Below are 56,314 nucleotides of genomic sequence, written 5' to 3'. Positions count from 1 at the left end.
TGGCCTCGGCCCTTAACTTCCCGTTCTCGGCGACGAACACCACGATCCTGGTGCTCTCCTCTCTCACGTGTCAGCTCGGCGTGTTCGCCGCTGAACGCGGAGACGTGAAGAAGCTCAGGATGTGGTTCATCGTCACCTTCATCATGGGTGCGATCTTCATCGGCGGTCAGGTGTACGAATACACCGAGCTGGTCAAGCACGAGGGCCTCTCGCTCTCGTCCGACCCCTACGGCTCGGTCTTCTACCTGACCACCGGCTTCCACGGACTGCATGTGACGGGCGGCCTGATCGCCTTCCTGCTGGTCCTCGGACGCACCTATGCGGCCAGGAGGTTTACCCACGAGCAGGCGACCGCAGCCATCGTCGTGTCCTACTACTGGCACTTCGTCGATGTGGTCTGGATCGGCCTCTTCGCCACGATCTACATGATCAAGTAATCGGCAGGTCGCTCAAGCGACGCATCCGAACATTCCAGAAGCATCGACGCAGAAGATCCTGACACCGGGGTAATCCGTGAAAAAGCTCTCCGCACGACGACGCCATCCGCTGGCGGCGGTCGTCGTCCTACTCCTCGCGCTGGCGGCCACCGGGGGGCTGTACGCCGCGTTCGCGCCGGCGGACAAGGCGCAGGCCGACGACACCGCCCAGTCCCTCGCCATCGACGAGGGCAAGAAGCTCTACGCCGTGGGCTGCTCCAGCTGCCACGGAACCGGCGGTCAGGGGTCCTCCGACGGTCCGCCGCTGACGGGCGTCGGCGCCGCGGCGGTCGACTTCCAGGTCGGCACCGGGCGTATGCCGCTCCAGCAGCAGGGTGCCCAGGCGCCCAAGAAGAAGGTCATCTACAACCAGGCCCAGATCGACCAGCTGGCGGCGTACATCTCGTCGCTGGGTGCCGGTCCTTCGGTTCCGACCGAGAAGCAGTACAGCCCGAACGGGGCGGACATCGCCAAGGGTGGCGAGCTGTTCCGCACCAACTGTGCCCAGTGCCACAACTTCACCGGTGAAGGTGGTGCGTTGACGCACGGCAAGTTCGCGCCTTCGCTGGAGGGTGTCTCCCCGAAGCACATCTACGAGGCCATGCAGACCGGCCCGCAGAACATGCCGTCCTTCCCCGACACCACGATGCCGGAGAAGAACAAGAAGGACATCATCGCGTACCTCGACGCGGTCAACGGTGAGAAGACCGAGAGCCCTGGCGGTCTCAAGCTGGGCGGTCTGGGTCCGGTCAGTGAAGGCCTCTTCGGCTGGATCTTCGGTCTCGGTTCGCTGATCGCGGTCGCCGTGTGGGTCGCCGCTCGGACCGCAAAGGCCAAGAAGTCATGAGTAGCCAAGAGATTCCAGAGAAGAACCTGCCCAGCAAGCAGGAGACCGAGCACGGCTCGGTGGCGGAGACGGAAGAGAACCCGTTCGCCGACCCGGGGCTGCCGCCCCACGAGCACCGTGTCCAGGACATCGACGAGCGAGCCGCCAAGCGCTCCGAGCGTGCCGTGGCGTTCCTGTTCACGCTGTCCATGATCGCGACGGTCGGCTTCATCGCCTCGTACGTGGCGATCCCGGCCGACAAGACCATCTACGTCTTCCCGATCGGTCACATCAGCGGCCTCAACTTCGCCCTGGGCCTGACCCTCGGCGTGGCGCTGTTCTGCATCGGCGCGGGCGCGGTCCACTGGGCCCGCACCCTGATGTCCGACGTCGAGATGACCGACGAGCGGCACGAGATCGCGGCCGAGCCCGAGGTCCGCGCCAAGGTCATGGCGGACTTCAAGCAGGGCGCCGCTGAGTCGGGTTTCGGACGGCGCAAGCTGATCCGCAACACGATGTTCGGCGCGCTGGCCCTGGTCCCGCTCTCCGGTGTCGTCCTGCTGCGTGACCTCGGTCCGCTGCCCGAGGACAAGCTCCGCCACACCAAGTGGGGCAAGGGCAAGAAGCTCGTGAACATGAACACTCACGAGCCGCTGCGTCCCTCGGACGTGCAGGTCGGTTCGCTGACCTTCGCCATGCCCGAGGGCATGTCGGAGCACGACCACGACTTCCAGACCCAGATCGCCAAGGCCGCCCTGATGATCGTCCGGATCCAGCCGGACAACATCAAGGACAAGCGCGAGCTGGAGTGGTCGCACGAAGGCATCGTGGCGTACTCCAAGATCTGCACCCACGTGGGCTGCCCGATCTCCCTGTACGAGCAGCAGACGCACCACGTCCTCTGCCCGTGCCACCAGTCCACCTTCGATCTCTCCGACGGTGCCCGAGTGATCTTCGGCCCGGCCGGTCACGCCCTGCCGCAGCTGCGCATCGGCGTGAACGAAGAGGGCTACCTCGAGGCGCTCGGCGACTTCGAAGAGCCCGTCGGTCCGGCCTTCTGGGAGCGCGGATGAGCACCACCACCACTTCCTCGAACGACAAGCGGCAGCAAGCACCCGCCGGTGAGCGGGTCGCGGACTGGGCCGACGGCCGGCTGGGGATCTACTCCCTGGCCAAGGCCAACATGCGCAAGATCTTCCCGGACCACTGGTCCTTCATGCTCGGTGAGATCTGCCTCTACAGCTTCATCATCATCATCCTCACGGGTGTGTACCTGACGCTGTTCTTCCACCCGTCGATGAACGAGGTGGAGTACTCCGGCAGCTACATCCCGATGCAGGGACAGCTGATGTCGGAGGCGTTCAACTCGACCATGCACATCTCCTTCGATGTGCGCGGTGGTCTGCTGATCCGGCAGATCCACCACTGGGCGGCGCTGATCTTCCTCGCCGGCATGTTCGTGCACATGATGCGCGTGTTCTTCACGGGCGCGTTCCGCAAGCCGCGCGAGGTCAACTGGCTGTTCGGCTTCCTGCTGTTCGTCCTCGGCATGTTCACCGGTTTCACCGGCTACTCGCTCCCGGACGACCTGCTCTCCGGCACCGGTGTCCGCTTCATGCAGGGCGCCATCCTGGGCGTGCCGATCGTCGGCACGTACCTGTCGATGTTCCTGTTCGGCGGCGAGTTCCCCGGCGGCGACTTCGTGGCCCGGTTCTACTCGGTCCACATCCTGCTGCTGCCGGGCATCATGCTCGGCCTCGTGGTGGCGCACCTGATCCTGGTCTTCTACCACAAGCACACGCAGTTCGCGGGCCCCGGCAAGTCCAACAAGAACGTCGTCGGCATGCCGCTGCTCCCGGTCTACATGGCCAAGGCCGGAGGCTTCTTCTTCCTGGTCTTCGGTGTCATCGCGGTCATCGCGGCGATCGCCTCGATCAACCCGATCTGGGCCATCGGCCCGTACCGCCCGGACCAGGTGTCCACCGGCGCCCAGCCCGACTGGTACATGGGCTTCGCCGAGGGTCTGATCCGTGTGATGCCGGGCTGGGAGATCAACCTCTGGGGCCACACGCTGGTCCTCGGTGTGTTCATCCCGCTGGTCGTGGTCTTCCCGCTGGTCCTCGTGGCCATCGCGGTCTACCCGTTCATCGAGTCCTGGGTCACCGGCGACAAGCGCGAGCACCACATCCTGGACCGCCCGCGCAACGCCCCGACCCGTACGGCCTTCGGTGTCGCGTGGATCACCGCGTACATGGTCATGCTCGTCGGTGGCGGCAACGACCTGTGGGCGACCCACTTCCACCTGTCGCTGAACGCGATCACCTGGTTCGTCCGGATCGCCTTCTTCGCCGGACCGGTCATCGCCTTCATCGTCACCAAGCGGATCTGCCTGGGTCTGCAGCGGCGCGACAAGGACAAGGTGCTGCACGGCCGCGAGTCGGGTCTCATCAAGCGGCTGCCGCACGGTGAGTTCATCGAGGTCCACGAGCCGCTCAGCCAGGACCAGCTGCACACCCTCACCGCGCACGAGCAGTACCAGCCGGTCGAGATCGGCCCGTCGGTCGACGAGAACGGTGTCGAGCGCAAGCTGTCCGGTTCGCAGAAGCTCCGGGCGAAGCTCTCCAAGGGCTACTACGGGGAGCACAACCAGATCCCCAAGCCCACCGCCGACGAGTACAAGGAGATCACGAGCGGCCACGGCCACCACTGATCAACCGCGAGCTCTGAAGCTCTGACCTCCCATGGTCGCCACGGCAGGAGCCCCGTCCAGTCTCTGGACGGGGCTCTTCGCCGTCCCGGGGCTGGATAGGGTGGTCCTCACACGCACACTCACACCAGGAGCGGCTATGAACGCTGTGACCCCCGCAGGAGGCGACACCGCGGCGGCCCGTTCCTGGCCCGACGTGCTGAACGGTCTGCTCGAAGGACGGGACCAGAGCGCCGACGACACCGCGTGGGCGATGGACCGCATCATGCGCGGCGAGGCCACCGACGCGCAGATCGCGGGCTTCGTGATCGCGCTGCGGGCCAAGGGTGAGACGGTCGCGGAGATCTCCGGTCTCGTACGCGCCATGTACGCGCACGCCAACGTCATCGACGTGCCGGGCCCGAGCGTCGACATCGTGGGCACGGGCGGCGACGGGGCCAAGACCGTCAACATCTCCACCATGTCCGCGATCGTCGTCGCGGGAGCGGGCGCCAAGGTCGTCAAGCACGGCAACCGCGCCGCCTCCAGCGCGTCCGGCGCCTCCGACGTCCTGGAGAAGCTCGGCGTCAACCTCGACCTCACGCCCCGCCGGGTGGTCGAGGTCGCGGACGAGGCGGGCATCACGTTCTGCTTCGCCGTGAAGTTCCACCCCGCGCTGCGGCACGCGGGCGCCGCGCGCAGCCAGCTGGGGATCAGGACCGTCTTCAACCTCCTCGGCCCGCTGACCAACCCGGCCAAGGTGCGGGCCCAGGCGGTCGGGGTCGCCGACCCCCGGATGGCGCCCATCGTGGCCGGGGTCTTCGCCGAACGGGGTAACTCCTCCCTCGTCTTCCGCGGCGACGACGGACTCGACGAGCTGACGACGACGTCGACCTCCCGGGTCTGGACGGTGCGGGACGGCGCCGTGCGCGAGGAGGCCTTCGACCCCCGCGACGTCGGGATCGACCTCGTGCCCGTCGAGGCGCTGCGGGGCGCCGACGCCTCGTACAACGCGGAGGTCGCGCTGCGGCTCCTGGACGGCGAGAGCGGGCCGGTGCGGGACGCGGTGGTGCTGAACTCCGCGGCGGCGCTCGTCGCCCTCAGCCCGACCGACGAGCCGCTCGTGGAGCAGATCCGGGCCGGCATGGCGAAGGCGGCGCGGTCGATCGACTCGGGCGCCGCGAAGCGAGCCCTTGAGCGCTGGGTGTCCGCCAGCAACCGCTGAGCACCCCTCTTCGCACCCCTCGATGTGACGCAGGGCGCAGTCCGGATTCTGGACTGCGCCTTGCGCGCCGAAGATCGTGTGGCAGGATGCTGCACAGGTCATGAGTGACAGCGACTACGGCCCCGGCCCGCTGTCCGGCAACCCTCCGTCCGTGGCGGGGTGCCCCGGGTGAAGACCAGGTCGTACGCAGCAAGGCGTATGGCAAGCGCGGACCCCTGCACGCCCTGGGGTCCTGGTCCTCAAGGGAGCAGTCTCGTGAGCAAGCGAATGTGACAGGGCTTCTACGCCCCGCCTCCGCACACCCTTCTGCACTTTTCTCCCGCGCCGTCGACGTGATTCCGGCGCGGTGATCTCGCCTGCGTCTCACGGGAGTTCGCCATGTCTGTTTCCGCCGTTGCCACCGACTCGTCCGTCTGCGCCCCGCTGGCCGTCCTCGGCAGGGACGTCACCGTTCCGCTGGTCACCGGCGGCGAGGTGAGCTACGCCGCGCTGGACTACGCGGCGAGCGCCCCGGCACTGCAGCGCGTGTGGGACGACGTGGCCGCGTACGCGCCGTACTACGGCAGCGTGCACCGCGGGGCCGGCTACCTCTCGCAGCTCTCCACCGACCTCTTCGAGAACTCCCGCAGGACCGTCGCCGAGTTCCTCGGCTGCCGCGAGGACGACCAGGTCGTCTTCACGCGCTCCACCACCGACTCGCTGAACCTGCTCGCCGCCGCCCTGCCCGCGGACTGCCAGGTCTTCGTCTTCGAGACCGAGCACCACGCCTCGCTGCTTCCGTGGCGGGACGCCCGCGTCACCTACCTCAACGCGCCGCGCACCCCCGACGAGGCCGTGCACACCCTGGAACGAGCCCTCGCCGACCGCGACCCCTACGGGCCCGCCCTGGTGTGCGTCACCGGCGCATCGAACGTCACCGGCGAGCTGTGGCCGGTGCGTGAGCTGGCCGCCGCCGCGCACGCGCACGGTGCCCGCATCGTCCTCGACGCCGCCCAGCTCGCGCCCCACCACCCGGTCTCCATCGAGGAGTTGGACGTCGACTGGGTCGCGTTCTCCGGCCACAAGCTGTACGCGCCGTTCGGTTCGGGCGTTCTCGCGGGCCGCTCCGACTGGCTGCGCGCCGCCGAGCCGTACCTCGCGGGCGGCGGCGCCTCGCGGAAGGTGGCGCGACGCCCCAAGGAAGCAGGCGGCGGTGTGGATGTGGAGTGGCACGACTCCGCGGCCCGGCACGAGGCCGGTTCGCCCAACGTCATCGGCGTCTACTCGATCGCGTCGGCCTGCAAGGCGCTCACCGAGGCGGGCTTCGACGAGCTCGTCGCGCGCGAGCAGCACCTGATCAGGAAGGTGCGCGAGGGCCTCGCCGAGGTGCCGGCCGTGCGGGTGCTCTCGCTCTTCGGGGACGACGCGCCGCGGGTGGGCGTCATCTCCTTCGTCGTGGACGGCTGGAACAGCTCCCACTTCGCCGCCGCGCTCTCCGCCGAGTACGGCATCGGCGTACGGGACGGCCTGTTCTGCGCCCACCCGCTGGTGCGCACCCTGCTCGGCAGCGAGCCCGGCGAGCCCGGCGAGTGCGGTGCCCCCGAGGCCGCGCCCGGCGAGAAGTCGCTGAACGCCATCCGGGTGAGCTTCGGCGCCGGTACCCCCGACGAGCACGTCGAGCGTTTCGTACGCGCCGTCAAGGAGCTGGTGGCGGACGGCGCGCGGTGGAACTACCGCACCGAGGACGGACGTTGCGTGCCGGACACGGGCGTCGCCGCCTGAGGAGTCCCAGGAGGCCTCAAGGGCCCCGAGGGTCCCTAGGAGTCGAGGCCGATCGCGAAGGCCGCTTCCAGGTCGTGCTGGGAGTACGTGCGGAACGCCACGTGCGTGTCGGTCGCCTCGACTCCGGGGATCTTGCTGATCCGGCCGGGAATGACGTCCGCGAGGTCGTCGTGGCGCGGCACGCGCACCATCGCGATCAGGTCGTACGTGCCGGTGACGGAGAAGACCTCACTGACGGAGTCGAGCGCGGCGATCGACTCGGCGATCTCCGGAATCCGGTCCACGCTGGTCTTGATGAGCACGATCGCGGTGATCACGGCTTGCTGTCTCCCTCGGTGGCCGGTGCTGTGCCGTTCACTCTAGTCTTCCGGGCCGACCACCCCCACGCGTAGAGGAAGCCGAGCGAGAAGCCCACCAGGTGCGCCAGATAGGCCACGCCGGTGCCCTTGCCGCCCTGCCCCGCCGCCAGCCACTGCAGCGCCACCCAGAACGGCAGCACCACCCAGGCCGGAAAGCGCAGCGGCAGAAAGAAGAGGAACGGGAAGAGGCTGGTGACGCGCGCCCGAGGGAAGAGATAGAGGCAGGCACCGAGGACGGCGGAGATCGCCCCGGACGCTCCCACGAGCGTCTGGTCGGAGCCCGCGTGCGCGGCCGCGTAGGCGAGCAGGGCGAGACAGCCGCAGCAGACGTAGAAGAACGCGTAATGGAGGTGGCCCATGCGTTCCTCGACCATGACCCCGAAGACGTACAGGAACAGCATGTTCCCGAGCAGATGCAGCCAGCTTCCGTGCACGAACAGGGCGGTGAACGGGCCGAGAGCGGCGTCAGGGGCACCGCTGAACAGTTCGACGGGGACCACTCCCCATCGCTCGAAGTAGACCTGTTGCGCGCCGATCAGCTCGTCGCCGCGCCCGTAGGCGGGGTTGAGCCCGGACACCGGGGAGATCAGGAAGACCACACAGCAGACGGCGATCAGGCCGTACGTCACCGGGGCGGTCCGCCCGCCGAGCAGCCGGCCCGCCTTCGTACCCCATGTTCGGATCATGGACAGAGCATGACGTAACGGACGTCGGCCGCACAGACCGCCATGCCGCTCCGCGGGCCGCCGCACGGCGCCCCTTACAGGCCTTAGGGTTACGGGCAACGCGCACCCAGGAAGCCGCGCGGTCCCACGGTCGCCGAAGATGTCGCCGCGCAAGTCACCGAAGAAAGCGAACAGCCACGATGACGGTTCCTCTGCCGACCGCCACCACGCGGTGGCGCTGCACGCTGTGCGGCAATCTCACGCGTTTCGATGTGACCCGCAGCTCGAAGGTCGTCGAGTATGTGCATCTCGACCTGGCCGGAGAGTCGAACGTCGAGGAACGCGAGGTGGTCAGTGAGACCATCGAGTCCGTACGGTGCCGATGGTGCAACGCCGTGGATCAGGTGGAACTCGTGGACAGGCCGGGCGCCGACTCCTGAGGGAGCGGGGCCCGCACAGCTAGTGGGGTGACGGATGGTGGAGAGCGCAGGCGGGGAGCCGGACGACGGCGCCGCTGAGGTGCTCGACCGCCCGCTGCCCGACGGGGTGCGCAGGCGGGTCGTCCACATCGTCTCGGACGGCTTCGGCGGCCTCACCCTGGCCGAATTGCCCCCTCAGCTGCGGCAGTACGCGCGCTTCACGCCCACCCGGCGCGCGAAGTTCGCCGGCAACGCGATGGCGGCGGCGCTGGAGAACGACACCCTCTTCCGCCAGCGCATCGGCGAACGGCTCAGAGAGGCCCAGGCCGAGCTCGCCGCCGCCCTGGACGCGGGCTCGCCGCCGCCCGCGGCCGACCCGCTCGACGTGGCGGCCGCCGCCTATGTGCTGCGCCCCACGGGATGGGTGAAGCTGGTCACCGCCGCGGGCGAGGAGGCCCAGCGGGCCGACGCCGAGCGGGTGGACGACGAAACCAGGGCCGAGCTCGAGCGGCTGCGCGAGGAGCTGGCGGCGGCCCGCGGCCAGACCAGGGCGGAGACCGAACGGCTGCGTGCCGAGCTCGAATCGGCGCGCAAGGAGGCCGAGTCGGTGCACCGCAAGCTGCGCGGCGCGCTCAGCGACGTCAAGCGCGGCGAGGCGGCGCTGCGCAAGGCCGCCGCGGAGATCGAGGCGGCCCGCGCCGAGGGGCAGGCCCAGGTGTCCGCGGCGGAGAGCGAGACGCGGCGGCTCAAGGCGCGGCTCGGCGAGACCGAGGCCGCCCTCGAGGCCAGCCGCAGGGCGGCGCGCGAGGGGCGCAGCGTCGAGGACATGCGGCTGCGGCTGCTGCTCGACACGGTCCTCGACGCGGCCCAGGGGCTGCGGCGCGAACTGGCGCTGCCGCCCGTCTCCGTACGCCCGGCCGAGACCGTGGACGCGGTCGAGCCGGGACGGATGTCGCCCAAGGACATCGCCGCCCGCGCGCTCTCGGAGAACGATCCGGCCATTTTGGACCAGCTGCTCGCGCTGCCGCAGGCGCACCTGGTCGTCGACGGCTACAACGTCACCAAGACCGGCTATCCGACCATGCCCCTGGAGAAGCAGCGGCTGCGGCTGCTCGGCTCGCTCTCGCAGCTCGCCCTGCAGTCGGGCGCCGAGGTCACCTGCGTCTTCGACGGCGCGGAGCTGGCCGCGCCGGTGCTGCTCGCGCCGCCGCGCGGGGTGCGGGTGCTGTTCTCCAAGGCCGGTGTCACCGCTGATGAGTTGATCCGTCAGCTGGTGCGCGCGGAGCCGCCGGGCAGGCCCGTGGTCGTCGTCTCGACCGACCGCGAGGTGGCCGACGGGATCGCCAAGGCGGGTGCCCGTCCGGTGGCTTCGGCGGTGCTCCTGAAGAAGCTTTCGCGGGGCTGACCGTACGGGGCTTTCGCGGGTTTAAGGGGTCTCCTGCAACTCCTGGGCCCTATGCCCGAATTGAGCGTCGCTCGACGCGACGTAGCGTCAGAAGAAGGTCACCGGCTGTGCGTCATCGGTAAAGAATGCGCTCCGAGTCTGATTTTTTGCTGATGAGATTTGTACTGATCACAAGAAGGTCACTAAGGTCTCGCCTCGAACCCCCGCTCGGTTGATCACCCATCCGGGGTGGCGGCGGTGGTACCCGCCCGCCGCGTCCCGGTAGGCGGCCGGAGGATGAAGGAGCCGCCCGAGTGGCGTCCCACCGTCGACCCAAGCAGCCGAGCCGCACCCGCGTGACCGTGCTCACCGCGACCGCCGCCGCTGCCGTGGCCCTCACCTCGCAGGGCGCCGCCCAGGCCGCGCCGAAGCCGAGCAAGGACGAGGTCAAGTCCAAGGTCGACAAGCTCTACGAGGACGCGGAGCGGGCCACCGACAAGTACAACGGGGCCAAGGAAAAGCAGGAGAAGCTCGAGAAGCAGATCGGCGATCTCCAGGACAAGGTCGCCCGCGGCCAGGAGGAGCTCAACGACCTGCGCGACGGCCTCGGTTCGATGGCCAGCGCCCAGTACCGCTCCGGCGGCATCGACCCCTCCCTGCAGCTCTTCCTCTCCTCCGACCCGGACAACTACCTCGACAAGGCGTCCACCCTCGACCAGCTGAGCAGCCAGCAGGTCGACGCGCTCAAGAAGATCCAGAAGAAGCAGCGGGACCTCGCGCAGCAGCGCAAGGAGGCCGCGGGCAAGCTCGACGACCTGGCGGCCACCCGCACGGAGCTCGGCAAGAAGAAGCAGGAAGTCCAGGGCAAGCTCGGCGAGGCGCAGAAGCTCCTCAACACGCTGACCGCCAAGGAGAAGGCCGCGCTCGCCGCCAAGGAGCAGAAGCGCGCGAGCCGCTCCGCCGAAAAGCGCACGGACCTCGGCCACGAGGCCCCCGCCTCCGGCCGCGGCGCCGCCGCCCTGAGCGCCGCCGCCACCCAGATCGGCAAGCCCTACGTCTCCGGTGGCACGGGCCCCAACTCCTACGACTGCTCCGGCCTCACCCAGTGGGCGTTCGCGCAGGCCGGTGTCTCCATCACCCGGACCACGTACACCCAGCAGAACGACGGCACGAAGATCGGCCGCAGCGAGCTGAAACCCGGTGACCTGGTCTTCTTCAACAACCTCGCGCACGTCGGCTTCTACGCGGGCAACGGCCAGGTGCTGCACGCCCCGCACCCCGGCGCCTCGGTGCGCTACGAGTCGATGTCGTACCTGGGCTCCTTCCAGTTCGGCGTCCGCGTCTGAGCCGCGCAGCGCCGCCCGCTTGACGTCAACGGCTCGCTGGTACCGCCCGAACGGGCGAATTACGGCAACTCCCGCTGACCGCACGCCCCGTTGATGACCTGCGTCAGAGACGGGGCGTCGGCCTTTCCGCACCCTTTCCGCACCCCGCCGGGTCTTTGGCCGCCGTGTGGTCGCACGGCTACTGTCGGCGCGCATTCCCCCGGGGCAGCCGGGGGGTTCGTCAGCGGAAGGGAGAGCGGCTTCCCGTGGGGTCCCATCGCCGTCCCGCACAGCCCGGTCTCGACCGGAGTGCACGCGTCAGTGTCCTTTCGGCGGCAGCGGCCGCCGCGGCCGTCGCCCTCGGCGGCGCGCCCGCGGGCGCCGCGCCGCAGGACAAGCCGTCCGAGACCCGGGCCAAGGTGGACCGGCTCTACGAACAGGCCGAGCGCGCGACCGAGCTGTACAACAAGGCCGACGAGCAGGCGGACAAGCTGCGCGCGCAGGTCGAGCGGGCCAAGGACAGCGTCGCGCGCGGCCAGGAGCGCATCAACGCGATGCGCGGCGCGCTCGGCGCGCTCGCCGGGGCCCAGTACCGCGCCGGCGCCATCGACCCCTCGCTGGCCCTGATGCTCTCCTCCGACCCGGACGGCTACCTGGAGCGGGCCTCGGTCCTCGACCGCGTCAGCGCCCGCCAGGCGGGCGAACTGACCGATCTGCAGCGGGCCCAGCGCGGCCTCGCGCGAGAGCGCGCCGAGGCGGGCCGCAAACTCGCCGAGCTGGAGAAGAGCCGCACCGCCGTCGCCCGCCACAAGCGCACCGTCGAGCACAAACTGGCCAGGGCCAGACGGCTGCTCAACTCGCTGTCGAGCGACGAACGCGAGGCGTACAAGAGGTCCTCGCGCGACGGTGGACGCGATGAGCTGCCGGAGGCCGGGGGCGCCGCGTCCTCCTCGCGGGCCGCCGCCGCCGTCGCCGCCGCGCGCTCCGCCATCGGCCGCCCCTACGTGTGGGGCGCCAACGGGCCCTCCGGATTCGACTGTTCCGGCCTCATGCAGTGGTCGTACGCCCAGGCAGGGGTCGGCCTGCCGCGCACCTCGCAGGCCCAGCGGTACGCGGGCCGCCAGGTCCCCCTCTCCCAGGCGCGCCCCGGTGACCTGGTCGCCTACCGCGACGACGCCAGCCACATCGGGATGTACATGGGCAACGGCCAGGTGGTGCACGCCCCCTACCCCGGAGCGGCGGTCCGCTACGACCCCGTCGGCATGATGCCGGTGTCGTCGGTGACGCGCATCTGACCGGCCGCCCGCGGGCCGGGCCCCGTACGATCGGGAAGGTGGCTGGTCACAGACGTGGGTCGGGGGCGCTGGCGCTGTGCGTCGCGTTCTGCCTCGCCGTGCTCGCCGGCTGTGGCGGCGACCCGGTGCCGGACGCCGCCGCCGGTGATGTGCGCAGGCTCCTGGAGCGGCGCGCGCAGGCGGTGCTCGACGGGGACGAGAAGGCGTACGACAGGACCGAGCGGCCCGCGAAGGGCGCCGCGGACCTCTTCGCACGCGTCGACGACGTCCCGCTGGACTCCTGGGAGTACCGGCTGACCCGCCTCGACCGCTCGGGCGCGCGGGCCACCGCGAGCGCCGAACTCCGCTACCGCGTCAAGGGCTACGACCGCGCGCCGGTCACCGCCGAGCGCACGCTGTCCCTCCAGCGGCACGGCGGGCAGTGGTACGTCGCCGCCGAGCGGCCCGCGAAGAAGTCCGGCGAGCAGCTCTGGGACCAGGGGCGCGTGCGCGCCGAGCGCGGCGCGCACAGCCTCGTCCTCGGGGTCGGCCAGAGCGCCGCCGAGCTGCGCGCCCACCGTGAACTCGCCGACCGGGCGGTGCCCGCCGTCCAGGACACCTGGCCGGGGAAGTGGCCGGGCCGGGTCGTCGTCCTCGTGCCCCGCTCCCTGGACGCCATGGCGGAGCTGCTCGGAGCGCCCGCCTCCGGGTACCGGGGGATCGCGGCGGTCACCACCGGCGAGGCGGGCACGTCGGGGCGGGCACCGGCCGACCGGATCATCGTCAACCCCGAGGCGTACGGAGTCCTCGGCGACTTCGGCAAGCAGGTCGTCCTCACCCACGAGGCGACCCACGTCGCGACCCGCGCGAAGACCTCGGGGGCCACCCCGCTGTGGCTCTCCGAGGGCTTCGCGGACTGGGTGGGCTACCGCGGCACGGGGCGCACCGCGGCGCAGGCCGCCCCCGAGCTGCGGCGCGCGGTGCAGCGCGGGGAGTTGCCCGGCGCGCTCCCCGAGAACGACGACTTCGGCTTCGCGGGGAGCGCCACGCGGCTCGCCGGTGCCTACGAGGGCGCCTGGCTGGCCTGCCGGATGATCGCGGAGCAGTGGGGCGAGCGGAAGCTGACGGATTTCTACCGGGCGGTGGGGGAGCGCGGGAAGCGGGCGGGGGCGGTCGCGGACGCGCTGCGGGACGTCCTGGACACGACGCCCGACGACTTCACGGCGCGCTGGCGTACGTATCTGCGTGCGGAGCTTGGCTGAGCTGCCCCGGCACCGGCTGCCGCACCGCGCGGCGCGGCTCCGACACGGTCTGGCGCCACAGGTTCCGGCAGGCCAGCAGAGTGGCCGCGACCAGCAGGCCGTTGCGTACAAGGAGCAGGCAGACGCCCAGCGGATCGCTGGCCACCACGTGCGAGAACCAGACGGGGAACTCCAGGAACGTCACGAACGTCGCCCCGAGGACGAGCCGTACCGGGACCGCCATCCGGCTCGTGCGGAAGGCCAGGCAGACGGCGGCGCCCCCGACCAGCCACAGCATGTACTGCGGGCTGATCACCCGGCTCGTGGCGGTGAAGAGCAGTACGGCGACGAAGGCGGCGTCCGCGGGCGTACTCGCCGACCATGCCCGGGCCCGCAGCCGCCACACCAGGAGCCAGCAGAACGCTGCCACCGTCAGGAGCTGTGCCGCCGTGCTCACCGGTGTCACGTACGGGCCGAGGAATTCCACCGAGCCGTAGTTGAGGCGCACGTCGCCCCGCCAGCCGAGGTGCCGCGCGACGTGGAAGAAGAGGGCGCCGAGCGACTCCACCTCCGTGCCGCGGTCGCGCTGGAAGGTGAGGAACGCGAGCGCGCCCGGCATCGCCACCAGGAACGCCAGCGTGAGGGCGAGGGCGGTGCCCGCGGCGGCGGTCCAGGACCGCCGGGTCGCCCGCCCGCGCACCGCGCCGACCAGCAGCAGCACCGGCCACACCTTGAGCAGCGCCCCGAACCCCGCGAGCGCCCCCGCCGTGCGCGGGTGCCGCGCCCCGGCGAGCAGCGCGGCGACCGCTACGGCGGTCACAAGGACGTCGTAACGGGCATACACGGTGGGTCCCAGCAGGGCCACGCCCACGACCCACACCCACGCGCCCCGCGGCGACCTGCCGGGCCGCCGTCCCGCGTACAGGAGCAGCCCGCACACCGCCGCGTCGCAGAGCAGGGCCAGCACGAAGAAGGCCGGGGCGTAGCCGAGGAAGGGGAGCAGGGCGGGGGAGAGGACCGCGAGGGCGGCGGCGGGCGGGTACTGCCAGGTCACGTCGTCGAGCGGGAAGGTGCCTGTGCGCAGGACCTCGTACCAGCCCTGGTAGATGACGGAGACGTCGCTGGTCACGTCCGGGCCGGGGACGGTGAGCACGCGCAGGACGCAGAGCAGCAGGACGGTCCTGGTCAGAACCCAGACGGTCAGGATGCGTGCCATGCGCGCCTCGCCCCTTTTTCCCTACTTCATTGCGATACGGGGAGCCATGATGCCGGGCGGGGCCGGGGCGGGGCGAAGAGGCTGGGCCGTGCGGGGCCGCCGACGGCTTTCGGTACTGTCGTGCGCGATGCACAAGACCTTGATCGTCACGAACGACTTCCCGCCCAGGCCCGGTGGCATCCAGGCGTTCCTGCACAACATGGCACTGCGCCTGGACCCCGAGCAGCTCGTCGTCTACGCCTCCACCTGGAAGCGCGGCCCCGAGGGCGCCGAGGCGACGGCCGCCTTCGACGCCGAGCAGCCCTTCCGGGTCGTACGCGACCGCACGACGATGCTGCTGCCGACCCCGCGCGTCACCCGCCGCGCGGTCTCGCTCCTGCGTGAACACGGCTGTACGTCGGTGTGGTTCGGGGCGGCGGCGCCGCTGGGCCTCATGGGCTCCGCGCTGCGCAGGGCCGGGGCGGAGCGGCTCATCGCCACGACCCACGGGCACGAGGCGGGGTGGGCCCAGCTGCCCGCCTCGCGTCAGCTGCTGCGCCGGATCGGTGAGTCGACCGACACGATCACCTATCTCGGCGAGTACACGCGCTCACGGATCGCCGCGGCGCTGACCCCCGCCGCGGCGGGGCGCATGGTGCAACTGCCGCCCGGCGTCGACGAGAAGACCTTCCACCCCGGCTCCGGCGGCGCGGAGGTACGGGCGCGGCTCGGCCTCACCGACCGGCCCGTCGTGGTCTGCGTCTCCCGCCTGGTGCCGCGCAAGGGGCAGGACACGCTGATCCTCGCCATGCCGCGGATTCTGGCGGGGGCGCCGGACGCGGTGCTGCTCATCGTCGGGGGCGGCCCCTATGAGCAGGACCTCCGCAAACTCGCCGCCGAGACCGGCGTCGCGGACTCCGTGCGCTTCACCGGGGCGGTGCCGTGGGCGGAACTCCCCGCGCACTACGGCGCGGGCGACGTCTTCGCCATGCCGTGCCGGACGCGGCGCGGGGGCCTCGACGTGGAGGGCCTCGGCATCGTCTACCTGGAGGCGTCCGCGACCGGCCTCCCCGTCGTCGCCGGTGACTCCGGCGGGGCGCCGGACGCCGTCCTTGACGGGGAGACGGGCTGGGTCGTCCCCGGCGGCGCCCCCCAGGAGACGGCGGACCGCATCGTCACCCTGCTCGGCGACGGGGAGCTGCGGGCGCGGATGGGGGAGCGGGGACGGGCGTGGGTGGAGGAGAGATGGCGCTGGGACCTCTTGGCGGACCGACTGAAGGAACTGCTGTAACACGAACGGCCCGGGCTGACCGCCACGTCGACGTCTGACGGCCGTCGTGGGTTGCCCGCGCAGTTCCCCGCGCCCCTGAACAGCGGCTGCCCCTCCAGGGGCGCGGGGGCAGGGAAGCGGGGCGAAGCCCCAGCTTCAGGGGCGCGGGGAACTGCGCGAGCAACCACGTACGACCGAGAGTCGCCCTCCAAGCTCGCCTCCACGGCGAGTGGTGCGCGAGCAACCAGCCACAACCGAGAGCCGCCATCCGATACCGCCCCCACGCCACGTGGGCGCCCCGCCAACGCTACCCGCGGTAAATCGCCTCGATCTCGTCCGCATAGTCCTTCGCCACAACATTCCGCTTCAGCTTCAGCGACGGCGTCAGATGCCCCGACTCCTCCGTGAACTGGGAGCCGAGGACGCGGAACTTCCGGACGGACTCCGCCTTGGAGACCGCCGCGTTGCCGTCATCCACCGCCCCCTGGATCGCGGCGAGCAGATCCGCGTCCTCACGCAAGGACGCCGCCGTGGAGCCGGCCGGCTTCCCGTGCTCCGCGGCCCAGCGGCCCAGGAACTCGTCGTCGACCGTGACCAGCGCGCCCACGAAGGGGCGGCCGTCGCCGACGACCATGCACTCGGCGATCAGCGCGTGCGCGCGGATGCGGTCCTCGATCACGGCGGGGGCGACGTTCTTGCCGCCCGCGGTGACGATGATCTCCTTCTTGCGGCCGGTGATGCGCAGATAGCCGTCCTCGTCGAGCGTGCCGATGTCACCGGTGTGGAACCAGCCGTCGGCGAGCGCCTCTTCGGTCGCGCCCTCGTTGTTCCAGTAGTGGGAGAAGAGGTGCTCACCGTGGAGGAGGACCTCGCCGTCGTCGGCGATGCGGACCACCGAGCCCGGCAGCGGCTGGCCGACCGTGCCGATCTTCTGACGGTCCCACGGATTGAAGGCGGTGGCCGCACAGGACTCCGTCAGGCCGTACCCCTCAAGGACCGTGAAGCCGATGCCGCGGAAGAAGTGGCCGAGGCGCTCACCGAGCGGCGCGCCGCCGGAGATCGCGTACTCACCGCGTCCGCCGAGCACCGCCCGCAGCTTGCTGAAGACCAACTTGTCGAAGACCCGGTGCTTGATCCGCAGGCCGAGGGACGGCCCCGACGGCGTGTCGAGCGCGCGGCTGTACGCGATCGCCGTGTCCGCGGCCTTGTCGAAGATCTTGCCCTTGCCGTCGGCCTGCGCCTTGGCGCGCGCCGAGTTGTAGACCTTCTCGAAGACGCGCGGCACGCCGAGGACCATGGTCGGCCTGAAGGACGCCAGTTCGTCGGTGAGGTTCTTGACGTCGGGCGCGTGGCCGAGCTTGATCGGCGCCATCAGCGCGGCGACCTCGACGAGCCGTCCGAAGACGTGCGCGACGGGAAGGAAGAGCAGGACCGAGCACTCGCCGGTACGGAAGAGGGGCTTGAGGCGCTCCACGACGTTCCCGCACTCCGCGAAGAAGCTGCGGTGGGTGAGCACGCAGCCCTTGGGGCGGCCCGTGGTGCCCGAGGTGTAGACGATCGTGGCCGGGTCGTCGGCACCGGCCGCCGCGCTGCGCTCGTCGACGGTCTCGTCCGGCACGTCGGCGCCCGCGCGGTGCAGCTCGTCGACGCCGCCCTTGTCGATCTGCCAGACATGGGCGAGCGCGGGCAGCCGGTCGTGCACGGACTCGACGGCCGCGGCGTGCGCGTCGAGCTCCACGACGCAGGCGACGGCGCCGGAGTCGCCCAGGATCCACTGGATCTGCTCGGCCGAACTCGTCTCGTACACCGGCACGGTGACCGCGCCCGTGCTCCAGATGGCGAAGTCGAGAAGCGTCCACTCGTACCGCGTGCGGGACATCAGGCCGACGCGGTCGCCGGGGCGCACGCCCGCGGCGATCAGGCCTTTGGCGGTGGCGCGCACATCGGCGAGGAAGGCCTTGGCGGTGACGTCCTGCCAGCGCCCTTCGACCTTGCGGCCGATGACGGCGACATCCGGGTGCTGCGCGGCATTTCTGCGGACGATGTCGGTCAGATTGCCGTCCGCAGGGACCTCGTACAGGGCCGGAAGGCTGAACTCGCGCAAGACTGCTGCTCCTACATAGGGCGCCGGCGCCACGACGTTGTGTGCTGCGACGGTGCGGTCCAAGATCGGGCAGGCGCTCAGTCGAGATGAGGGGCTGAGCACTACTGGACTGCCCGGACGTTACCCATCGGTATGGCTTGTTCGGTAGGGGGGCGGGCCCAGATGTTCGGTGCGTCACACGTCGCTGTTGTCTGCGTCGCACAGTACGCCACGCTCTTCCCGACTCGGAAGTAACCGCAGGTCCGGCCGCTGCCCTGGGCCTCTACCCTCCGCGCGGGCACCGTCCTAGGGTGATCGGCATGCCAGCTTTCCGGGTCAACGTGGTCAGTGACGTGCACGGCAACGCCGAGGGTCTCGCCCGCGCGGGGGACGGCGCGGACGCGCTCGTCTGCCTCGGCGACCTCGTGCTCTTCCTCGACTACGCGGACCACTCGCGCGGCATCTTCCCCGACCTCTTCGGCGCCAAGAACGCGACCAGGCTGGTGGAACTGCGCACCGCCCGCCGTTTCGAGGAGGCCAGGGAGTTCGGCGGCCGGCTGTGGGCGGGCGTGGACCGGGGCGCGGCGATCGAGCGCGCCGTCCGCAAGCAGTACGCCGAAATGTTCGCGGCCTTCCCCACCCCGACCTACGCCACCTACGGCAACGTCGACATCCCGGCCCTGTGGTCCGAGTACGCGAGGCCCGGTACCACCGTCCTTGACGGCGACCGGGTCGAGATCGGCGGCCGTGTCTTCGGGTTCGTCGGCGGCGGGCTGCGCACCCCGATGCGTACCCCCTACGAGATCAGCGACGAGGAGTACGCCGCCAAGATCGAGGCGGTCGGCGAGGTCGACGTCCTGTGCACGCACATTCCGCCGGACGTCCCCGAGCTCCTCTACGACACCGTGGCCCGCCGCTTCGAGCGCGGCAGTCGCGCGCTGCTCGACGCGATCCGCGGGACCCGCCCCAAGTACGCCCTCTTCGGCCACGTCCACCAGCCGCTGGTCCGGCGCATGCGCGTCGGCGCGACGGAGTGCGTGAACGTCGGGCACTTCGCCGGGTCCTCCCGGCCCTGGGCCCTGGAATGGTGACGGCGCGGCGCGCGGTAGCCTTCACGCGGTACGTACACGCCCATCCCGGACCGCATCTGGAGGAGCCACAGCGATGGCCGAACACACCAGCTCGAGCATCACGATCGAGGCGGCACCGGCCGAGGTGATGGGAGTGATCGCCGACTTCGCCCGCTATCCGGACTGGACGGGAGAGGTGAAGGAGGCCGACGTGCTGGCCACCGACGAGCAGGGCCGCGCCAAGGAGGTCCGGCTCGTCATGGACGCCGGCGCGATCAAGGACGACCAGACGCTCGGCTACACCTGGACCGGCGACAACGAGGTCAGCTGGACCCTCGTCAAGTCCCAGATGCTCCGCTCCCTGGACGGCTCGTACCTCCTGCGGCCCGTGGGCTCCGGCACCGAGGTCACCTACCGCCTCACCGTCGACGTCAAGATCCCCATGCTCGGCATGATCAAGCGCAAGGCCGAAAAGGTCATCATCGACCGAGCCCTGGCGGGCCTCAAGAAGAGGGTCGAGTCCAAGGAAGCCTGAGAAGGGGAAGCAGGGCGAAGCCCTTGCTCCCAGGGGCGCGGGGAACTGCGCGAGCAACCACACCCGGCCGAGAGCCGCGAACAAGCAGCCTCTCCCACGGCGAGTGGGCGCCCCCGCCCCCACCCCCGGCCTGACGTACCGTTCACCCTTATGCGCACCCTCCTCGTCACCGGCCCCGGCGGCTCCGGGCGGACCACGCTCGCCGCGGCCACCGCGCTCGCCGCCGCGCACGCCGGGCACCGGGTCCTCGTGCTCTCCGCCGACCGTGCCGACACCCTCGGCGCGGTGCTCGGCGGGCCGGACACGCACCCCGGGCTCACCACCCGGCGGCTCGCCCCCGACGACCGCTTCCGCGACGATCTGGTCGCCCTGCAGGAACGTGCCTCCTCCGCCCTCGACCTGCTCGGCGCCGAGCGGCTCGACGGCGAGGAGCTGACCCCGCTGCCCGGGGCCGAGGAGCTTGCCCTGCTGCGCGCCCTGCGCGACGCCGACGCCGACGACGCCCACGACACGCTGATCGTCGACCTGCCGCCCACCCCCAAGGCCCTCGCGACCCTCGCCCTCCCCGAGCAGCTCCGCCGCTACCTGCGCCGCCTGCTCCCGCCCGAGCGGCAGGCGGCCCGCGCCCTGCGCCCCATGCTCGGCCGCCTCGCGGGCGTCCCCATGCCGGCCGCCTGGCTGTACGAGAGCGCGGCCCGCCTCGAGGACGAGCTCGCCGCCGTCCAGCGCGTGATCGAGGCGCCCACCACCACCGTCCGGCTGACCGCCGAGCCGGGCCCCGCGGGCGCCGACGCCGTCCGCGCCGCCACCACCGGCCTGGCCCTGCACGGCCTGCGCACCGACCTCCTGATCGCCAACCGGATCCTCCCGGACGCGAGCGCCGACACCTGGCTGGCCGGGCTCTGCGCGCAGCAGCACAAGACGCTGGACGAGTGGGAGTCGGCGTACGACCACGTCGGCAGGGTTCCCCACCTCGGCCGCGACCCCCGCGGCGCCGAGGACCTCGAAGCCCTCGGCCTGACGGCGCCCGGCCCTGCCCCCGCCGCCGTCACCTGGCCCGTCACCGAAGCCTCCGCCGTCACTGACGCCTCCGGCGACGGAAGCCACGCGTACGTCTGGCACATCCCGCTCCCCGGCGTCGGACGCGACGAGCTCGGCCTGATCCGGCGCGGCGACGAGCTCGTCGTCACCGCGGGCCCCTTCCGCCGCATCGTCACCCTGCCGTCCGCGCTGCGCCGCTGCACCGTGGCGGGGGCCGGACTGCGCGAGGGCGAGCTGCGGGTGCGGTTCGCGCCCGATCCGGCTCTGTGGCCGCGCGGGAACTGAACCTCGCCGTGACCCGGCCCCACGCCCGCACGGCCGGTGAACACGGGACCGCCATTCGGGTAACGTCGAGTGGTATGAGCGATGCGACCGAGCGCGAAGCCTCCGAAGTCGACGCCGACGCCTGGGAGCAGGCGTGCGCCGAGGATCTCGCGGCCGAGCAGGCCCGCCGCCGCGCGCAGTACGGCACCCCGCCGGGGTCGGCCGCCGAGGAGCTGCTCAAGCTCGTCGACGCCGTCTCGGAGAAGCTCTCCGGGCTACGGTCGCCGCTGCTCGGCGCGGTCGCGCAGGGCGCCGTCGAGCAGACCCTCAAGCAGGTCGTCCGGGAGGCGAAGGCCGTCGTCGAGCCGGTCATCGAACGCAACCCCGACGTCTTCGACCACCTCGCGGCGGCCGGCTCCGAGCTGCTCGCCGCCTACCGCTCGGCGGCCCGGGGCCAGGAGGGCCGGTGGACCCGCGGCGACGGTCCCGACGGCGGCGCGAAGGGCGCCGCGGACTCCCCGGAGCGCCGGGGCGAGGGCCCCGCGGCCGGGGAACACATCGATCTGGACTGACCCCCCTCGGGTACGGTGGGCCGTAGCGGGGCTCGATCGAACTGAGGGATTCATGGGACTCACCATCGGCGTCGACATCGGCGGCACCAAGATCGCGGCCGGAGTGGTCGACGAGGACGGCAACATCCTCTCGACCTTCAAGGTGCCGACCCCTGGGACTTCCGAGGCCATCGTCGACGCGATCGCCTCCGCCGTGGCGGGCGCGCGGGCCGGGCACGAGATCGTCGGCGTCGGGATCGGCGCCGCCGGCTACGTCAACCGCCAGCGCTCCACGGTCTACTTCGCGCCGAACATCGACTGGCGGCAGGAGCCGCTGAAGGAAGAGGTCGAGAAGCGCGTCGGCCTGCCGGTCGTCGTGGAGAACGACGCCAACGCCGCGGCCTGGGGCGAGTACAAGTTCGGCGGCGGCAAGGGCCACCGCAACGTCATCTGCATCACGCTCGGCACCGGTCTCGGCGGCGGCATCATCATCGGCAACAAGCTGCGCCGCGGCCACTTCGGCGTGGCCGCCGAGTTCGGCCACATCCGGATGGTGCCGGACGGCCTGCTCTGCGGCTGCGGCAGCCAGGGCTGCTGGGAGCAGTACGCCTCGGGGCGCGCCCTCGTGCGGTACGCCATGCAGCGGGCGAACGCCACTCCCGAGAACGCCGAGTACCTCCTCTCGCTGGGCGACGGCACCCCCGAGGGCATCGAGGGCAAGCACATCTCGATGGCCGCGCGCCAGGGCGACCCCGTCGCCATCGACTCCTACCGCGAGCTGGCCCGCTGGGCGGGCGCCGGCCTCGCCGACCTGGCGTCGCTCTTCGACCCGTCCGCGTTCATCGTCGGCGGCGGCCTCTCGGACGAGGGTGAACTGGTCCTCGACCCGATCCGCAAGTCCTTCAAGCGCTGGCTCGTCGGCGCCGCCTGGCGCCCCGAGGCCCAGGTCATCGCGGCCCAGCTGGGCAACGACGCGGGCCTTGTCGGCGCGGCGGACCTGGCGCGGGAGCCTGATCCCGTCATGTGACGCGGTCGCCATGCGGCCCGGTGACGGGGGCGCCGCCCATCGCGCTGCGCGCTCGTCCTCAAACGCCGGACGGGCTGGGATTTCCCCGGCCCGTCCGGCGTTCGCGTATCTTGATCGTCATGCCGACGAGCCCGCTCTCTACGCTGCCCAACTCCTGCACCGAAGCCGATGGTTCGGCCGTCATCCGGGTGCTCAGCTACAACATCCGCTCGATGCGCGACGACACCGCCGCGCTCGCCAGGGTCATCTCCGCCTGCGCCCCCGACCTCGTCCTCGTCCAGGAGGCCCCGCGGTTCTTCCGCTGGCGCAAGAAGCTGGCCCGCCTCGCGCGCGCGGCCGATCTGGTGATCCTCTCCGGCGGCGGCACCGCGGCGGGCCCCGCGCTGCTCTGCTCCCTGCGCGCCACGGTCGAGCGCACCGAGGACGTGCTGCTCCCGCTCACCCCGGGCCTGCACCGGCGCGGCTTCGCCACCGCCGTCGTACGGTTCGGCGGCGCCAGGATCGGCGTCCTCAGCGCTCACCTCAGCCTGCAGGGCGAGGAGCGGTACGCGCAGGGCGGGATGCTCCTCGACCGGCTCGCCGGGATGGGCGTGGAGCACGCGGTCGCGGGCGGCGACCTCAACGAGCGGCCGTCAGGACCGACGTTCCGCAGGCTCGCCGACGTGCTCCAGGACTGCTGGTCGGCGCGGCCCTGGGGCGGCGAGCACACCTCGACGCCTGCCGACCCGCACCAGCGCATCGACGCGCTCTTCGCCACGCGCGGCATCGAAGTGCTCGGCTGCGGCGTGCCGTTGGACCTGCCCGGGGTGAGCGAGGCGGACCTGCGGGCGGCCACGGACCACCTGCCGGTCCTGGCCGCCCTCAGGGTCCCGGCGAGCTAGGTTTCCTGCCCCCGGGGGGGGGGGGGGGGGAGGGCGCAGGCTCTCAGACGACGGCGCCGCGCCCCGGGTCGTCGTTCTCCTCGTCGTCGCCGCTGTTCATCCGCACCACGAGGGTGGCGAAGCCGCCCAGGAAGCCGCCGATGCCGAGCGTGGTCAGCCACCAGGTCATCTGCCAGCCGAACAGCACCGCGAGCAGGATGAGCAGCGGGCCGCCGAGCACGGCGAGCCAGGCGAACTTGGCCGTCACGTCGGCCTCGGGCAGCGGCGGCGGCTCCGGAGGCACGAAGTGCCCCTCGTCGTCGGCGTCGAAGTCGCTCTCGGAGGGCTCCGGCGCGGTGTAGTCGCGCGGGCCGCCGACGCCGGGCGCGAACGAGACGGAGCTGCCGAGCGGCTTGTCGGGGCCGGACTTGTCGTCCGGCGAGTCGGTCGGGGTCTTCGCCGGGCCGCCCGCCGTGCCGTTCGTCTCGCTCTCCAGGAGCGCCAGGTCGTCGACCGACTTGAAAGGCTTGGCGCCCGGCGGGTCCGCGGGCTCCTCGCCGTACCCCGCGACGATCGCCTGCCAGGCGGCGTCCTCGTCCAGGGGCAGGCCCCCGCCGGGTGCCGCGCCCTCGGGGATCTTCTCGGGCTCGCGGCTCTCGTCGCGGTCCGCCGCCTCGTGCTCAGCCACCGGTGGCCGTCCCTTCCTTACCGACACTGGGGGCGATCCGGCCGACGAACGTGTGGCTCTCCTCGAAAATCCGGTCCGCGTCATAGTCCAACGTCGCGACGTGGTAGCTCTGTTCCAGCAGGATCTCCGTGACGTCCGTGGAGGAGACGCGGCCGAGGATCCGGGCCGAGTCGGCGGGCGGCACCACATGGTCACGCGGGCTGTGCAGCACCATCAACGGCTGGGTGACCTGCGGCAGTTCGGCGTCGACGAGACGGAAGAAGCGGCGCAGCGAGTGCGCGGCGTGCAACGGGATCCGGTGGTAGCCGACCTCCTCGGAGCCGGGCCTCGCGATGTCGCTGACGATGCCCTTCGTGCTCGGCAGGAGGTGCCGGGCGACCGGCAGCGCGTGGGCCGCGAGACCGTGCACCTTGTTCCCCGGGTTGACCAGGACGAGACCGCTGACCGCGTCCCCGTGCTTCGCGGCCAGGCGCAGCGCGAGGGCCCCGCCCATGGAGAGCCCGAACACGAAGACCCGCGCGCACCGGTCGAGGAGGTTGTACAGCTCGCGCTCCACCTCCGCGTACCAGTCCTGCCAGCCGGTGGCCTGCATGTCCTCCCAGCGGGTGCCGTGCCCGGGAAGGAGCGGCAGCGAGACGGTGAGGCCGCGCTCCGCGAGGTACTCGGCCCAGGGGCGCAGCGACTGCGGGGATCCGGTGAAGCCGTGGCAGAGCAGGACGCCGACCTCGCCGCCTTCGTGGCGGTACGGCTCGGCTCCGGGGAGGACCGGCACTTCGGTCTCCTTCGTGTGAGGTGGGAGTACTTCACCGTACGCGACCGGACTGACACCGACCAGGGTCGTCGGGCCCATTGGCGCTACCGCGGGTTAAGGTCTGATCCACAGATACAGGAGGCACTCGGTTTGATCTACGGCGCAATGAAGGTTGCCATCGGAGGGCCGCTGAAGCTCGGCTTCAGGCCCTGGGTGGAGGGCCTTGAGAACGTTCCCGCCGAGGGCCCCGCGATTCTGGCCAGCAACCACCTCTCGTTCTCGGACTCCTTCTTCCTCCCCGCGGTCCTCGACCGCAAGGTCACCTTCATCGCCAAGGCGGAGTACTTCACCTCGCCGGGCGTGAAGGGCAAGCTCACTGCGGCCTTCTTCAAGGGCGTGGGCCAGCTGCCCGTGGACCGCTCCGGCGGACGCGGGGCGGGCGAGGCGGCCATCAGGAGCGGCATCGAGGTCCTGGAGCGCGGCGAGCTCTTCGGCATCTACCCCGAGGGCACCCGCTCGCCCGACGGGCGTCTCTACCGCGGCAAACCGGGTGGCCTCGCGCGTGTGGCGCTCGCCACCGGCGCCCCCGTGCTCCCCGTCGCGATGATCGACACCGAGAAGATCCAGCCGCCCGGCAAGGTGCTGCCGAAGCTGATGCGTCCCGGCATCCGGATCGGCGAGCCGCTCGACTTCCGGCGCTACCAGGGCATGGAGCAGGACCGCTTCGTGCTGCGCGCGCTGACCGACGAGGTCATGTACGAGATCATGAAGCTCTCCGGCCAGGAGTACGTCGACATGTACGCGACGGCCGCCAAGCGCCAGATCGCCGACGCGGCCAAGGCCGCGAAGGCGGCCGAGAAGGCTGCGGAGCAGAGCGCGGAGAAGACCGCGGAGCAGGACGCCGGGAAGAAGGCGGGCTAGCCGAGAAGCAGGCGGGCCGGGGGACGGGCGTCGCGGGGGGAACCGGGGGAGATGGCCAGGCGAGAGCAAGTCATGAGGATGTCGGTCGAGCAGCCGCTGTGGCGTGCGCTCACCGCCTACCGCGTACTGACGATGCTGTACGCGATCGGCCTCTTCGTCGCCGCGCACGAGAAGCTGGACCGCCCCTGGCTCGCGGTCGCCTACTACGCGGTGCTCGCCCCCTGGACCCTCGCCACCCTGCCCCGCATCGCGAACGCCGCGAGCTGCACCCGGCGGTTCCTCTTCGCGGACCTGACGGTCGCGATCGCCGGCATCCTGCTCACCCCCCTCGCCGACTCGCAGCAGCGGATCGCCGACGGCGGCCCGACGCTGCCCTCCATATGGACCGCGGGCTCCGTCCTGGCGTTCGCGATCAAGGGCGGCTGGCGCTGGGCGGCGTCGGCGTCCCTCCTCGTGGGGGTCGCCAACGTGGTGCAGCGCGGCGCGTTCAGCCGGGACACCCTGCACAACGTCCTGCTGGTCTGCATCGCCTCCATCGCCATCGGGTACGTCGTGGAGCTGGCCCGCGCCTCCGAGCGCACCCTGGCCCGCGCCCTGGAGATAGAGGCCGCCACCCGCGAGCGCGAACGGCTCGCCCGCGACATCCACGACAGCGTCCTTCAGGTCCTCGCCATGGTGCAGCGGCGCGGCACCGCCATCGGCGGCGAGGCCGCGGAGCTCGGCCGCCTCGCCGGTGAGCAGGAGGTCGCGCTGCGCACCCTGGTCGCCGGGGGCATGGTGCCGGCGTCGCACGTGTCGGAGGACGTCTCGCAGGGTGCTGTCGTACGCGCCGTCGAGGTGCCGGACGACGCCGAACGGGACGACGGGACCCCCTGTGACCTGCGCTCGCTCCTCGTCGCGCACGCGGGGGCGAAGGTCACGCTCTCCGAGCCCGGGGCGCCGGTGCTCCTCGCGCCGGGGGCCGCGAGGGAGCTGGCGGCCGCTGTCGGCGCCGCCCTGGACAATGTCCGCAGGCACGCGGGCGCACAGGCGCGCGCGTGGATCCTGGTCGAGGACGAGCCGGGCGAGGTCATCGTGACCGTCAGGGACGACGGCCCCGGCATCCCGGAGGGGCGGCTCGCGGAGGCCGAGGGGGAGGGGCGGCTCGGGGTGGCCCTGTCGATCCGGGGGCGGCTGCGGGACATCGGGGGCGCGGCCGAGCTGATCTCGGTGCCGGGCCAGGGGACGGAAGTGGAACTGAGAGTGCCGCGCGAAGAGGCGCGGGACGCGCGGGGGAAGGCGGGAAAGGCGAGATGAACGAGCAGCAGAGGCAGGAACCGGCCACGACCCGGGCCACGGAGGGCGCGGCGGCGGCAGGACCCGTCAAGGTCATGGTCGTCGACGACCACCCCATGTGGCGCGACGCCGTCGCCCGCGACCTCGCGGAGGCGGGCCTCGACGTGGTCGCCACGGCGGGCGACGGTGAGCAGGCGGTGCGCCGCGCGCAGGCCGCGGGCCCCGACGTCCTGGTCCTTGACCTGAACCTCCCGCTCAAGCCGGGCGTGCAGGTCTGCAAGGAGCTCGTCGCAGGCAACCCGGCGCTGCGCGTCCTGGTCCTCTCGGCGAGCGGCGAGCACGCCGACGTCCTGGAGGCCGTCAAGTCCGGCGCCACCGGCTATCTCCTGAAGTCGGCGTCGACCGAGGAGCTGATCGACGCGGTCCGCCGCACGGCCGTCGGCGACGCCGTCTTCACCCCGGGCCTCGCGGGCCTCGTCCTCGGCGAGTACCGCCGCCTGGCCACCGAGCCCGCGGCCGGCACCCCCGACGACCCGAAGGCCCCCCGGCTCACCGACCGCGAGACGGAGGTACTGCGCCTGGTCGCCAAGGGCCTGAGCTACAAGCAGATCGCCGAGCGCCTGGTCATCTCGCACCGCACCGTGCAGAACCACGTCCAGAACACCCTGGGCAAGCTCCAGCTGCACAACAGGGTGGAGCTCGTGCGGTACGCGATAGAGCGGGGCCTCGACGACGCGTGAGCGCGAAGCCGCCGCCGCGAAACCCCTCGTACGAGTGAAAGTGCTTGATCAACTGCCCTGCGCCACAAGGGAATTGACCATTCGCACCATCCCTGAGTGACCTGGATCACCATTAGCGTGACTCGCATCAGGTCACTGAGGCGAAGGGACATTTCCATGGGGGCCAAGAAAATTGGCGTACTGACCGGAGGCGGCGACTGCCCCGGGCTCAACGCCGTCATCCGGGGCATCGTCCGCAAGGGCGTGCAGGAGTACGGCTATGACTTCGTCGGCTTCCGGGACGGCTGGCGCGGTCCGCTGGAGGGCGACACCGTCCCGCTCGACATCCCCGCGGTCCGCGGCATCCTGCCGCGCGGCGGCACCATCCTCGGCTCGTCGCGCACCAACCCGTTCAAGGCGGAGAACGGCGTGCGCCGCATCAAGGAGAACCTCGCCAAGCAGGAGGTCGACTCGCTCATCGCGATCGGCGGCGAGGACACCCTCGGTGTCGCCGCGCGCCTCACCGACGAGTACGGCGTCCCGGTCGTCGGGGTCCCCAAGACCATCGACAACGACCTCTCCGCCACCGACTACACCTTCGGCTTCGACACCGCGGTCGGCATCGCCACCGAGGCGATCGACCGGCTCCACACCACCGCCGAATCGCACATGCGCGTCCTCGTCGTGGAGGTCATGGGCCGCCACGCGGGCTGGATCGCGCTCCACTCGGGCCTCGCGGGCGGCGCCAACGTCATCCTCATCCCCGAGCAGCGCTTCGACGTCGACCAGGTGTGCGCGTGGGTGACCTCACGCTTCAAGGCGTCGTACGCGCCCATCGTCGTCGTCGCCGAAGGGGCGATGCCCAAGGACGGCGAGATGGTCCTCAAGGACGGCACGCAGGACTCCTTCGGGCACGTCAGGCTCTCCGGGGTCGGCGAGTGGCTGGCCAAGGAGATCGAGGGGCGCACCGGCAAGGAGGCGCGCACCACGGTCCTCGGCCACGTCCAGCGCGGCGGCACCCCCAGCGCCTTCGACCGCTGGCTCGCCACACGCTTCGGACTGCACGCGATCGAGGCCGTACGGGACGGCGACTTCGGCAAGATGGTCGCGCTCCAGGGCACCAACGTGGTCCGGGTCCCGATCGCGGAGGCCACGGCCAAACTGAAGACGGTGGACCCGGCGCTGTACGCGGAGGTCGGGGTGTTCTTCGGCTGAGACCCTGTGCCCGGCGGGACGGCCCCCGCTCCGGGTGCCGTCCTGTTCGGCGCTCCTTAGACTCGCGCCATGGAGATCCTCGCGTTCGGCGTGCAGTCCGACGAGAAGCCGCTGATCGAGAAGGCCTTCGAGGGGCACCACGACGTCCGCTGCCTCGACGTGTTCCTGAACGAGGACACCGCCCCCATCGCCGCCGGTTACGAGGTCATCTCCTCCAGCGTCAACGCCACCCTGAACAACCGCGTCCTGCAGAGCCTCGCGGCCGGCGGGACGCAGATGATCGCCCAGCGCTCCACCGGGTTCAACAACATCGATTTGCGGGTCGCCGAGCGCCTCGGCCTGACCGTCGCCCGCGTCTCGTACTACTCGCCGTACTCCGTGGCCGAGTTCGCCTGGACCCTCGCCATGGCCGTCAACCGCCGCATCGTCCGCGCGAGCAACCGCACCCGCGACTTCGACTTCCGACTCGACGGCCTGATGGGCCGCGACCTGCGCGGCCGCACCGTCGGCGTGCTCGGCACCGGCAAGATCGGCGAGGCGTTCACCCGGATCGCGCACGGCTTCGGCATGCGGCTGCTCGGCTGGGACGTCGCCGAGAACCCCGCCTGCCTCGGGCTCGGCATGACGTACGTGGAGCGGGACGAGCTCCTCGCCGAGGCGGACCTCGTCAGCCTGCACGTGCCGCTGCTCCCCTCCACCCAGCACCTCATCGGCGCCGACGCGCTGCGGATGATGAAGGACGACGCGATCCTGGTGAACTCCAGCAGGGGCGGCCTGATCGACACCAAGGCCCTGGTCGAGGAGTTGCGCGCGGGCCGCTTCACGGGTGTGGGCCTCGACGTGTACGAGGCGGAGGCGGGCCTCTTCTTCCTCGACAAGTCCCTGGAGGTCGTCGAGGACGACACGCTGGCCCGCCTCGTCACCTTCCCCAACGTCGTGGTCACCTCCCACCAGGCGTACTACACCGTGGACGCGGTCGGCCAGATCATCGACACCACGGTGAGCAACGTCCTCGACTACCTCGCGGGCCGCCGCTCCGAGAACGTCCTCGTCCCGGCCCCGGCCAGGAGCTGACCGAGCAGTTCCCGCACGATCCGGGCCCCGCGCAGCGTCAGCACCGACTCGGGGTGGAACTGCACGCCCGCGAAGGACGGCGCGCGCAGCGCGTGCACCTCGCCGCCGGCCGCGTCCCTGCTGACCTCGACGCCGTGCGCGGCGAGCTCCACCGCCGCGTCGTCGTCGCAGCGCGCCACGAAGCTGTTGTAGAACCCGACGGTCTCGGGCCGCCCGAACAGCTCGATGTCCGTCTGCGCGCCCTGGTAGGGCACTTCCTTGCGCACGATCTCCAGGCCCAGCTCGGCCGCGATCAGCTCGTGCCCGAGGCAGACACCGAGCACGCCGTGCCCATGGGTACGGACGGCCTCCGCGGCCAGCGAGCGCAAGAAGCGCATCTTCGGGTCGGTCAGGTCGGACGGGTCGCCCGGCCCCGGGCCGAGCACGACGGGACCCTCGTGGGCGAGCACCGCCTCCCGCAGCCCCTCCTCGTCGTACCGCCGGACCGACACCGCGAGGCCCGAGGAGCGCAGCACGTGCGCGAGCATCGCGGTGAACGTGTCCTCGCCGTCGACGACGAGGGCGTGCCCCGCCAGGTCGCTCGCGGGCTCCTGCATCCGCAGCCAGAACGGCGCGAGCGATGCCCGCCGGCCGTCGAGCGCCGCCCGCACCCGCGGATCGTCGGCGAGGGCGGGCCCCGCGCCGCCCGCGCGCGGACGCCCCGGACGTACGCCCAGGGCGGCGAGGACCCCGGCGGCCTTCGCGTGGGTCTCGGCGACCTCGCCCATCGGGTCGGAGCCGCGCACCAGCGTGGCGCCCACCGGCACCCGGAGCCGCCCGGCCGCGGTGATGTCGGCGGTGCGGATCAGGATGGGGGAGTCCAGGGTCTGCGCGCCGCCCCCGTCCCTGCCGACGAGGGCGAGGGCGCCCGCGTAGTAGCCGCGGCCCCCGCTCTCGTGGCGCTCGATGACCCGGCAGGCGTTCTGCACGGGCGATCCGGTGACGGTCGCCGCGAACATCGTCTCCTTGAGGACCTCCCGCACGTCCAGGGACGACCTGCCGCGCAACTCGTACTCGGTGTGTGCGAGATGGGCCATCTCCTTCAGGCGCGGCCCGATCACGACACCGCCCATGTCGCCGACCGTGCACATCATCTTGAGCTCCTCGTCGACGACCATCGACAGCTCCTCGATCTCCTTGCCGTCGGCGAGGAAGGCGAGCAGACCCTCCGGGGTGGGCCCGTCGGCGGGGTAGCGGTAGGTGCCGCTGATGGGGTTCATGACGACGGTCCCGCCGGACATCCGCACATGGACCTCGGGGCTGGCCCCGACGAGCGTGCGCTCGCCCGTGTGCACCACGTACGTCCAGTACGCGCCCCGCTCGCCGACGAGCAGCCGCCGGAAGAGCGCGAGGGCGTCGGCCCGGCCGAAGCCCGGGATCCCACCCTCGTACGTACGCCGGATGACGAAGTTGGCGCCCTCGCCCCGGCCGATCTCCTCGCGCAGGACCCGCCCCACGATGTCCGCGTACGCCGCGTCGTCCACGTCGAAGGCGCCGCCCTCGACCCGCACCTCGTGCGCGGGCAGCGCCGCAAGGGCCTCGGCGAGCGGCAGCTCGTGGCGCTCCTCGGGGGTCAGGACGGTCAGCGGCGTGCCGTCGTCGCGTACGTCGAAACCGCGCTCCCTGATCTGCCGGAACGGCACGAGCGCGAGGCCCTCCGGGATGTCCGCGAGCCGTTCGTACGTGCCCGTCGGGCCGATCAGGACCTCGACCGTGTCGTGGTCGCGGCCCGGGGTGCGGCGGCGCAGCAGGGCGAAGGGGCGGTCGTCGGACAGGAGGTCGGTGAGCTGCATCGTTTCGGTTCCTTCTCACTGGGGAGAGGAACGGCCCGCCCCCGGGAAGTCCCCGGAAAACACTGAAGGCCGCCCCTCGGGCGGCCTTCGCGAGTCTGTGTGCGCGCAGAGTCAGTGGGCCGCCGGATGAGCGGGCCACCACCAGTTCGACATCGTCGTCTGCGTACGCATGAGCGGCACGATAACGCATCACGTGTACGGTCGCTCCACTGTGTCGGGTCCGTCTCACTTGGTGAGCGGGGGAATGGACGCTGCCCGGCACCCCGTAATGTTGACGAGGTGACCGTGAACGCTAAGACCACCGCCACCGGTGGCAACACCTGGCGAAACCTGCCCGCGGCGCAGCAGCCCGAGTACCCCGATGCCGAGGCTCTGCGCGATGTGATCGCGGACCTCGAGTCGTATCCGCCGCTCGTCTTCGCGGGCGAGTGCGACCAGCTGCGCGCCCGACTGGCCTCCGTCGCCAAGGGAGAGGCGTTCCTGCTCCAGGGCGGCGACTGCGCCGAGGCCTTCGACGCCGTCTCCGCCGACCACATCCGGAACAAGCTGAAGACGCTGCTCCAGATGGGTGCCGTCCTCACGTACGCGGCGTCCGTGCCCGTCGTGAAGGTGGGCCGCATCGCCGGGCAGTACTCCAAGCCGCGCTCCAAGGGCACCGAGACCCGCGACGGCGTGACCCTGCCGACGTACCGCGGCGACTCGGTCAACGGCTTCGAGTTCAACGAGAAGGCCCGCATCCCGGACCCCGAGCGCCTGAAGCGGATGTACAACGCCTCCGCCTCCACGCTCAACCTCGTGCGCGCCTTCACCACGGGTGGTTACGCGGACCTGCGCCAGGTGCACGCCTGGAACCAGGACTTCGTGAAGTCGTCCCCCTCCGGCCAGCGGTACGAGCAGCTGGCCCGCGAGATCGACAACGCGCTGAACTTCATGCGGGCCTGCGGCACCGACCCGGAGGAGTTCAAGACCGTCGAGTTCTACGCCTCCCACGAGGCGCTGCTGCTCGACTACGAGACGGCGCTGACCCGCGTCGACTCGCGCACCGGCCGTCTTTACGACACCTCGGGTCATATGGTCTGGATCGGTGAGCGCACCCGCCAACTGGACCACGCGCACATCGAGTTCGCCTCCCAGGTGCGCAACCCCATCGGCGTCAAGCTCGGCCCGACCACCACGGCCGAGGAGGCGCTGCAGTACATCGAGCGCCTCGACCCCGACCGCGAGCCCGGCCGGCTGACCTTCATCGTCCGGATGGGCGCCGACAAGGTCCGCGACAAGCTGCCCGAGCTGGTCGAGAAGGTCACCGCCTCCGGCGCGACCGTCGCCTGGATCACCGACCCGATGCACGGCAACACCTACGAGGCGGCCTCCGGCCACAAGACCCGCCGCTTCGACGACGTGCTCGACGAGGTCAAGGGCTTCTTCGAGGTCCACAAGGCGCTCGGCACGCACCCGGGCGGCATCCACGTCGAGCTCACCGGTGACGACGTCACCGAGTGCGTGGGCGGCGGCGACGAGATCTTCGTCGACGACCTGCACCAGCGCTACGAGACGGCCTGCGACCCGCGCCTCAACCGCAGCCAGTCGCTCGACCTGGCGTTCCTGGTCGCCGAGATGTACCGCGACCAGTAGTTTCTCCGCTGTACGCACGTGTGGGGCGCGGATCCGTGTGATCCGCGCCCCACCGGCATATCCGGGGCTTTTGTGTGCCGACCCTCGCGGGTAAGGTTAGGTTAGCCTCACCGATCAATCGGGGCGGCGCTACCGATGAGTCCTGTCCGGGAGGTGAACCGCGTGTACGTCTGCAACTGCTTCGGGGTCACCGAGGCCCAGGTGAAGAAGCACGCGGCGGACGGGGCCTGCACCCCCCGCCAGATAGCGTCGGCCTGCAAGGCCGGCACGGACTGCGGTTCGTGCGTGCGGCGTATCCAGGCGCTGCTCGGCCGGAGCGCGTGCCCCCGCCGTGAACTGGTGGACCAGGGAGAATCGGCGGTGGCGCCGGCTTCCGGGGCCGAGCTCCCCGAGGCCGCCTAGCCTTCCGGCTGCCTGGTCTAGCTGTCCGGCTGCTCGATGAGCTGCGCGATGTAGAGCGCCTCACCCAGCTTCTCGACCAGTTCGAGCTGGGTGTCCAGATAGTCGATGTGGTGCTCCTCGTCCGCGAGGATCGACTCGAAGATGTTCGCGGACGTGATGTCGCCCTTGGTGCGCATCACCTCGATGCCGCGCCTGAGGCGGTCGATCGCCTCCACCTCGACCTGGCGGTCGGCCTGGAACATCTCGGTGACCGTCTGGCCGACCCGGACGTGGAAGAGCCGCTGGTAGTTGGGCAGACCGTCGAGGAACAGAATCCGGTCGGTCAGCACCTCCGCGTGCTTCATCTCGTCGAACGACTCGGACCGGGTGTACTTCGCGAGCTTCGTCCAGCCGAAGTTTTCCTGCATCTTGGCGTGGAGAAAGTACTGGTTGATCGCCGTCAGTTCGGCGGTCAGCTGCTCGTTGAGAAATTCGATGACCTCGGGGTCGCCCTGCATCGCAGAGGCTCCTTCCATAAGGGTTACCGGGCAGGTGACGCGCATCCTTGCACCGGTGTTCGGAGGCCGTCCAGTAAGTGCACGCTTAGTAGGAGTTGCCCCAATCGGCCTCCCCGGGGCTGCGGCTGGTCACGTCCACCGTCCGGGGTCTGTCAGGATGGAGTCATGGGTCAGCCGGCGGAACGCGCATCTCGACAGGCGGCGGAGTCGGAGCTTCCGCCGGGTCAGCGGCTGCAGCGCGGCTGGCCGGTCACGCACTACGGCCCGGTGCCGAAGTTCCGGCCCGAGCGCTGGGAGTTCAGGGTCTTCGGGGCCACCGCGGACGGCGTGAAGCACTGCTGGACGCACGAGGAGTTCTCCGCCCTGCCCTACGACACGGTCGTGGCCGATCTGCACTGCGTCACGAAGTTCAGCATGCTGGGCGCCGAGTGGGGCGGGGTCCCGGCCCGTACGATCCTGCAGATCGCGCCGCCCGCGCCGGAGGCCACCCATGTGATGGTCTGGGCCGAGTACGGCTTCAGCTCGAATCTGCGGATGGCCGACTTCGCCTCGGACCGCACGATTTTCGCCACCCATAAAGGCGGCGAACTCCTCACCGCGGAGCACGGATTCCCGCTGCGGCTCGTGGTGCCCCACCTGTACGCCTGGAAGGGTCCCAAGTGGGTCCGCGGCATCGAGTACATGACCGCCGACCGCCGCGGCTTCTGGGAGGAGCGCGGCTACCACAACCTCGGCGACCCGTGGCAGGAGCAGCGCTACTCCTACCAGGAGGAGCCCGGGGACGGCCCCGAGCTCTGACCTGCGTCCGACCTGTGCCTGACTCGCGCTTGACCTGCGCCTTCGGGTGATCAGTGGTGGTATTGGTGGACCACCGCGTGGCCCTTGCCGCGGCCGATCATCCACTTGTTCACCGGCGTGGTGACCAGGAACGCCACGGCCAGCGAGACGGCGAGGACCCACCAGAACATCGCGTCCGTCAGGTGCGCGTCCATGGCGCCCGGCCACAGCGCGATCACCCCGTTGTCGATCAGCTCCATGACCGCGATGGACAGGGTGTCGGCGGCGAGCGCGACCCGGAACGCCGTCCTGAAATCGACGCCCGCCTTGAGGATGCCGCGCAGGGTCAGCGCGTAACCGAAGGCGAAGGCCAGGACGATCGCGAGGGCCATCGTCGGCATGTTGCCCCAGCCGAACGCGGTGCCGACGATCATGCCGAGCACCTCGCCGATGGCGCAGCCGGTGAGGCAGTGGAGGGTGGCCTGGGCGGCCGTGCGCCAGCTGACCTTGCCGAGGCCGTGCTGGTGGCTGTGGGCGTGGGCGTGGCCGTGACCGTGACCTTGGTGTGCGTGCCCGGCGTGGCTGTCGTGCTCGGAGTGCTTGGCGTGCATGTCGTGAGTGCCGTGCGTGCCGTGCTCCATGAGGTTCCCCCAACGTCGGATAGCGGTTCCTGCCTCCACTGACAGGAACCGTATACCCCCCAGGGGTATTCCTCAAGGATCTCTAGACGCTCCTGAGCTCCTTCAGGCGCGCCACGTCCGCCGCGTGCCCCTCCTTGCCGCCCGGTGTCTCGATGACCAGCGGTACGCCGTCGGTCGCGGGGTGGAGCATCAGCTCACGGAAGGGCTCCTCGCCGATGTGGCCGGTGCCGATGTTCTCGTGGCGGTCCTTGTGGGCGCCGACGACGTCCTTGGAGTCATTGGCGTGCACGAGCTTCAGACGGCCCTCGCCGACCGTGTCGACGAGGAGGTCGAGGGTCTGCTTCATGCCGCTCGGGCCCGTCAGATCGTGGCCCGCCGCGTAGATGTGGCAGGTGTCCAGGCAGATGCCCAGCTTGGGGTGGGCGTCCAGGGCCTCGAAGTACGGCCCGAAGTCCCAGGTGCGCGAGCAGAGCGAGGCGCCCTGGCCCGCGGTCGACTCCAGGAGCAGGAAGGGGTCGTCGTCGTGCGTCAGCTCGTCGAGCAGCGGCAGCATGCGCTCGCGCACCTGCCGCAGGGCGACCGCGCGGTCCCGGCCGCCCGTCGCCGAGCCCGTGTGCACGACGACGCCGAGCGCGCCGATCTCGCGGGCCCTGCGCAGCGAGTGGCGCAGGGAGTCCGCGGACTTCTCGACGGTCGCCTCCGTGTGCGAGCCGAAGTTGATGAGGTAGGGCGCGTGGACGTACGCGGGGATCCGCTCGGCGGCGCAGGCCGCGCGGAACGCCTCGTCCTGCTTCGGGTTGCCGGGCGGGGTCGCCCAGCCGCGGGGGTTGGCGACGAAGACCTGGACGGCTTCGGCGCCGAGGTCCCGGGCGTACGGAAGGCCGACCGTGGCCAGGCCGCCGGCCACGGGGACATGGGCGCCGACGGGGTTGCGGGACGCTGCGCTGGGGGTGTTGTTGCTGCTCACGCCCTCCAGGGTGGCACGGGCGCGGGGGTGCTCCGTCAGCGGTCCGGGACGCGCGGGACCCGCGGGACCCGCTGGGCCCCGGGTACGGGGCTCAGCGGGTCTTCAGGAGCGGACCACGCGCACGGCTCAGCGGATCGTGATGGTGATCGTCGAGTTCTTGGGGGCCTTGTCGCCGCCGTCCACCGACTGCTTCCTCACCTTGTCGCCGAAGATGCCGAGCAGGCCGCGGTCCTCGTCCACCTCGAAGCCCGCCTTCTCCAGCTCGTCCGTGGCATCGTCGACGCTCATGCCGGTCACGTCCGGGACCTCGACCATCGGCGGTCCCTTGGAGATCGTCAGCGTGACCGTGTCGCCCTCGGCGAGCGTCTTGTTCTGGGCGGGTGACTGTGCGGCGACGTTGCCCTTGTCCTCGTCGGAGTGGACCCGCTCGGTGGCGACCTTCGCCTTGAGGCCCTCGTCCTCGAGGTCGGCGATGGCGTCGGCCTCGGACTCGCCCGTCACGTCGGGGACCTCGACCGCGCGGCCCTTGCTGACGACCAGGGCGACGGCCGAGCCCGCCTTGCGGGTGAAGCCGGCCCGCGGGTCCGTGCTGATCACGGAGCCCTTCTTGACGTCGTCGCTGAAGCTCTGGCTGACCATGCCCGGCGCCAGCCCGGAGTTCTTCAGCTCCTTCTCCGCCGTGGCCAGCGGGATCTTTCTGACGTCCGGGACCTTGACGGTCTCCGGGCCCAGCGAGACGGTCAGCGTCACCTTGTCGTTCTGCCGGATGCGCTCGCCCGCCGCGGGGTCGCTGGCCATGACCGTGCCGCGCTTGTCCGTGTCGCTGTACTTGCGCTTGATGTCCTTCACTTCGAGCCCGGCCTCGTCGAGCCGGTCCTTCGCCTGCGCCTCGGTCTTCGCGAGGAGCGGCGGGACCTTCGTGAACTGGCCGGAGTTGATGTACCAGATGCCGGTGCCGAGCCCGAGGACGAGTACGACGGCGGCGATGACCGCGACCATGCGGCGGCGCGGCTCGAACCGCCTGCGGGGCACCGGGGCGGCGACGGGCGGGCCGGCCGGCGGGGTCGCGAGGACGCTGGTGCGGTTCAGCGGGTCCTGGCCACCCTGCTCGCCCTCGGCGGGGAGCGGGAGCTGGACCGACCGGGCCGCGCGCGGGATGACGCTCGTGCGGTCGTCGGCGTTGTCGTGCCCCGTCGCGTGCGCCTGCGGCGGCACCGCGTCGAGCTCCTCCTCAGTCAGGGCGGACCGCGCCTCCCTGAGCTGGGCGAGGAGGGCCACCGCGTCGTACGGACGGACGTCGGGGTGGCGCGCGGTGGCCGAGGCGACCACCTCGTCCAGCGCGACGGCGAGCCCGGGGACGGCCGCCGACGGGGGCGGCACGTCCTGGTGGAGGTGCTGGTAGAGGACCTGGGCGGGGGAGTCGCCGGAGTGCGGCTTGGCGCCGGTCAGCATCTCGTAGAGCACGACCCCGCTGGCGTACACGTCGACGCGGGTGTCCGCCGTGCCGTGCTCGATCTGCTCGGGGGCGAGGTAGGAGACGGTGCCGAGCACGGTGCCGGTCGTGTTCGTGACGGTGTCCACCGCGCGGACCAGACCGAAGTCGGCGACCTTGACCCGGCCGTCGTCCCCTATGAGGACGTTCTCGGGCTTCATGTCGCGGTGCACGAAACCGGCGCGGTGCGCGGCGCCGAGCGCGGCGAGGACCGGCTCCAGGATGTCGAGCGCGGCCCGCGGCTGCAGCGCCCCGCGCTCGCGCAGGACGTCGCGCAGGGTGCAGCCCGCGATGTACTCCATGGCGAGGTAGACGTACGAACCGTCGGTGCCCTGGTCGAAGACGCCGACCACGTTCGGGTGCGAGAGGCGGGCCACCGACTTGGCCTCGCGGATGAAGCGGTCGACGAAGGAGGCGTCGGCCGCCAGCGTCGGATGCATCACCTTGAGCGCGAGCACACGGTCGAGGCGGGTGTCCACGGCCCGGTAGACCGTGGCCATCCCGCCGACCGCGATGCGTCCGTCGATCCGGTAACGGCCGTCGAGCAGCTGCCCGACGAGCGGGTCCTGAAGGGTCGTGTCCACGCAGGGGAGTCTACGAGGCACCACCGACACCTCCACCCGCCCGGGCCGCTTCCCGGCGGGACTGCAGCCGAGCTGTGACGCTCACCGCCGTACCCCCGCGCCCGGCGCTAGAACGCGGGCCGCTCCGGATCGAGCCGCGCCATGCCCGCCGCGGGCGAGGACGCCTCCGCGAAGTGCCTGCGCGGGATCCGCCCGGCCCGGTGCGCGAGGCGCCCCGCCTCGACGCCGTGCCGCATGGCCTCCGCCATCAGGACCGGCTCCTGCGCCCGCGTCACCGCGGAGGCGAGCATCACGCCCGCGCAGCCCAGCTCCATCGCGATCGCCGCGTCGGACGCCGTGCCCGCGCCCGCGTCGAGGATCACCGGCACGCGCGCGTGCTCCACGATCAGCTGGAAGTTGTGCGGGTTGCGGATGCCGAGACCGGAGCCGATGGGCGAGCCCAGCGGCATGATCGCCGCGCAGCCCACGTCCTGAAGCTTCCGGGCGAGCACCGGGTCGTCGTTGGTGTACGGCAGGACCGTGAAGCCGTCGTCCACCAGGACCTCCGCGGCGTCCAGGAGCTCGACCGGGTCGGGCAGCAGGGTGCGCTCGTCGGCGATCACCTCCAGCTTCACCAGATCCGTGCCGAGCGCCTCGCGCGCGAGACGGGCGGTGAGGACGGCCTCGCCCGCCGTGAAACAGCCCGCCGTGTTGGGCAGTACGCGGATGCCGAGCCGGTCGAGTACGGAGAGCACGGAGCCCTGGACGCCCGGGTCGAGGCGGCGCATCGCGACCGTGGTCAGCTCCGTGCCGGACGCGACGAGGGAGCGCTCGAGGACGTCGAGGCTCGGCGCTCCGCCCGTGCCCATGATCAGACGCGAGGAGAGGGTGAGCCCGCCGATGACGAAGGGGTCGTCTGCCATGGTGGTTCAGCCTCCCTGGACTGCGGTGAGTACTTCGACACGGTCGCCATCGGCGAGCGCCGTGGCGGACCACTGCGCGCGCGGGACGACGGTTTCGTTGACGGCGGCGGCGACACCGGAGTGCGCCGAGGACAGGGTGGCCACGAGGGCGTCGAGCGTGGTGCCCGAGGCCACCTCGCGTACTTCTCCATTGAGGGAGACGGCGAAGGGCGTGCTCATGCGTGCTGCTCCATGACGTGCTGCGCGGGGAGTGCGGGGGAGGCGACTTCGAAGCGGCGCGGGGTGAACGGGCGTGCCTCGTCGGGGAGTTCACCGGTGGTCAGGGCGTGCGCCATGACGTCACCGGTGAGGGGCGTGAGGAGGACGCCGTTGCGGTAGTGGCCGGTGGCCAGCTGGAGGCCGGCGAGCCGGGTCGGGCCGAGCAGCGGCGCGTTGTCGGGCGAGCCGGGCCGCAGCCCCGCGCGGGTCTCGGTCAGCGGCAGTTCCGTGATGCCGGGCACGAGTTCGTGCGCGTCCCGCAGCAACTCGTACACGCCACCCGCCGTGACCGTCGTGTCCCAGCCGAGCTCCTCGCTGGTCGCGCCGACGACGAGCTCGCCGTTCTCGCGCGGCACGAGGTAGACGTGGCTGCCGCGCACCACGGCCCGCACGGTGCGGCTCAGGAACGGCGCGTAGGGTTCCGGCACCGTCAGCCGCAGGACCTGCCCCTTCACGGGGCGCACGGGCGGCAGTACGTCGTCGGGGACGCCCGCGAGCCGCCCGCTGAGGCTGCCCGCCGCGAGCACGGTCCGCTCCGCGCCCAGTCCGGTGCCGTCGGCGAGGACGACGCCGTGCGCCCGCTCGCGTACGACCGAGAGGCGCTCGGCCCAGGCGCGGTGGAAGACCACGCCGGCCCGCTCGCAGGCCACCACGAGCGCCGCCGCGAGTCTGCGCGGGTCGATCTGGTGATCGCCGTCGACCCGCAGGCCGCCGCGTACGCCCGGCGCGAGCATCGGCTCCAGACGGCGGCACTCGCGCCCGCTCAGCCACTCCGAGGCGAGCCCCGAACGGCGCTGCAGGGCGTGCAGCTCGCGCAGGTGGGCGCGGTCGTCGGAGTCGAGCGCGACCGCGAGCGTGCCGCAGGCGCGGTAGCCGAGGTCCCGCCCGCTCGCCTCGGTCAGCTCGGCGGCGAAGGCGGGGTAGCGGCGGGCCGATTCGAGATTGAGGCCGAGCAACGTCTGTTCGCCGTAGTGCAGTTCGGTGACGGCGGCCAGCATGCCCGCCGCCACCTGGGCGGCGCCGCCGCCCGGTTCGGGGTCCACGACCGCGACGGAGAGCCCGCGCTGCGCGGTCCGCCAGGCCGTGACCAGGCCGATGATGCCGCCCCCGACGACGAGGACGTCGGTGGTGGCCGACGGCGCCGCCGTAGGGGACGCCGAAGGAGACGTCGTACGTGGATGCATGGGCGTCCAGCCCCTCCCTTCGCCGGCATGACCCGGATCAGGTTCGTACGGTCGGAGGCCGTCCCAGCCTCCCTCTCAGTCCGGTACGCCCGGACTCCCGCGAGTGCTCTGCACCGGCCACCCTAGCCCGTCGCTCCGCGCGGCGTCAGTGGAGCTGTCCGGGTATGAGCAGTGACGATGTGTCAGAGATCTCCTCGTAGCCATCTGAAGGCGCCCGGTCCCGCCGCCCTACAGTGATCGGGTGAGCGAGCAGCAGAGGCAGACCGGGAAAGAGCTTCAGGCGGAGCGGCGCGTCGTCGTCGTGGGCGCGGGGATGGCCGGGGTGCAGACCGCGGTGGCACTGCGGGAGCAGGGCTTCACCGGCGCGGTCACCGTCGTCGGGGCGGAGCCGCACCAGCCGTACGACAGGCCGCCGCTGTCCAAGGCGGTGCTGCTCGGCAAGGCGGAGGGCTCCGCCTTCGACATCGACTTCGAGGCGCTCGGCATCGAGCTGAGCCTGGGCCGCGCGGTCACCGGCGTGCGCCCCGCCGACCACGCTCTCGACACCGAGGCGGGCCCCCTCGCGTACGACGTCCTGGTCCTCGCGACCGGCGCCGAACCGATCAGACTCCCCGGCACCGAGGGTGTCCCCGGGGTCCACCTGCTGCGCACCCTGGACGACGCGGAGCGGCTGCGCCCCGTCCTCGCCGAGCAGCACGACGTCGTGGTCGTCGGGGCGGGCTGGATCGGCGCGGAGTTCGCGACGGCCGCGCGTGAGGCGGGCTGCTCCGTCACCGTGGTGGAGGCCGCGGGGCGGCCGCTCGCGGGCACGCTGCCCGAGGAGGTCGCGGCGCCCATGGCGGGCTGGTACGCGGACTCCGGAGCGGTACTGCGCACCCACGCGCGCGTGGAGCGCGTCGAGCCGGGCGCCGTGCTCCTGTCCGATGGGACCAGAGTGCCCGCGGGCGCCGTCGTCGTCGGCATCGGCGCGCGCCCCGCGACGCGGTGGCTGTCGGGCTCCGGCATCGAGCTCGGCGCCCACGGCGAGGTGGTGGCCGACGACCGGCTGCGCACCTCGGCCCCCGACGTCTACGCGGTCGGCGACTGCTCCTCCTTCCCTTCGGGAAGGTACGGGGAGCGCCTTCTCGTCCACCACTGGGACAACGCCCTCCAGGGCCCGCGCACGGTGGCGGCCAACATCATCGGCGAGACCCCGGCGGCGTACGACCCGGTCCCGTACTTCTGGTCGGAGCAGTTCGGCCGCTTCGTCCAGTACGCGGGCCACCACGAGGGCGCCGACGAACTCATCTGGCGCGGCGACCCGACGGGTGTGGCCTGGTCGGTCTGCTGGCTCCGCGAAGGCGCGCTCGCAGCCGTCCTCACGGTCGGCCGCCCCCGAGACCTGGCCCAGGGCCGCAAACTGATCGAATCCGCCACCCCCCTGGACCCCACCCTGACAGCAGACCCGTCAATCCCCCTGAAAAAGGCAACCCGATAACGAAACCCCCCGCCCCGTAAGGGGCGCGGGGAACTGCGCCCCCAGCCCCCACCGCCCCGCAGCAAACACCCGAGCGACCCCCCCAGGGGCGCGGGGAACTGCGCCCCCAGCCCCCACGGCCCCGCAGCAAACACCCGAGCGACCCCCCCAGGGGCGCGGGGAACTGCGCACCCAGCCCCCACGGCCCCGCAGCAAACACCCGAGCGACCACCCCCCAGGGGCGCCGGGGGGAACGCCGCACCTACCCCCACGGCCACACAGTCACCGCCCAAGGCCCCCGGCCAGAGATACGCTGGGGACGTGACCGAGATTGACGCAAAGACCGATGCTCTCGTCCCCGCCTGGCTGCACCTCCCCGACATCGCGGAAATGCTCGATGTCGAGGTGACCCGCGTGCGCCAGCTGGTCAAGGAGGGCACGCTGATCGCCGTACGCCGCGGGGAGAACCGCGCGTTGCAGGTGCCGGCCGCCTTCATCGACGGCGACAAGGTCGTCAAGGGCCTCGCCGGGACCCTGACGCTCCTGAGGGACGACGGTTTCTCCGACGAAGAGATGATCGAGTGGCTCTTCACCCCCGACCCGACCCTGCCCGGCACCCCCGCGCAGGCACTGAGCGAGAATCGCGGCACGGAGGTGAAGCGCCGCGCCCAGGCGCTCGCCGTCTGAGCAGGTGCTCGGCCGTCTGACCTGAACACACCGTCCGGCACACGGGAAGCACGGGCGTGGACGTGAGCGAGACAGCATGCTCACGCCCGCGCCCGCGCTCACACCCCGTACGCCACCGACAACGGGGGACTTCTCCATGGCTGCCGCTGCCGCCGACCACCGCGCCCAGTTCGCCGACGCCCGGCTCTACCTGTGCGTGGACGCCCGCAAGCGCCAGGGAGACCTCCCGGAGTTCCTCGACGCCGTCCTCGCGGGCGGCGTCGACATCGTGCAGCTGCGCGACAAGGGCATGGAGGCCGCCGAGGAGCTGGAGCACCTCCAGGTCTTCGCGGACGCCGCGCGGCGCCACGGCAAGCTCCTCGCGGTGAACGACCGCGCGGACGTCGCCCACGCCATCGGCGCCGACGTGCTGCACCTCGGCCAGGGCGACCTGCCCGTACCCGCGGCCCGCGCCGTCCTCGGCAGGGACGTCCTCATCGGCCGCTCCACGCATGCCGATGAGGAGGCCGCCGCGGCCGCCGTCCAGGACGGCGTGGACTACTTCTGCACGGGCCCGTGCTGGCCCACGCCCACCAAGCCGGGCCGCCACGCCCCGGGCCTCGACCTCGTGCGGTACACGGCCTCGCTCGGCACGGACCGCCCCTGGTTCGCCATCGGCGGCATCGACGCGGGCAACCTCGACGAGGTCCTCGATGCGGGCGCGCGACGCGTCGTCGTCGTGCGGGCGATCACCGAGGCCGACGACCCGGGCGCCGCCGCGGCCGACCTCGCGAAGCGGCTGCGTACAGCTGTGTGAGCAACCGCCCAGGAGTGTCCGATCCGTGGACAACAAACCGGCAAACCGGCCGAATCTCCCCGACTCGGTTGGGGGAGCGCCCCGGCCTGGCTAATCTGCCCATATGGCCTCAGGCACAGCTTCGACCAGGACTGACCGCGCGCGCACGGTACGCGACATGCTCGCGACCGGTAAAACGACGTTTTCGTTCGAGTTCTCCGCCCCGAAAACCCCCAAGGGCGAGCGGAACCTCTGGAACGCGCTGCGGCGGGTCGAGGCGGTGGCCCCGGACTTCGTCTCCGTGACCTACGGCGCGGGCGGTTCGACGCGTACCGGCACGGTCAAGGAGACCCAGCAGATCGTCGCCGACACCACGCTGACACCCGTCGCCCACCTGACCGCGGTCGACCACTCCGTGGCCGAGCTGCGCAACATCATCGGGCAGTACGCGGACGCGGGCATCAGGAACATGCTCGCGGTCCGCGGCGACCCGCCGGGCGACCCCCTCGGCGACTGGGTCCCGCACCCCGAGGGCCTCACCTACGCCGCCGAACTGGTCGGGCTGATCAAGGAGTCCGGGGACTTCTGCGTGGGCGTCGCGGCCTTCCCCGCGATGCACCCGCGCTCGCCCGACTGGGAGACCGACACCCGGTACTTCATCGACAAGTGCCGGGCCGGCGCGGACTACGCGATCACCCAGATGTTCTTCGACCCTGAGGAGTACCTGCGGCTGCGCGACCGCGTCGAGGCGGCCGGGTGCGATACGCCGATCATCCCTGAGATGATGCCGGTCACCAACGTCCGCCAGCTCGACCGGCTGCCCCAGCTCAGCAACGCCGTGTTCCCGGCGGAGCTGAAAGAGCGGATGCTCTCGGCCAAAGACGATCCCGCCGCTGTACGCTCCATTGGCATCGAGTTCGCGACGGAGTTCTGCGGGCGGTTGCTGGCCGAAGGCGTGCCGGGACTGCACTTCATTACGCTCAACAACTCCACGGCGACGCTGGAAATCTACGAGAATCTGGGTCTGCACCAGCAGGCCTGAACGGTCGTTCCCCCGGGGCCGCGGCCGAAGGGGAGAGGGGCGTACATGGGCTGGACGGTCCTCTACATCGCGTTCGGGTTCGTCGCGCTGTGGCTGCTCGGTGAGGTGCTGCTGCAGTACAAGGCCAGGCTGCGCTGGCGCCTGCTGGCCTTCGTGGGCTTCCTCGGGGTCGTCGTCGGCGTACTGATCCCCGCGGTGTGGATCATCGCGCTCGGTGCCATCGCCTTCGCCACCGGCCAGACGTACGTGACCCTGTCCTTCCGCCGGGGCTTCTCCACCGGCTGGGCGATCGGCGGGCGGCCCGGTCCGAGCAGGCGCCGCAAGAAGCAGCCGTCGCGGGCCGCCGGGGCAGTGCAGGAGCCGACGCTCCAGGTCTCCGACCTGGAGTACGAGCCGGTCCCACCGCCGCCCGCGCACGGCCCGGACGCCTCCGGGAACCCGGACTTCCCCGCTCACCCGGACTTCCCCGCGGACGCGGACATCGCGAGCGGCGGGATCTACGCCCCCGAGCCGCTGCCCGACGACACCGGCCAGTACGGCGTGTACAGCGACTCGGCGTACACCCCGCCCGCCCCGGACGGCACCCCGCGGAGCGACGGCTACGGCTACGAAGCCGCGGCCTTCCCCGGCCACGGCCAGCAGGACTACGGGTACGACGAGACGGGGCAGCAGCAGTACGCCGCCTACTCCGACCCCTACATCGGCACGCAGACCTACGGCGCGCAGAGCTACGACGGCTACGGCGACCAGCAGCAGTACGCCCCGTACGGCGGCGACACCTACGGCGGGCTCGGCGAGACGTACAACGACACCCCACCCGGTGGCGTCTGGGTGCCGCTTCAGCGCACCACCGACGATCCGCCGCACGGCGGCGAACTCCCGCAGGAGCAGCCCTACCCGTACGGGCACGGGGACGGGAACACCGGCGGGCACGACGGCCAGGGCTACAACGAGCAGCAGTACCGGTACTGAGAGCCTGTCTTCGCACCCGCCGCGGTGGTCACTGCGAGCCGCGGAACTCCGGGCCCTCCACGATCAGGCCCGCGGCCAGCGTGCCGGACATGCCGGCGTGGGGCAGACCGCCACCGGGATGCGACCAGCCGCCGACCGCGAAGAGCCCCGGCAGGCCGGTGCTGTTGGACGGGTGCAGGAGCCGCCCGCCGGACGCGGCGAGCGCCGGGGCCGGGACCGCGCCGCCCTCGGCGCCGGTGGCCTCCGCGATGTCGGCGGGGGCGCGCACCTCATGCCACAGGAGACGCCCGCTCAGCTCGGGAATCACCCGCTCGGCACGGGAGATCACCCGCAGCGCGTCGGCCTCGGTGACGTCCAGGTGCGCGGGCACCGTCGCCGTCAGCGTCACCGCCTCGTGCGCGCCGTCCGGGGTCAGGTCCGGGTCGTCGGGGCGGAGCACCGTGAGGGTGGGGGAGTCGGGCAGACCCGGCCGCTCGCCGAAGAGGCGGTCCAGCTCGTCCCGGCGGTCGGCCGTGTGCAGCACGGTCCGGTGCGGGGTGCCCTCGGGGCGGGCGCCGGACAGGGCGAGGAGGACCGTCAGACGGCTCGGCATGCCGGAGCGCGCGGGGACGTCGCCCGCTGACCGTATGCCCACGCCGGGGAGCATGGCGTCCAGGGCGGCGGGCGCTACACCGGCGACGACGAAGTCGGCCTCGGCCGTGGTGCCGTCCGCCAGCTCCACGCCCGCCGCCCGGCCGTCCTTCTCGACGATCCGCGTCACCGCCGCGTCGAACACGAACTCGACCCGCCGGGCCAGGCACCGCTCGTACACCGCCCGCGCGAGGGCGCGCATGCCGCCCCGCGCCGACCAGACACCGAACGTCTGCTCCAGATACGGCAGGACGGCCGCGCTCGCCGGGGTCGTACGGGGATCCAGGCCCTGCGCCAGCGCGAACTGCTCGAGGAGCGCCACCAGGCGCGCGTCACCGCCCAGTTCGAGCTCGCCGACCTCGGTGAGCGTGGCCGCGCGGCGCTCACGGCGCAGCAGGCGCTTGTGGGGCACCGACGGGTAGGGCTCGCGCTCGGCGAGCACCTCCCAGTTCGGCCAGAGGGGCTCTTCCAGGAGAGGGCGGCGCGTGCGGTCCCAGGCCTCCCTGGCCCGGTTCATGAACGCCGCCCAGCGCGCGCCCGCGCCGTCGCCGAGGGCCGCGTCCAGCGCCTCGCCCACGCCCGCGCGCGAGGCGTTCGGCAGGTCCGCCGTCGTGCCGTCCGCGAAGACGTGGCGCACGGCGGGCTCCACCTGGGACAGCTCGACGCACTTCTCCAGGGGTTCCTTGCCCGTCTTGATGAACAGGTCGCGGTAGACCGCGGGGAGCTGCAGCAGCGCCGGCCCGGTGTCGAAGGCGAAGCCGTCCCGCTCGACGCGGCCGAGCGCACCGCCGTACGTCCCCGCGCGTTCGTACACCACCACCCGGTGGCCCGCGACGGCCAGCCGGGCGGCCGCCGTCATCGCGCCCATCCCGGCGCCGATCACCACAATCCGTGCCATGCCAGGGACCTTATCGCCAGCCACCGACAGTCAGGGCGGTGGTGCCCCCGTGCGCCCCGCAAGCCGCTTCTCCTCGCGCCGCTGCGCCCTGCGCCGCAGGAACCGCCGAATCCGCGAGACCAGGAAGAACAGCAGGAACAGGCCGAGCAGCAGAAGCACCGCGGCGATGACCGCGGCGGCCTCGGGATAGAACATCGCGAAGCTGATGACGCCGCCGACCCCGAGGTCCTCCGCCGTGCTCATCACGAGGTTGCTGAACGGCTCGGGCGAGGTGTTGACCGCCATCCGCGTCCCGGCCTTCACCGCATGGCTGGCCAGCGCCGTCGACCCGCCCACCGCGCCCGCGGCGAGATCGGAGAGGGAGCCGCTCTGCCCCGCGAGGAGCGCCCCCACCACGGCACCGGACACCGGACGGATCACGGTGTGCACCGTGTCCCAGACCGAGTCGACGTAGGGGATCTTGTCGGCGACGGCCTCGCACACGAAGAGCACGCCGGCCACGATCAGGACGTCGGGCCGCTGGAGCGCCTCGGGGACCTCGTCACTGACGCCGGTCGCACCGAAGATGCCGAGCAGCAGGACAACGGCGTACGCGTTGATCCCGCTCGCCCAGCCGCTGGTGAACACCAGGGGGAGTACGGACACGGTCGTGATCGTAACCAGTCGGAGGCGATGCGGCACGGGGATGAGCGCTCGGGCCTGAGTATCCGTACCTAGTGGGTGAGATGAGTACGCGCACGGATGGGGCTCCACCTGCGGAGAGGGAAGAGTGTGGGGCACGGAGAAGGGCGCGGGGCCGGTACCGCCGACACGGGGCGGCGGAACGGAGCCGCGCCCTTGACCGCTCCTCCCGCCGCAGGTCGGCGGGAGCGAGACACGGGGGTGACTCGGGGGACGACCGCACGGGGGAAACGGGGGTCGGACGGGGGTCGCGGGGGGATACGAAAAGCACCGGTCCGGTGCCGCCTGGGGGAAGGCGGCACCGGACCGGCGTCGTTCGTATGTGCTGCAGTGCGTGTGCGCTGCGGTGTCTGCGCTGCGGTTCGGGCGCTGCTTTCGTAGCGCTACGCGCGCGTGCCGCTCACCCGGCCCTGCAGCAGCCGCGACAGCGCCGCGTGCACGTCGTCGAGTGAGCGCTCCGGCTGGAAGGCCTGCCAGTCGAGCGCGGCCACCAGCACCATGCCGACGAGCGCGGCGGCCGTCAGCGGGATGTCGATCTCCTCGCTGAGCTCGCCGCCCGCCACGCCCGCCCGCAGCACGTCCTCGACCACGGCGACGGCCTGCTGTCTGACCACGAGCAAGGTGGACTGCCAGGCCCGGTTGGTCCGCCACAACTCGGCGACGTACAGCTGGGTGAAGGCCGGATAGCGGTTGATGAAGACCAGACCGGCCCTGATCATCGCGTCGAGCGCGTCGACCTTGCTGCCGCCGTTCCTGTCCGCCTCCTCGGCCGCGTCCTTCAGGGAGGCGGTGAGCAGGCCGACGCCGTGCCGCAGCAGCTCTTCGAAGAGGACGGATTTGCTGGCGAAGTTGTAGTAGACCGTGCCCTTCGCGACCCCGGCGCGCTCCGCGATCTCGTCGACCGTCGTGGCAGAGAAGCCCTGTTCGGCGATGAGGGTGACGGCTGCCTCGTAGAGCTTCTGCCGGGTGGCCTCACGACGGGTGCTGCCCGTACTGCTGTCCATGGCCCTGATTCTCACAGGTTCCGCGGCACGTCCCGGCCCCGCCGCCCTCACAGCGTCAGCTCCGGGTGCAGCCGCTCCAGGGTCCACACCTGCTTGCGGTGGGCGCAGAGCGCGGTGAGTGCCAGGGCGCCCAGGGTGAAGGCGGTCAGGACCGCGCAGCCCTGCCAGACGGGACCGAGGCCGCCGCCCGTGATCAATCTCCGCAGCGCCTCGACGACGTAGCTCATCGGAAGGAAGGGATGGATGGCGCTGAAGAAGCCGGGGCTCGTCTGAACGGGGTACGTGCCGCCCGCCGACGTCAGTTGCAGCATCAGCGCGGCGAGGACGAGGATGCGCCCGGCCGCCCCGAAGCGGGCGTTGAGCCACTGCACGATGGCCGCGAAGCACGCCGTCACCAGGCAGAGGAAGCCCACCGTGCCGGCCGCCCTGGTCATCTGCAGACCGATCCCCCAGTGCAGGACCGACAGCAGGGCCGCGGTCTGGAGCACGCCGAGGGCGGCCACCGGGAGCCAGCCGGCGAGCGCGATGCGCCACGCGGAGGCGCCCGCGGCGAGCGCGCGCCGGTTGAGGGGCTGGATCAGCATGTACGCCACCATCGCGCCGACCCACAGGGACAGCGGGATGAAGTACGGGGCGAAGCCGGTGCCGTAGTTGGGCGCCTTGTGCAGGGATTGGGAGGCGAGCTGCACGGGGTCGGACATGACACCGGTGCGTTCGTCGCGGTCCTTCTTGTCGTAGTCCGGGATCTTCTTGACGCCGTCGTGCAGCCCGCCGGACAGCTTCGCTGAGCCGTCCGCCAGTTTGAACATGCCGCCTTGGAGGGTGCCCGCACCCGTCTCCAGCTTGCCGATGCCCGTGTCGAGGTCACCGGCGCCGCGCTGGGCGGTGCCGAGGCCCGTGTCCAGCTTCCTGGCACCGTCGGCGACTTTGCCCGCGCCCTTGTTGAGGTCGTTGATCTGCGTGACGGCGGTGTTCAGGTCCTCGTCGAGGTGCGGGGCGCGCTCCGCGAGCGCCCGCGACTTCTTCTGCAGCGTGGCCAGTTGCCTGTCGAGCTTCTTGACGTCGTTGTTCTGGTCCTTGATCACGGTGTTCATGTCGTCCGCGACGGTCGACACGTTCTCCGCGGCCTCCTTGGCGTCCTTGATCCGGGGGCAGTAGGGATCGGGCACCGGTGCCTTCTCGCAGCGGTCCGCGTAGAGGCGGCCGATGGCCCTGGAGCCCTCCTCGGCGCCCTTGGCGGCCCCCGGCGCCAGCTTGACCCAGGTGTCCAGGTGGTGGCGCAGCGCCTTGGAGGAGTCGGCGACGAGGCGGGCCGTGTCGCCGATGGTCCTGCCGTTGTCCTTCAGGAAGGGCCGCACCTTGTCCGCGGTGCCGTTGACCTTGTCGGCCAGCTTCTGCGTACCGTCCGCCACCCGCTTCGAGCCGTCCTTCAGGTCGCCCGCGCCCGTGTGGAGCTTCTTGATGCCCCCGGCGAGGTCGCCGCTGCCCTTCTTGGCGTCCTTCAGGCCGTCCGCGAGGTCCTTGGAGCCCTTCTTCGCCTTTCCGATGCCGCTGTCCAGCTTGTCGGCGCCGTCGGCGGCCTTCTGCGTCTTCCCGTGGATGTCGGAGAACGAGATGAAGATCTTGTCGAGGAACGAGCGCGACGCCTTCGTGGACGCGGCGGAGCGCACTTCGGAGAAGACGGTCCGCGATATCTGCCCGACGATGTAGTTGTTGGCGTCGTTCGTCCTGACCCGCAGGGCGCCCGTCTCCGGAGAGGACCCCGAACTCGACGCGATGCGCTTGCTGAAGTCCGTGGGCATCGTCAGCGACAGGTAGTACCTGCCGTCCTCGACGCCCTCGCGCGCCTCGGCGTCGCTCACCTCGTGCCATTCGAAGGTCTTGCTGTCCCGCAGCCCCTTGACGATGTTGTCGCCTGCCGCGAGCTTCCTGCCCTGCGCGGTGGCCCCCTTGTCGTCGTTGACGAGCGCCACGGGGATGCGGTCGAGACGGCCGTACGGGTCCCAGAAGGACCACAGGTACAGGGCGCCGTAGAGCAGGGGCAGCAGCAGGAGCGCGACGAGCGCGGCGCGCGGCAGCTTCCCCCTGCCGAAGCGCCTGAGCTCAAGCGCGGCGAGCTTCGGCGAGCGCATCCGCCGTCTCCTTGTCGTCGTCGGTGCGGGTGGCGTTGGCGCCGGTGCGGACCACGACGGCGCCCTCGGGGGCCTCGCTGCACACCGCTAGGACGGTCGTCCCGCCGTCCGCGAGGGACCGCAACATGTCCCAGACCGCCGCTCGTTCGGCGTCCGAGAGCTTCATGTCGGTGTCGTCGACGGCCAGCACGCGCGGCCGGCCGATCAGGGCCAGGGCCACGGAGAGCCGCAGGACCTCAGGCCGCTCCAGGTCGCGCACGGAGGTCCGCCGGCCCTTGGGCAACGACTCCAGGTCGAGCCCGGCGGCGGCCAGGGCGGCGTCGACGCGCAGCCGCAACTCGTTCCGGCGCTCGTCACGGGGCCGCAGGAGCCCGCGCGGGGAACCGCCGAACCGCCGCTCCAGAAGCGCCCGTTCGTGCAGGTGCTCGGCCACCGTCAGGGCCGGATCGAGGTCGGTGACGCCCGGCACGGGGCCGAGCCCGCTGATCCTGCGTACCGCGGCCAGCTGCTTGGGCAGCCGGAAGCCGCCCACACGGGCGTGGCCCTCGGTGGCACGCATACGTCCGGTCAGAGCGAGCAACAGACAGGTGCGGCCCGACCCCGAAGGGCCCTCGATCGCGATCAGCGACCCGGGCTCCGCCTCGAATCCGATGCCGCGGAACGCCCAGCCCCGTGGCCCCTGGAGCCCGAGGCCCCCGGCGGCGACGGCGGTGCCGCGCGCCTCGTCGGTCGAACCGTCCACAGTCCCCCCTGCTTTTGAACTGACTGGTCAGTACAAAAGTACGCCCGAACCCACGATCGGGGCAAAGGGCCAGGTCAGGGCCGATTGTCAGTGGCGTACTCCACGATGGGCACATACGGCCACTGCGCCGTCACACGACGACAGGAGGTTCGTCATGGCCAGCACTTCCGCAGCAGCCGCCCGTCGGCACCGCGCCGTCGGCCCTGCTCCCGCACTGACCGGCCCGGCGAGCGATGTCCACCCCGTCCTGCGCCGCGCCACGGCCCCGCCCGCCGCCCTCGAACTGCTCGCCCAGGCCCGCGCCGGAATCGACGAGGCCGCCCGCCTGGACGCGCCGAACGAGCGGTACGCCACCGCCCACCTCGCCGCCCTGCGCACCGCCGCCGCCGTCCTCGCCGCGCGCGGGCGCCCCGAGACGACCCCGCGCCGTCGCCAGCGCATCCGCAGCGCCTGGGAAGTCCTCCCCGAGATAGCCCCCGAACTGACCGAGTGGAGCGCCCTGTTCGCCTCCGGCGCCGCCCGCCGGGCCCGCGCAGAGGCGGGCATCAAGGACGCCGCCACCACCCGCGACGCCGACGACCTGCTCCGCGACGTGGCGATGTTCCTGCGCATCGTCGAGCGGATGCTGGTCCTGCAGCCCGTCCTGCCCCAGCCGAGGCAGGAGCCGCCGGCCGCCGGAGAGGAGCCGCCACAGGCGGGCTGAGGGGGGTCTCACGCCGCGGGACGGGTGGCCCGGGCACCGAACGCCAGGCAATAAGGTGGTGGTGATCCGCACCCCACGCGCCGAGGAGTCAACTGCCGTGTCGGACCCGATGCGCCCACCCGCCTCCCACCAGCACCCCCAAACGGCGTCACCGCGCTCCGACTCCCCCCGTCCGCGCGCTTCCCTGCGCACCGCCGTCGTCTGGGACGTCCTGAAGGAGGCCCTCGACCGTCGCGTCAAGGTCACCGGCCGGGAGTCCCGCGCCGAGCTCGACGTGCTCGACACCGGCGGCGGCAGCGGCAACTTCGCGGTGCCCGTCGCCCAGCTCGGCCACCGCGTCACCGTCGTCGACCCCAGCCCGAACGCCCTCTTCGCCCTTGAGCGCAGGGCCGCCGAGGCCGGCGTCGCGGACCGGGTGCGCGGCGTCCAGGGCGACGTGCTCGGCCTCTTCGACGTCGTCGAGCGGGGCGGCTTCGACGCGGTCCTGTGCCACGGCGTCCTGGAGTACGTGGACGACCCCGCCGAGGGCGTGCGCCTCGCCGTCGACGCGCTGCGCCCCTCCGGCGTCCTCAGCCTGCTCGGCGCGGGACTCGGCGGCGCGGTGCTCGCGCGGGCACTCGCCGGGCACTTCACCGAGGCGCGGACGGCGCTCAGCGACCCGGCGGGCCGCTGGGGCGAGGGCGACCCCGTGCCGCGCCGCTTCACCGCCGAGCAGCTCACCGAGCTGGTCGAGGCCGCGGGCGTGCGTGTCGACGCGGTGCACGGCGTCCGGGTCTTCGCGGACCTGGTCCCCGGCGTCCTCGTGGACACCGAGCCGGGCGCCCTGGAGGCCCTCCTCAAGCTGGAGGCCGCCGCCGCGGAACTGCCCGCTTTCCACGCGGTGGCCACCCAACTGCATGTGCTCGGTGAGGCGCGGGGCGCCGCGGAGGCCTGAGGTGCCGCTGCGGCCGACCGGCTGATCAGCGACGCAGCCGCACATGGAGTACGCCACAGGCCCCCCGAACGGGCTACGGGCGCCGTATGATCGAGGCACACCGTTCTGCATGACGGTCCGGCCGCTGGGGAATGCACGCATCAGCGAGCCGGGGTGGCGTGGTGGTCCGGTTTGGCGAAGTTGGCGCAGAGGGGCGGGTTTCACGGGGGCGATTCCCTGCCTATCCTGAAGGGGACCCCCGGTCGCCCCGGCGACTGCACGATGAGGAGGACTCCGTGCCGCTCTCGGAGCACGAGCAGCGCATGCTCGAGCAGATGGAGCGAGCGCTGTACGCCGAAGATCCCAAGTTCGCGACAGCGCTTGAGGGAAGCGGGCTGCGCACGTACACCCGGAAGCGGGTCTACCAAGCGGTCGCGGGCTTCTTGGTGGGCATCGCCCTTCTCATGGCCGGAATGGTCGCCCAGCAGATCTGGATCAGCGTGGTGGGGTTCCTCGTCATGCTGGGGTGCGCGGTGCTCGCGGTCACCGGCTGGCGCAAGGCGCCGAAGCCGGGCGAGCAGCCCGCCGGCGCGGCAGCCGGACCAGGTGGGGCCCCGGCCCGTCGGCAGGCGAAGCAGCGCCGCTCCGTCATGACCCGTATCGAGCAGCGGTGGCAGCGCCGCCGCGACGAACAGCAGGGCGGTCAGTGAGCGCGTCGGCTCACCACTGACCGGACAAGACGCGAAGACATCCGAAGGCATCCGTGAGGGGTGACAGCCCGGTGGGGCGGTCACCCCTCACGCGTATGTGCCGGGCGCCGGGGCCGGGGCCGGGACGAGCGTGAAGTCCGGTCGGGGCGCGGTGGAGGGCCGGTGGAGCACCGGCCCTCCCGTGCGGCGGGGGCTCGAGGACAGGCCCTCAGAGCCTGTCTTTGAACCCCCGCCTGCGCCCCGGCGCCCGGCACGCACGCTCGGCGCACGGAGTCCCAGGACAGGTGGCTCCGCCACCTGTCCTGGGACTCCGCACACCGATCGCACGCTTCCCCAAGCTCTCGGCTCCGCTCGAGCAGGGGAGGCCCCAATCCACCGCTGCGCCCGCGCTTCGCGCGGACGACGGGGGTTCAAAGACAGGCTCTCAGCTCTCCTGTCCGGCCCGGCGCGGCAGCTTCCGGGTGAGCGCCACCCACCGCTTGGCGCCCCGCTCGCGCCAGCGCGCGCCGAACGCCGTCCAGCGGTCCGAGACCGCCCACACCACCCGCGCGGCCGAACGCGGAGCGAGCAGCACCCGCAGCCGGGTGGCCCGGCCCACCGAGGCGTTCAGCCCGTCCCGCACCCGGCCCACGTCCTCGGCGAGACCCTGCACGGGCTGCGGGCGCGGGGCGTAGAGCACCTGCTCCACCGCGGCGGCCACCCGGTGGACGGCCTCCGCGGGCCCGGCGGACAGCTGCCCGACGCGGACGATCCGCGCGGCCGCCTTCCGGGGGGTCAGTGACTCGTCAGGGGCGATGCCGTGGTCCCAGGCCGTATCGGTCACTTCGAGCCAGGCGGCCAGGATCCGCGCCGCCGCGTCCGCCCCGGTGCGGCCGCCGGGAGCCAGTCGTACGGTCCGCGCGCGGGTCCGCCACAACAGCGGCAGCAGCGGCACGACGAGGACGAGCAGCGCCGCGAGGGAGAGGCCGACGATCATCCCGATGGGCGGTCCTCCGCCGTCCGAACCGGCCGCGACCTGCGGCGCCGCGCTCTGGCAGCCGCCCTGCTTCTTCATGTCGGGCGGGCAGGTGTCCGACGCGGAGGGCGCCGTGGAGGGCTCGGAGGAAGCGGAAGGCTCCGGCGTGCCCGGGTCGCTCGCGCCACCGGAGGGGACGTCGGCGCGGGTGTACTCCGGTACCGAGCCGCGGCTCGGCGTCGGCTCGAAACGAGTCCAGCCCACGCCCTCGAAGTACAGTTCGGGCCAGGCGTGCGCATCCCGGAGGCCGACCGACATCGAGCCGTCCGCCTGCGGGGTGCCCGGCGTGAAGCCCACCGCGACCCGGGCCGGAATCCCCAGCGTCCGCGCCATCGAGGCCATGGCGAAGGAGAAGTGGACGCAGAAGCCTTCCTTCTGCTTGAGGAACCGCTCGATCGCGGAGGGGCCGCTGCCCGCCCGCACCCGGGTGTTGTACGTGAATCCGCCGTCGGAGGCGAAGTAGTCCTGGAGCTTGACCGCCTGCTCGTACTGGTTGGCGGCGCCCTTGGTGACCTCGCGTGCCCTGGCCCCGACGAGCCGCGGCAGCGAGTCGGGCACCTTGGTGAACTCACGCCGCAGGTCGTCGTCGGGGGCCGGGGCGGCCGC

General features: G+C 71.7%; 54 protein-coding genes and 2 riboswitches (2 of these 56 running past the window's edge). Of the genes, 34 read left to right on the top strand and 20 right to left on the bottom strand.

Annotated elements, in window-relative coordinates; translation table 11 throughout:
- The 6 genes from ctaE to AC07DI_RS22275 form a co-directional block, all read left to right on the top strand.
- Nucleotides 1–437: the 3' portion of an aa3-type cytochrome oxidase subunit III gene (gene ctaE, locus AC07DI_RS22300; RefSeq protein WP_055566234.1), read on the top strand. Its footprint begins 184 nt before the window's first position; only the last 437 of its 621 coding nucleotides appear in the window; its start codon lies off the left edge, out of view; it ends in the stop codon at nt 435–437.
- 76 nt (nt 438–513) lie between these two features.
- Nucleotides 514–1,323, top strand: coding sequence for a cytochrome bc1 complex diheme cytochrome c subunit (gene qcrC, locus AC07DI_RS22295; protein ID WP_384260826.1), 810 nt, complete (start codon nt 514–516; stop codon nt 1,321–1,323).
- Entirely contained in the window at nt 1,320–2,375 is a 1,056-nt protein-coding gene (gene qcrA, locus AC07DI_RS22290) for a cytochrome bc1 complex Rieske iron-sulfur subunit (protein ID WP_384260823.1), read from the top strand. Before qcrC ends, qcrA begins: the two co-directional genes overlap by 4 nt.
- Nucleotides 2,372–4,012: a cytochrome bc1 complex cytochrome b subunit gene (gene qcrB / locus AC07DI_RS22285; RefSeq protein WP_384260821.1), complete on the top strand. Its 1,641-nt coding sequence runs from the start codon at nt 2,372–2,374 to the stop codon at nt 4,010–4,012. Before qcrA ends, qcrB begins: the two co-directional genes overlap by 4 nt.
- 136 nt (nt 4,013–4,148) lie before the next feature.
- Nucleotides 4,149–5,213, top strand: coding sequence for an anthranilate phosphoribosyltransferase (trpD, locus tag AC07DI_RS22280; RefSeq protein ID WP_478905767.1), 1,065 nt, complete (start codon nt 4,149–4,151; stop codon nt 5,211–5,213).
- A gap of 96 nt (nt 5,214–5,309) precedes the next feature.
- Nucleotides 5,310–5,427, top strand: a riboswitch (SAM riboswitch).
- Between the two features lie 164 nt (nt 5,428–5,591).
- Entirely contained in the window at nt 5,592–6,974 is a 1,383-nt protein-coding gene (locus tag AC07DI_RS22275; RefSeq protein WP_478905766.1) for an aminotransferase class V-fold PLP-dependent enzyme, read from the top strand.
- Nucleotides 6,975–7,009: 35 nt separating this feature from the next.
- On the opposite strand, the gene AC07DI_RS22270 is transcribed toward AC07DI_RS22275, so the two are convergent.
- On the bottom strand, nt 7,010–7,291 hold the full coding sequence (locus tag AC07DI_RS22270) for an Lrp/AsnC family transcriptional regulator (protein ID WP_125512351.1): 282 nt from the start codon (nt 7,289–7,291) through the stop codon (nt 7,010–7,012).
- Entirely contained in the window at nt 7,288–8,019 is a 732-nt protein-coding gene (locus AC07DI_RS22265; RefSeq protein ID WP_384260813.1) for a rhomboid family intramembrane serine protease, read from the bottom strand. The genes AC07DI_RS22270 and AC07DI_RS22265 overlap by 4 nt, the downstream gene beginning before the upstream one ends.
- Nucleotides 8,020–8,198: 179 nt before the next feature.
- Here AC07DI_RS22265 and AC07DI_RS22260 point away from each other — a divergent pair, with 179 nt between their 5' ends.
- The 5 genes from AC07DI_RS22260 to AC07DI_RS22240 all read left to right on the top strand — a co-directional run bounded on the left by AC07DI_RS22260 (nt 8,199) and on the right by AC07DI_RS22240 (nt 13,662).
- On the top strand, nt 8,199–8,438 hold the full coding sequence (locus AC07DI_RS22260; RefSeq protein WP_055566221.1) for a hypothetical protein: 240 nt from the start codon (nt 8,199–8,201) through the stop codon (nt 8,436–8,438).
- Nucleotides 8,439–8,472: 34 nt separating this feature from the next.
- Nucleotides 8,473–9,822, top strand: a complete 1,350-nt coding sequence (locus AC07DI_RS22255; protein ID WP_478905765.1) for an NYN domain-containing protein — start codon at nt 8,473–8,475, stop codon at nt 9,820–9,822.
- Between the two features lie 293 nt (nt 9,823–10,115).
- Entirely contained in the window at nt 10,116–11,147 is a 1,032-nt protein-coding gene (locus AC07DI_RS22250; protein WP_384260808.1) for a C40 family peptidase, read from the top strand.
- Nucleotides 11,148–11,392: 245 nt separating this feature from the next.
- Nucleotides 11,393–12,421 carry a C40 family peptidase gene (locus tag AC07DI_RS22245; protein ID WP_384260806.1) on the top strand — a complete coding sequence of 343 codons (1,029 nt, stop codon included), beginning with the start codon at nt 11,393–11,395 and terminating at the stop codon, nt 12,419–12,421.
- A 38-nt stretch (nt 12,422–12,459) separates the two neighbouring features.
- A complete protein-coding gene (locus AC07DI_RS22240; RefSeq protein ID WP_478905764.1) occupies nt 12,460–13,662 on the top strand; it encodes a hypothetical protein in 1,203 nt (400 codons plus the stop codon).
- Here AC07DI_RS22240 and AC07DI_RS22235 read toward each other — a convergent pair.
- Nucleotides 13,619–14,857 carry a glycosyltransferase 87 family protein gene (locus AC07DI_RS22235; protein ID WP_478905763.1) on the bottom strand — a complete coding sequence of 413 codons (1,239 nt, stop codon included), beginning with the start codon at nt 14,855–14,857 and terminating at the stop codon, nt 13,619–13,621. The genes AC07DI_RS22240 and AC07DI_RS22235 overlap by 44 nt on opposite strands.
- Before the next feature lie 127 nt (nt 14,858–14,984).
- Between AC07DI_RS22235 and AC07DI_RS22230 the strand changes: the two genes are divergently transcribed.
- Nucleotides 14,985–16,127, top strand: coding sequence for a glycosyltransferase family 4 protein (locus AC07DI_RS22230; protein ID WP_478905762.1), 1,143 nt, complete (start codon nt 14,985–14,987; stop codon nt 16,125–16,127).
- Nucleotides 16,128–16,413: 286 nt separating this feature from the next.
- Here the strand turns inward: AC07DI_RS22230 and AC07DI_RS22225 are convergent, their stop codons facing one another.
- Complete coding sequence (locus tag AC07DI_RS22225; RefSeq protein WP_384260796.1) at nt 16,414–18,210, bottom strand: AMP-dependent synthetase/ligase; 1,797 nt, start codon at nt 18,208–18,210, stop codon at nt 16,414–16,416.
- Nucleotides 18,211–18,509: 299 nt separating this feature from the next.
- On the opposite strand from AC07DI_RS22225, the gene AC07DI_RS22220 reads away from it, so the two are divergent.
- From AC07DI_RS22220 to AC07DI_RS22195, 6 genes are all read left to right on the top strand, one after another.
- Entirely contained in the window at nt 18,510–19,280 is a 771-nt protein-coding gene (locus AC07DI_RS22220; protein ID WP_478905761.1) for a metallophosphoesterase family protein, read from the top strand.
- Nucleotides 19,281–19,353: 73 nt separating this feature from the next.
- A complete protein-coding gene (locus AC07DI_RS22215) occupies nt 19,354–19,794 on the top strand; it encodes an SRPBCC family protein (protein WP_384260791.1) in 441 nt (146 codons plus the stop codon).
- Between the two features lie 150 nt (nt 19,795–19,944).
- Nucleotides 19,945–21,120, top strand: coding sequence for an ArsA family ATPase (locus tag AC07DI_RS22210; protein ID WP_478905760.1), 1,176 nt, complete (start codon nt 19,945–19,947; stop codon nt 21,118–21,120).
- A 74-nt stretch (nt 21,121–21,194) separates the two neighbouring features.
- On the top strand, nt 21,195–21,671 hold the full coding sequence (locus tag AC07DI_RS22205; RefSeq protein ID WP_478905759.1) for a DUF5304 domain-containing protein: 477 nt from the start codon (nt 21,195–21,197) through the stop codon (nt 21,669–21,671).
- Between the two features lie 52 nt (nt 21,672–21,723).
- Nucleotides 21,724–22,677 (top strand): ROK family glucokinase, encoded by a 954-nt coding sequence (locus tag AC07DI_RS22200; protein ID WP_384260783.1) that lies wholly within the window; start codon nt 21,724–21,726, stop codon nt 22,675–22,677.
- 119 nt (nt 22,678–22,796) lie between these two features.
- Nucleotides 22,797–23,558: an endonuclease/exonuclease/phosphatase family protein gene (locus AC07DI_RS22195; RefSeq protein WP_478905758.1), complete on the top strand. Its 762-nt coding sequence runs from the start codon at nt 22,797–22,799 to the stop codon at nt 23,556–23,558.
- A 43-nt stretch (nt 23,559–23,601) separates the two neighbouring features.
- Here AC07DI_RS22195 and AC07DI_RS22190 read toward each other — a convergent pair whose 3' ends face one another.
- Both AC07DI_RS22190 and AC07DI_RS22185 read right to left on the bottom strand, forming a co-directional pair.
- Nucleotides 23,602–24,225: a hypothetical protein gene (locus tag AC07DI_RS22190; protein ID WP_478905757.1), complete on the bottom strand. Its 624-nt coding sequence runs from the start codon at nt 24,223–24,225 to the stop codon at nt 23,602–23,604.
- Nucleotides 24,218–24,997 carry an alpha/beta hydrolase gene (locus tag AC07DI_RS22185; protein WP_478905756.1) on the bottom strand — a complete coding sequence of 260 codons (780 nt, stop codon included), beginning with the start codon at nt 24,995–24,997 and terminating at the stop codon, nt 24,218–24,220. Before AC07DI_RS22185 ends, AC07DI_RS22190 begins: the two co-directional genes overlap by 8 nt.
- A gap of 144 nt (nt 24,998–25,141) precedes the next feature.
- On the opposite strand from AC07DI_RS22185, the gene AC07DI_RS22180 reads away from it, so the two are divergent.
- The 5 genes from AC07DI_RS22180 (at nt 25,142) to AC07DI_RS22160 (ending at nt 30,180) form a co-directional block, all read left to right on the top strand.
- Nucleotides 25,142–25,897, top strand: a complete 756-nt coding sequence (locus AC07DI_RS22180) for a lysophospholipid acyltransferase family protein (protein ID WP_384260774.1) — start codon at nt 25,142–25,144, stop codon at nt 25,895–25,897.
- Between the two features lie 51 nt (nt 25,898–25,948).
- Entirely contained in the window at nt 25,949–27,193 is a 1,245-nt protein-coding gene (gene macS, locus AC07DI_RS22175; RefSeq protein WP_478905755.1) for a MacS family sensor histidine kinase, read from the top strand.
- 74 nt (nt 27,194–27,267) lie between these two features.
- Nucleotides 27,268–27,912: a response regulator gene (locus tag AC07DI_RS22170; protein WP_384260842.1), complete on the top strand. Its 645-nt coding sequence runs from the start codon at nt 27,268–27,270 to the stop codon at nt 27,910–27,912.
- Between the two features lie 156 nt (nt 27,913–28,068).
- Nucleotides 28,069–29,106, top strand: coding sequence for a 6-phosphofructokinase (locus AC07DI_RS22165; RefSeq protein ID WP_384260769.1), 1,038 nt, complete (start codon nt 28,069–28,071; stop codon nt 29,104–29,106).
- Nucleotides 29,107–29,175: 69 nt separating this feature from the next.
- A complete protein-coding gene (locus tag AC07DI_RS22160; RefSeq protein ID WP_384260767.1) occupies nt 29,176–30,180 on the top strand; it encodes a 2-hydroxyacid dehydrogenase in 1,005 nt (334 codons plus the stop codon).
- Here AC07DI_RS22160 and AC07DI_RS22155 read toward each other — a convergent pair.
- Complete coding sequence (locus tag AC07DI_RS22155; protein WP_478905754.1) at nt 30,123–32,012, bottom strand: anthranilate synthase family protein; 1,890 nt, start codon at nt 32,010–32,012, stop codon at nt 30,123–30,125. The two genes, AC07DI_RS22160 and AC07DI_RS22155, sit on opposite strands and share 58 nt — an antisense overlap.
- A gap of 279 nt (nt 32,013–32,291) precedes the next feature.
- Between AC07DI_RS22155 and AC07DI_RS22150 the strand changes: the two genes are divergently transcribed.
- A complete protein-coding gene (locus tag AC07DI_RS22150) occupies nt 32,292–33,644 on the top strand; it encodes a class II 3-deoxy-7-phosphoheptulonate synthase (protein WP_384260762.1) in 1,353 nt (450 codons plus the stop codon).
- 135 nt (nt 33,645–33,779) lie between these two features.
- Nucleotides 33,780–34,046, top strand: coding sequence for a (2Fe-2S)-binding protein (locus AC07DI_RS22145; RefSeq protein ID WP_478905753.1), 267 nt, complete (start codon nt 33,780–33,782; stop codon nt 34,044–34,046).
- Nucleotides 34,047–34,063: 17 nt separating this feature from the next.
- On the opposite strand, the gene bfr is transcribed toward AC07DI_RS22145, so the two are convergent.
- Nucleotides 34,064–34,543, bottom strand: coding sequence for a bacterioferritin (bfr, locus tag AC07DI_RS22140; protein WP_384260759.1), 480 nt, complete (start codon nt 34,541–34,543; stop codon nt 34,064–34,066).
- Between the two features lie 165 nt (nt 34,544–34,708).
- Here bfr and AC07DI_RS22135 point away from each other — a divergent pair, with 165 nt between their 5' ends.
- Nucleotides 34,709–35,341, top strand: a complete 633-nt coding sequence (locus AC07DI_RS22135; protein WP_478905752.1) for a sulfite oxidase-like oxidoreductase — start codon at nt 34,709–34,711, stop codon at nt 35,339–35,341.
- 50 nt (nt 35,342–35,391) lie between these two features.
- Here the strand turns inward: AC07DI_RS22135 and AC07DI_RS22130 are convergent, their stop codons facing one another.
- From AC07DI_RS22130 to thiO, 6 genes are all read right to left on the bottom strand, one after another.
- On the bottom strand, nt 35,392–35,961 hold the full coding sequence (locus AC07DI_RS22130) for a DUF4396 domain-containing protein (protein ID WP_478905751.1): 570 nt from the start codon (nt 35,959–35,961) through the stop codon (nt 35,392–35,394).
- Between the two features lie 82 nt (nt 35,962–36,043).
- Nucleotides 36,044–36,928: a deoxyribonuclease IV gene (locus tag AC07DI_RS22125; RefSeq protein ID WP_478905750.1), complete on the bottom strand. Its 885-nt coding sequence runs from the start codon at nt 36,926–36,928 to the stop codon at nt 36,044–36,046.
- 126 nt (nt 36,929–37,054) lie between these two features.
- The gene (pknB, locus tag AC07DI_RS22120; protein WP_478905749.1) at nt 37,055–39,004 is read right to left on the bottom strand and encodes a Stk1 family PASTA domain-containing Ser/Thr kinase; all 1,950 of its coding nucleotides are present in this window, start codon (nt 39,002–39,004) and stop codon (nt 37,055–37,057) included.
- Nucleotides 39,005–39,111: 107 nt separating this feature from the next.
- Nucleotides 39,112–39,906: a thiazole synthase gene (locus AC07DI_RS22115; protein ID WP_478905748.1), complete on the bottom strand. Its 795-nt coding sequence runs from the start codon at nt 39,904–39,906 to the stop codon at nt 39,112–39,114.
- A gap of 6 nt (nt 39,907–39,912) precedes the next feature.
- Nucleotides 39,913–40,125: a sulfur carrier protein ThiS gene (gene thiS / locus AC07DI_RS22110; protein ID WP_384260743.1), complete on the bottom strand. Its 213-nt coding sequence runs from the start codon at nt 40,123–40,125 to the stop codon at nt 39,913–39,915.
- Nucleotides 40,122–41,348 (bottom strand): glycine oxidase ThiO, encoded by a 1,227-nt coding sequence (gene thiO / locus AC07DI_RS22105; protein ID WP_478905747.1) that lies wholly within the window; start codon nt 41,346–41,348, stop codon nt 40,122–40,124. Before thiO ends, thiS begins: the two co-directional genes overlap by 4 nt.
- Nucleotides 41,346–41,459, bottom strand: a riboswitch (TPP riboswitch). It overlaps the preceding gene by 3 nt.
- Before the next feature lie 202 nt (nt 41,460–41,661).
- Between thiO and AC07DI_RS22100 the strand changes: the two genes are divergently transcribed.
- The 5 genes from AC07DI_RS22100 to AC07DI_RS22080 all read left to right on the top strand — a co-directional run bounded on the left by AC07DI_RS22100 (nt 41,662) and on the right by AC07DI_RS22080 (nt 46,280).
- Nucleotides 41,662–42,825 carry an NAD(P)/FAD-dependent oxidoreductase gene (locus AC07DI_RS22100; RefSeq protein ID WP_384260837.1) on the top strand — a complete coding sequence of 388 codons (1,164 nt, stop codon included), beginning with the start codon at nt 41,662–41,664 and terminating at the stop codon, nt 42,823–42,825.
- A 300-nt stretch (nt 42,826–43,125) separates the two neighbouring features.
- Entirely contained in the window at nt 43,126–43,491 is a 366-nt protein-coding gene (locus tag AC07DI_RS22095) for an Rv2175c family DNA-binding protein (RefSeq protein ID WP_384260738.1), read from the top strand.
- A 136-nt stretch (nt 43,492–43,627) separates the two neighbouring features.
- The gene (gene thiE, locus AC07DI_RS22090) at nt 43,628–44,287 is read left to right on the top strand and encodes a thiamine phosphate synthase (protein WP_478905746.1); all 660 of its coding nucleotides are present in this window, start codon (nt 43,628–43,630) and stop codon (nt 44,285–44,287) included.
- Between the two features lie 103 nt (nt 44,288–44,390).
- Nucleotides 44,391–45,308, top strand: coding sequence for a methylenetetrahydrofolate reductase [NAD(P)H] (metF, locus tag AC07DI_RS22085; RefSeq protein WP_384260734.1), 918 nt, complete (start codon nt 44,391–44,393; stop codon nt 45,306–45,308).
- 45 nt (nt 45,309–45,353) lie between these two features.
- On the top strand, nt 45,354–46,280 hold the full coding sequence (locus AC07DI_RS22080) for an SCO2102 family sporulation regulator (protein ID WP_478905745.1): 927 nt from the start codon (nt 45,354–45,356) through the stop codon (nt 46,278–46,280).
- 28 nt (nt 46,281–46,308) lie between these two features.
- Here AC07DI_RS22080 and AC07DI_RS22075 read toward each other — a convergent pair whose 3' ends face one another.
- The 5 genes from AC07DI_RS22075 to AC07DI_RS22055 form a co-directional block, all read right to left on the bottom strand.
- Nucleotides 46,309–47,808 carry a phytoene desaturase family protein gene (locus AC07DI_RS22075; protein WP_384260729.1) on the bottom strand — a complete coding sequence of 500 codons (1,500 nt, stop codon included), beginning with the start codon at nt 47,806–47,808 and terminating at the stop codon, nt 46,309–46,311.
- A gap of 30 nt (nt 47,809–47,838) precedes the next feature.
- Nucleotides 47,839–48,453, bottom strand: a complete 615-nt coding sequence (locus tag AC07DI_RS22070) for a DUF4126 domain-containing protein (protein ID WP_478905744.1) — start codon at nt 48,451–48,453, stop codon at nt 47,839–47,841.
- A gap of 419 nt (nt 48,454–48,872) precedes the next feature.
- Nucleotides 48,873–49,493, bottom strand: coding sequence for a TetR/AcrR family transcriptional regulator (locus AC07DI_RS22065; RefSeq protein ID WP_384260724.1), 621 nt, complete (start codon nt 49,491–49,493; stop codon nt 48,873–48,875).
- 47 nt (nt 49,494–49,540) lie between these two features.
- The gene (locus tag AC07DI_RS22060) at nt 49,541–51,625 is read right to left on the bottom strand and encodes a YhgE/Pip family protein (RefSeq protein WP_478905743.1); all 2,085 of its coding nucleotides are present in this window, start codon (nt 51,623–51,625) and stop codon (nt 49,541–49,543) included.
- Complete coding sequence (locus AC07DI_RS22055) at nt 51,597–52,367, bottom strand: ATP-binding cassette domain-containing protein (protein WP_478905742.1); 771 nt, start codon at nt 52,365–52,367, stop codon at nt 51,597–51,599. The genes AC07DI_RS22060 and AC07DI_RS22055 overlap by 29 nt, the downstream gene beginning before the upstream one ends.
- 154 nt (nt 52,368–52,521) lie before the next feature.
- Here AC07DI_RS22055 and AC07DI_RS22050 point away from each other — a divergent pair, with 154 nt between their 5' ends.
- The 3 genes from AC07DI_RS22050 (at nt 52,522) to AC07DI_RS22040 (ending at nt 54,693) form a co-directional block, all read left to right on the top strand.
- Complete coding sequence (locus AC07DI_RS22050; protein WP_478905741.1) at nt 52,522–53,070, top strand: SAV_6107 family HEPN domain-containing protein; 549 nt, start codon at nt 52,522–52,524, stop codon at nt 53,068–53,070.
- Between the two features lie 97 nt (nt 53,071–53,167).
- Nucleotides 53,168–54,004, top strand: coding sequence for a class I SAM-dependent methyltransferase (locus tag AC07DI_RS22045; protein ID WP_384260714.1), 837 nt, complete (start codon nt 53,168–53,170; stop codon nt 54,002–54,004).
- A 275-nt stretch (nt 54,005–54,279) separates the two neighbouring features.
- The gene (locus AC07DI_RS22040; RefSeq protein ID WP_384260712.1) at nt 54,280–54,693 is read left to right on the top strand and encodes a DUF3040 domain-containing protein; all 414 of its coding nucleotides are present in this window, start codon (nt 54,280–54,282) and stop codon (nt 54,691–54,693) included.
- Nucleotides 54,694–55,117: 424 nt separating this feature from the next.
- On the opposite strand, the gene AC07DI_RS22035 is transcribed toward AC07DI_RS22040, so the two are convergent.
- Nucleotides 55,118–56,314: the end of a transglutaminase TgpA family protein gene (locus AC07DI_RS22035; protein ID WP_478905740.1), read on the bottom strand. The gene runs 1,230 nt beyond the window's last position; only the last 1,197 of its 2,427 coding nucleotides appear in the window; its start codon lies off the right edge, out of view; its stop codon occupies nt 55,118–55,120.

This window comes from Streptomyces sp. NPDC044106 (genome assembly GCF_056433985.1).
This window is presented reverse-complemented; position numbering and strand designations above follow the sequence as displayed.

Bases quoted from the DNA above. Each gene is read 5' to 3' on its own strand.
- qcrA (WP_384260823.1), top strand. From the start codon at position 1,320: ATGAGTAGCCAAGAGATTCCAGAGAAGAACCTGCCCAGCAAGCAGGAG.
- qcrB (WP_384260821.1), top strand. From the start codon at position 2,372: ATGAGCACCACCACCACTTCCTCGAACGACAAGCGGCAGCAAGCACCC.
- trpD (WP_478905767.1), top strand. From the start codon at position 4,149: ATGAACGCTGTGACCCCCGCAGGAGGCGACACCGCGGCGGCCCGTTCC.
- AC07DI_RS22275 (WP_478905766.1), top strand. From the start codon at position 5,592: ATGTCTGTTTCCGCCGTTGCCACCGACTCGTCCGTCTGCGCCCCGCTG.
- AC07DI_RS22265 (WP_384260813.1), bottom strand. From the start codon at position 8,019: ATGATCCGAACATGGGGTACGAAGGCGGGCCGGCTGCTCGGCGGGCGG.
- AC07DI_RS22260 (WP_055566221.1), top strand. From the start codon at position 8,199: ATGACGGTTCCTCTGCCGACCGCCACCACGCGGTGGCGCTGCACGCTG.
- AC07DI_RS22255 (WP_478905765.1), top strand. From the start codon at position 8,473: ATGGTGGAGAGCGCAGGCGGGGAGCCGGACGACGGCGCCGCTGAGGTG.
- AC07DI_RS22235 (WP_478905763.1), bottom strand. From the start codon at position 14,857: ATGGCACGCATCCTGACCGTCTGGGTTCTGACCAGGACCGTCCTGCTG.
- AC07DI_RS22230 (WP_478905762.1), top strand. From the start codon at position 14,985: ATGCACAAGACCTTGATCGTCACGAACGACTTCCCGCCCAGGCCCGGT.
- AC07DI_RS22220 (WP_478905761.1), top strand. From the start codon at position 18,510: ATGCCAGCTTTCCGGGTCAACGTGGTCAGTGACGTGCACGGCAACGCC.
- AC07DI_RS22215 (WP_384260791.1), top strand. From the start codon at position 19,354: ATGGCCGAACACACCAGCTCGAGCATCACGATCGAGGCGGCACCGGCC.
- AC07DI_RS22210 (WP_478905760.1), top strand. From the start codon at position 19,945: ATGCGCACCCTCCTCGTCACCGGCCCCGGCGGCTCCGGGCGGACCACG.
- AC07DI_RS22205 (WP_478905759.1), top strand. From the start codon at position 21,195: ATGAGCGATGCGACCGAGCGCGAAGCCTCCGAAGTCGACGCCGACGCC.
- AC07DI_RS22200 (WP_384260783.1), top strand. From the start codon at position 21,724: ATGGGACTCACCATCGGCGTCGACATCGGCGGCACCAAGATCGCGGCC.
- AC07DI_RS22195 (WP_478905758.1), top strand. From the start codon at position 22,797: ATGCCGACGAGCCCGCTCTCTACGCTGCCCAACTCCTGCACCGAAGCC.
- AC07DI_RS22180 (WP_384260774.1), top strand. From the start codon at position 25,142: ATGAAGGTTGCCATCGGAGGGCCGCTGAAGCTCGGCTTCAGGCCCTGG.
- macS (WP_478905755.1), top strand. From the start codon at position 25,949: ATGGCCAGGCGAGAGCAAGTCATGAGGATGTCGGTCGAGCAGCCGCTG.
- AC07DI_RS22170 (WP_384260842.1), top strand. From the start codon at position 27,268: ATGGTCGTCGACGACCACCCCATGTGGCGCGACGCCGTCGCCCGCGAC.
- AC07DI_RS22165 (WP_384260769.1), top strand. From the start codon at position 28,069: ATGGGGGCCAAGAAAATTGGCGTACTGACCGGAGGCGGCGACTGCCCC.
- AC07DI_RS22160 (WP_384260767.1), top strand. From the start codon at position 29,176: ATGGAGATCCTCGCGTTCGGCGTGCAGTCCGACGAGAAGCCGCTGATC.
- AC07DI_RS22155 (WP_478905754.1), bottom strand. From the start codon at position 32,012: ATGCAGCTCACCGACCTCCTGTCCGACGACCGCCCCTTCGCCCTGCTG.
- AC07DI_RS22145 (WP_478905753.1), top strand. From the start codon at position 33,780: ATGAGTCCTGTCCGGGAGGTGAACCGCGTGTACGTCTGCAACTGCTTC.
- bfr (WP_384260759.1), bottom strand. From the start codon at position 34,543: ATGCAGGGCGACCCCGAGGTCATCGAATTTCTCAACGAGCAGCTGACC.
- AC07DI_RS22135 (WP_478905752.1), top strand. From the start codon at position 34,709: ATGGGTCAGCCGGCGGAACGCGCATCTCGACAGGCGGCGGAGTCGGAG.
- AC07DI_RS22130 (WP_478905751.1), bottom strand. From the start codon at position 35,961: ATGGAGCACGGCACGCACGGCACTCACGACATGCACGCCAAGCACTCC.
- AC07DI_RS22115 (WP_478905748.1), bottom strand. From the start codon at position 39,906: ATGGCAGACGACCCCTTCGTCATCGGCGGGCTCACCCTCTCCTCGCGT.
- thiS (WP_384260743.1), bottom strand. From the start codon at position 40,125: ATGAGCACGCCCTTCGCCGTCTCCCTCAATGGAGAAGTACGCGAGGTG.
- thiO (WP_478905747.1), bottom strand. From the start codon at position 41,348: ATGCATCCACGTACGACGTCTCCTTCGGCGTCCCCTACGGCGGCGCCG.
- AC07DI_RS22100 (WP_384260837.1), top strand. From the start codon at position 41,662: ATGGCCGGGGTGCAGACCGCGGTGGCACTGCGGGAGCAGGGCTTCACC.
- thiE (WP_478905746.1), top strand. From the start codon at position 43,628: ATGGCTGCCGCTGCCGCCGACCACCGCGCCCAGTTCGCCGACGCCCGG.
- metF (WP_384260734.1), top strand. From the start codon at position 44,391: ATGGCCTCAGGCACAGCTTCGACCAGGACTGACCGCGCGCGCACGGTA.
- AC07DI_RS22080 (WP_478905745.1), top strand. From the start codon at position 45,354: ATGGGCTGGACGGTCCTCTACATCGCGTTCGGGTTCGTCGCGCTGTGG.
- AC07DI_RS22075 (WP_384260729.1), bottom strand. From the start codon at position 47,808: ATGGCACGGATTGTGGTGATCGGCGCCGGGATGGGCGCGATGACGGCG.
- AC07DI_RS22065 (WP_384260724.1), bottom strand. From the start codon at position 49,493: ATGGACAGCAGTACGGGCAGCACCCGTCGTGAGGCCACCCGGCAGAAG.
- AC07DI_RS22060 (WP_478905743.1), bottom strand. From the start codon at position 51,625: ATGCGCTCGCCGAAGCTCGCCGCGCTTGAGCTCAGGCGCTTCGGCAGG.
- AC07DI_RS22050 (WP_478905741.1), top strand. From the start codon at position 52,522: ATGGCCAGCACTTCCGCAGCAGCCGCCCGTCGGCACCGCGCCGTCGGC.